Annotated in this window: 56 protein-coding genes (2 of these 56 cut by a window edge); 32 read left to right on the top strand and 24 right to left on the bottom strand. The window is 71.5% G+C overall.

Going from position 1 to position 54,926, the window contains the following annotated elements; all coding sequences use genetic code 11:
- Positions 1 to 1,538 carry the end of an AfsR/SARP family transcriptional regulator gene (locus tag BMZ92_RS17315; RefSeq protein ID WP_091508656.1) on the top strand. It extends 1,618 nt beyond the left edge of the window, so 1,538 of the gene's 3,156 nt are visible here — the last part of the coding sequence; the start codon falls outside the window, past its left edge; its stop codon occupies positions 1,536 to 1,538.
- Here the strand turns inward: BMZ92_RS17315 and BMZ92_RS17320 are convergent.
- Positions 1,522 to 2,265: an ABC transporter permease gene (locus BMZ92_RS17320; RefSeq protein ID WP_091508659.1), complete on the bottom strand. Its 744-nt coding sequence runs from the start codon at positions 2,263 to 2,265 to the stop codon at positions 1,522 to 1,524. The two genes, BMZ92_RS17315 and BMZ92_RS17320, sit on opposite strands and share 17 nt — an antisense overlap.
- Entirely contained in the window at positions 2,262 to 3,203 is a 942-nt protein-coding gene (locus BMZ92_RS17325) for an ATP-binding cassette domain-containing protein (protein ID WP_091508661.1), read from the bottom strand. Before BMZ92_RS17325 ends, BMZ92_RS17320 begins: the two co-directional genes overlap by 4 nt.
- A 151-nt stretch (positions 3,204 to 3,354) precedes the next feature.
- Between BMZ92_RS17325 and BMZ92_RS17330 the strand changes: the two genes are divergently transcribed.
- Positions 3,355 to 4,065 (top strand): DUF4097 family beta strand repeat-containing protein, encoded by a 711-nt coding sequence (locus tag BMZ92_RS17330; RefSeq protein ID WP_091508664.1) that lies wholly within the window; start codon positions 3,355 to 3,357, stop codon positions 4,063 to 4,065.
- A gap of 28 nt (positions 4,066 to 4,093) precedes the next feature.
- Here BMZ92_RS17330 and BMZ92_RS17335 read toward each other — a convergent pair whose 3' ends face one another.
- Positions 4,094 to 4,825 (bottom strand): TetR/AcrR family transcriptional regulator, encoded by a 732-nt coding sequence (locus BMZ92_RS17335; RefSeq protein WP_091508666.1) that lies wholly within the window; start codon positions 4,823 to 4,825, stop codon positions 4,094 to 4,096.
- Between the two features lie 95 nt (positions 4,826 to 4,920).
- Here BMZ92_RS17335 and BMZ92_RS17340 point away from each other — a divergent pair, with 95 nt between their 5' ends.
- Positions 4,921 to 6,354, top strand: coding sequence for a DHA2 family efflux MFS transporter permease subunit (locus BMZ92_RS17340; protein WP_245783107.1), 1,434 nt, complete (start codon positions 4,921 to 4,923; stop codon positions 6,352 to 6,354).
- A gap of 5 nt (positions 6,355 to 6,359) precedes the next feature.
- On the opposite strand, the gene BMZ92_RS17345 is transcribed toward BMZ92_RS17340, so the two are convergent.
- A complete protein-coding gene (locus BMZ92_RS17345; RefSeq protein WP_177228742.1) occupies positions 6,360 to 7,025 on the bottom strand; it encodes a TetR/AcrR family transcriptional regulator in 666 nt (221 codons plus the stop codon).
- A gap of 59 nt (positions 7,026 to 7,084) precedes the next feature.
- Here BMZ92_RS17345 and BMZ92_RS17350 point away from each other — a divergent pair, with 59 nt between their 5' ends.
- Together BMZ92_RS17350 and BMZ92_RS37415 are read left to right on the top strand one after the other, a co-directional pair.
- The gene (locus tag BMZ92_RS17350) at positions 7,085 to 7,891 is read left to right on the top strand and encodes an enoyl-CoA hydratase/isomerase family protein (protein ID WP_091508672.1); all 807 of its coding nucleotides are present in this window, start codon (positions 7,085 to 7,087) and stop codon (positions 7,889 to 7,891) included.
- 262 nt (positions 7,892 to 8,153) lie between these two features.
- The gene (locus BMZ92_RS37415) at positions 8,154 to 8,543 is read left to right on the top strand and encodes a nuclear transport factor 2 family protein (protein ID WP_177228743.1); all 390 of its coding nucleotides are present in this window, start codon (positions 8,154 to 8,156) and stop codon (positions 8,541 to 8,543) included.
- A 4-nt stretch (positions 8,544 to 8,547) separates the two neighbouring features.
- Here BMZ92_RS37415 and BMZ92_RS17360 read toward each other — a convergent pair whose 3' ends face one another.
- Together BMZ92_RS17360 and BMZ92_RS17365 are read right to left on the bottom strand one after the other, a co-directional pair.
- Positions 8,548 to 9,015, bottom strand: coding sequence for a DinB family protein (locus BMZ92_RS17360; protein ID WP_091508910.1), 468 nt, complete (start codon positions 9,013 to 9,015; stop codon positions 8,548 to 8,550).
- The gene (locus BMZ92_RS17365; protein WP_091508677.1) at positions 9,015 to 9,596 is read right to left on the bottom strand and encodes a class I SAM-dependent methyltransferase; all 582 of its coding nucleotides are present in this window, start codon (positions 9,594 to 9,596) and stop codon (positions 9,015 to 9,017) included. Before BMZ92_RS17365 ends, BMZ92_RS17360 begins: the two co-directional genes overlap by 1 nt.
- Before the next feature lie 88 nt (positions 9,597 to 9,684).
- Between BMZ92_RS17365 and BMZ92_RS17370 the strand changes: the two genes are divergently transcribed.
- The 4 genes from BMZ92_RS17370 (at position 9,685) to BMZ92_RS17385 (ending at position 13,991) form a co-directional block, all read left to right on the top strand.
- Positions 9,685 to 10,251 carry a helix-turn-helix domain-containing protein gene (locus BMZ92_RS17370; protein ID WP_245783108.1) on the top strand — a complete coding sequence of 189 codons (567 nt, stop codon included), beginning with the start codon at positions 9,685 to 9,687 and terminating at the stop codon, positions 10,249 to 10,251.
- A gap of 97 nt (positions 10,252 to 10,348) precedes the next feature.
- Positions 10,349 to 12,499, top strand: coding sequence for an MMPL family transporter (locus tag BMZ92_RS17375; protein WP_091508680.1), 2,151 nt, complete (start codon positions 10,349 to 10,351; stop codon positions 12,497 to 12,499).
- Positions 12,496 to 13,194 carry a response regulator transcription factor gene (locus BMZ92_RS17380; protein ID WP_091508912.1) on the top strand — a complete coding sequence of 233 codons (699 nt, stop codon included), beginning with the start codon at positions 12,496 to 12,498 and terminating at the stop codon, positions 13,192 to 13,194. The genes BMZ92_RS17375 and BMZ92_RS17380 overlap by 4 nt, the downstream gene beginning before the upstream one ends.
- Entirely contained in the window at positions 13,191 to 13,991 is an 801-nt protein-coding gene (locus tag BMZ92_RS17385) for a sensor histidine kinase (RefSeq protein ID WP_091508682.1), read from the top strand. Before BMZ92_RS17380 ends, BMZ92_RS17385 begins: the two co-directional genes overlap by 4 nt.
- Positions 13,992 to 13,995: 4 nt before the next feature.
- Here BMZ92_RS17385 and BMZ92_RS17390 read toward each other — a convergent pair whose 3' ends face one another.
- On the bottom strand, positions 13,996 to 14,358 hold the full coding sequence (locus BMZ92_RS17390; RefSeq protein ID WP_091508683.1) for a winged helix-turn-helix transcriptional regulator: 363 nt from the start codon (positions 14,356 to 14,358) through the stop codon (positions 13,996 to 13,998).
- 116 nt (positions 14,359 to 14,474) lie between these two features.
- On the opposite strand from BMZ92_RS17390, the gene BMZ92_RS17395 reads away from it, so the two are divergent.
- The gene (locus BMZ92_RS17395; protein WP_245783109.1) at positions 14,475 to 15,317 is read left to right on the top strand and encodes an enoyl-CoA hydratase/isomerase family protein; all 843 of its coding nucleotides are present in this window, start codon (positions 14,475 to 14,477) and stop codon (positions 15,315 to 15,317) included.
- Between the two features lie 20 nt (positions 15,318 to 15,337).
- On the opposite strand, the gene BMZ92_RS17400 is transcribed toward BMZ92_RS17395, so the two are convergent.
- Positions 15,338 to 16,849: a carboxylesterase/lipase family protein gene (locus BMZ92_RS17400; protein WP_091508688.1), complete on the bottom strand. Its 1,512-nt coding sequence runs from the start codon at positions 16,847 to 16,849 to the stop codon at positions 15,338 to 15,340.
- Between the two features lie 24 nt (positions 16,850 to 16,873).
- On the bottom strand, positions 16,874 to 17,782 hold the full coding sequence (locus BMZ92_RS17405; RefSeq protein WP_091508690.1) for an NmrA family NAD(P)-binding protein: 909 nt from the start codon (positions 17,780 to 17,782) through the stop codon (positions 16,874 to 16,876).
- A 96-nt stretch (positions 17,783 to 17,878) separates the two neighbouring features.
- Between BMZ92_RS17405 and BMZ92_RS17410 the strand changes: the two genes are divergently transcribed.
- A complete protein-coding gene (locus tag BMZ92_RS17410) occupies positions 17,879 to 18,409 on the top strand; it encodes a TetR/AcrR family transcriptional regulator (RefSeq protein WP_091508693.1) in 531 nt (176 codons plus the stop codon).
- Positions 18,410 to 18,412: 3 nt separating this feature from the next.
- Here BMZ92_RS17410 and BMZ92_RS17415 read toward each other — a convergent pair whose 3' ends face one another.
- Positions 18,413 to 19,357 carry an alpha/beta hydrolase gene (locus BMZ92_RS17415; RefSeq protein WP_091508694.1) on the bottom strand — a complete coding sequence of 315 codons (945 nt, stop codon included), beginning with the start codon at positions 19,355 to 19,357 and terminating at the stop codon, positions 18,413 to 18,415.
- Positions 19,358 to 19,447: 90 nt separating this feature from the next.
- On the opposite strand from BMZ92_RS17415, the gene BMZ92_RS17420 reads away from it, so the two are divergent.
- Positions 19,448 to 20,083 (top strand): TetR/AcrR family transcriptional regulator C-terminal domain-containing protein, encoded by a 636-nt coding sequence (locus BMZ92_RS17420; protein ID WP_091508697.1) that lies wholly within the window; start codon positions 19,448 to 19,450, stop codon positions 20,081 to 20,083.
- A gap of 13 nt (positions 20,084 to 20,096) precedes the next feature.
- Here the strand turns inward: BMZ92_RS17420 and BMZ92_RS17425 are convergent, their stop codons facing one another.
- Positions 20,097 to 21,080 (bottom strand): PaaX family transcriptional regulator, encoded by a 984-nt coding sequence (locus BMZ92_RS17425; protein WP_091508699.1) that lies wholly within the window; start codon positions 21,078 to 21,080, stop codon positions 20,097 to 20,099.
- Between the two features lie 338 nt (positions 21,081 to 21,418).
- Between BMZ92_RS17425 and BMZ92_RS17430 the strand changes: the two genes are divergently transcribed.
- From BMZ92_RS17430 to BMZ92_RS17465, 8 genes are all read left to right on the top strand, one after another.
- Complete coding sequence (locus tag BMZ92_RS17430) at positions 21,419 to 23,002, top strand: ABC transporter substrate-binding protein (RefSeq protein ID WP_091508701.1); 1,584 nt, start codon at positions 21,419 to 21,421, stop codon at positions 23,000 to 23,002.
- Positions 23,003 to 23,042: 40 nt separating this feature from the next.
- Positions 23,043 to 23,984: an ABC transporter permease gene (locus BMZ92_RS17435; RefSeq protein ID WP_091508704.1), complete on the top strand. Its 942-nt coding sequence runs from the start codon at positions 23,043 to 23,045 to the stop codon at positions 23,982 to 23,984.
- Positions 23,981 to 25,894, top strand: coding sequence for a dipeptide/oligopeptide/nickel ABC transporter permease/ATP-binding protein (locus BMZ92_RS17440; RefSeq protein ID WP_091508707.1), 1,914 nt, complete (start codon positions 23,981 to 23,983; stop codon positions 25,892 to 25,894). The genes BMZ92_RS17435 and BMZ92_RS17440 overlap by 4 nt, the downstream gene beginning before the upstream one ends.
- Positions 25,891 to 26,880 (top strand): oligopeptide/dipeptide ABC transporter ATP-binding protein, encoded by a 990-nt coding sequence (locus tag BMZ92_RS17445; protein ID WP_177228737.1) that lies wholly within the window; start codon positions 25,891 to 25,893, stop codon positions 26,878 to 26,880. Before BMZ92_RS17440 ends, BMZ92_RS17445 begins: the two co-directional genes overlap by 4 nt.
- Positions 26,877 to 28,244, top strand: coding sequence for an alpha/beta hydrolase domain-containing protein (locus BMZ92_RS17450; protein WP_091508708.1), 1,368 nt, complete (start codon positions 26,877 to 26,879; stop codon positions 28,242 to 28,244). The genes BMZ92_RS17445 and BMZ92_RS17450 overlap by 4 nt, the downstream gene beginning before the upstream one ends.
- 17 nt (positions 28,245 to 28,261) lie before the next feature.
- Entirely contained in the window at positions 28,262 to 29,086 is an 825-nt protein-coding gene (locus tag BMZ92_RS17455) for an alpha/beta fold hydrolase (protein WP_091508711.1), read from the top strand.
- A gap of 160 nt (positions 29,087 to 29,246) precedes the next feature.
- Positions 29,247 to 29,480, top strand: coding sequence for a hypothetical protein (locus BMZ92_RS17460; RefSeq protein WP_091508714.1), 234 nt, complete (start codon positions 29,247 to 29,249; stop codon positions 29,478 to 29,480).
- Positions 29,481 to 29,835: 355 nt separating this feature from the next.
- On the top strand, positions 29,836 to 30,663 hold the full coding sequence (locus BMZ92_RS17465; protein ID WP_091508717.1) for a DUF11 domain-containing protein: 828 nt from the start codon (positions 29,836 to 29,838) through the stop codon (positions 30,661 to 30,663).
- 3 nt (positions 30,664 to 30,666) lie between these two features.
- On the opposite strand, the gene BMZ92_RS17470 is transcribed toward BMZ92_RS17465, so the two are convergent.
- Positions 30,667 to 31,020, bottom strand: a complete 354-nt coding sequence (locus tag BMZ92_RS17470; RefSeq protein WP_091508719.1) for a DoxX family protein — start codon at positions 31,018 to 31,020, stop codon at positions 30,667 to 30,669.
- Between the two features lie 86 nt (positions 31,021 to 31,106).
- Between BMZ92_RS17470 and BMZ92_RS17475 the strand changes: the two genes are divergently transcribed.
- Complete coding sequence (locus BMZ92_RS17475) at positions 31,107 to 31,730, top strand: TetR/AcrR family transcriptional regulator (protein ID WP_091508722.1); 624 nt, start codon at positions 31,107 to 31,109, stop codon at positions 31,728 to 31,730.
- Positions 31,731 to 31,734: 4 nt separating this feature from the next.
- Here BMZ92_RS17475 and BMZ92_RS17480 read toward each other — a convergent pair whose 3' ends face one another.
- Both BMZ92_RS17480 and BMZ92_RS17485 read right to left on the bottom strand, forming a co-directional pair.
- Complete coding sequence (locus BMZ92_RS17480; protein WP_091508724.1) at positions 31,735 to 32,514, bottom strand: SDR family NAD(P)-dependent oxidoreductase; 780 nt, start codon at positions 32,512 to 32,514, stop codon at positions 31,735 to 31,737.
- A gap of 23 nt (positions 32,515 to 32,537) precedes the next feature.
- Entirely contained in the window at positions 32,538 to 33,374 is an 837-nt protein-coding gene (locus tag BMZ92_RS17485) for an NAD(P)-dependent oxidoreductase (protein ID WP_091508726.1), read from the bottom strand.
- Between the two features lie 103 nt (positions 33,375 to 33,477).
- Here BMZ92_RS17485 and BMZ92_RS17490 point away from each other — a divergent pair, with 103 nt between their 5' ends.
- Both BMZ92_RS17490 and BMZ92_RS17495 read left to right on the top strand, forming a co-directional pair.
- Positions 33,478 to 34,317 (top strand): helix-turn-helix transcriptional regulator, encoded by an 840-nt coding sequence (locus BMZ92_RS17490; RefSeq protein WP_091508728.1) that lies wholly within the window; start codon positions 33,478 to 33,480, stop codon positions 34,315 to 34,317.
- Positions 34,318 to 34,489: 172 nt separating this feature from the next.
- Positions 34,490 to 34,696, top strand: coding sequence for a hypothetical protein (locus tag BMZ92_RS17495; protein ID WP_143249874.1), 207 nt, complete (start codon positions 34,490 to 34,492; stop codon positions 34,694 to 34,696).
- On the opposite strand, the gene BMZ92_RS17500 is transcribed toward BMZ92_RS17495, so the two are convergent.
- From BMZ92_RS17500 to BMZ92_RS17515, 4 genes are read right to left on the bottom strand one after another with little or no spacing between them, the layout of a single operon-like run.
- The gene (locus BMZ92_RS17500) at positions 34,674 to 35,984 is read right to left on the bottom strand and encodes a hypothetical protein (RefSeq protein ID WP_091508732.1); all 1,311 of its coding nucleotides are present in this window, start codon (positions 35,982 to 35,984) and stop codon (positions 34,674 to 34,676) included. The genes BMZ92_RS17495 and BMZ92_RS17500 overlap by 23 nt on opposite strands.
- Positions 35,981 to 36,244, bottom strand: coding sequence for a hypothetical protein (locus BMZ92_RS17505; RefSeq protein ID WP_091508734.1), 264 nt, complete (start codon positions 36,242 to 36,244; stop codon positions 35,981 to 35,983). Before BMZ92_RS17505 ends, BMZ92_RS17500 begins: the two co-directional genes overlap by 4 nt.
- Positions 36,237 to 39,014, bottom strand: coding sequence for an ATP-binding protein (locus BMZ92_RS17510; RefSeq protein ID WP_091508737.1), 2,778 nt, complete (start codon positions 39,012 to 39,014; stop codon positions 36,237 to 36,239). Before BMZ92_RS17510 ends, BMZ92_RS17505 begins: the two co-directional genes overlap by 8 nt.
- Positions 39,014 to 40,852, bottom strand: a complete 1,839-nt coding sequence (locus BMZ92_RS17515) for a hypothetical protein (protein ID WP_091508739.1) — start codon at positions 40,850 to 40,852, stop codon at positions 39,014 to 39,016. Before BMZ92_RS17515 ends, BMZ92_RS17510 begins: the two co-directional genes overlap by 1 nt.
- Positions 40,853 to 41,010: 158 nt before the next feature.
- On the opposite strand from BMZ92_RS17515, the gene BMZ92_RS17520 reads away from it, so the two are divergent.
- A complete protein-coding gene (locus BMZ92_RS17520; RefSeq protein ID WP_091508742.1) occupies positions 41,011 to 41,916 on the top strand; it encodes a helix-turn-helix domain-containing protein in 906 nt (301 codons plus the stop codon).
- A 14-nt stretch (positions 41,917 to 41,930) separates the two neighbouring features.
- Here the strand turns inward: BMZ92_RS17520 and BMZ92_RS17525 are convergent, their stop codons facing one another.
- From BMZ92_RS17525 to BMZ92_RS17535, 4 genes are all read right to left on the bottom strand, one after another.
- A complete protein-coding gene (locus BMZ92_RS17525) occupies positions 41,931 to 42,407 on the bottom strand; it encodes a hypothetical protein (protein WP_091508745.1) in 477 nt (158 codons plus the stop codon).
- 128 nt (positions 42,408 to 42,535) lie between these two features.
- Positions 42,536 to 43,423, bottom strand: a complete 888-nt coding sequence (locus BMZ92_RS17530; protein ID WP_218153481.1) for a sugar phosphate isomerase/epimerase family protein — start codon at positions 43,421 to 43,423, stop codon at positions 42,536 to 42,538.
- Positions 43,420 to 43,821: a C-glycoside deglycosidase beta subunit domain-containing protein gene (locus BMZ92_RS37830; protein ID WP_218153482.1), complete on the bottom strand. Its 402-nt coding sequence runs from the start codon at positions 43,819 to 43,821 to the stop codon at positions 43,420 to 43,422. The genes BMZ92_RS17530 and BMZ92_RS37830 overlap by 4 nt, the downstream gene beginning before the upstream one ends.
- A complete protein-coding gene (locus tag BMZ92_RS17535; RefSeq protein ID WP_091508746.1) occupies positions 43,803 to 45,371 on the bottom strand; it encodes a GMC oxidoreductase in 1,569 nt (522 codons plus the stop codon). Before BMZ92_RS17535 ends, BMZ92_RS37830 begins: the two co-directional genes overlap by 19 nt.
- A gap of 180 nt (positions 45,372 to 45,551) precedes the next feature.
- Here BMZ92_RS17535 and BMZ92_RS17540 point away from each other — a divergent pair, with 180 nt between their 5' ends.
- The 4 genes from BMZ92_RS17540 to BMZ92_RS17555 all read left to right on the top strand — a co-directional run bounded on the left by BMZ92_RS17540 (position 45,552) and on the right by BMZ92_RS17555 (position 49,843).
- Positions 45,552 to 46,997, top strand: a complete 1,446-nt coding sequence (locus BMZ92_RS17540) for an MFS transporter (RefSeq protein ID WP_091508749.1) — start codon at positions 45,552 to 45,554, stop codon at positions 46,995 to 46,997.
- Between the two features lie 40 nt (positions 46,998 to 47,037).
- The gene (locus tag BMZ92_RS17545; RefSeq protein ID WP_177228744.1) at positions 47,038 to 48,315 is read left to right on the top strand and encodes an ROK family protein; all 1,278 of its coding nucleotides are present in this window, start codon (positions 47,038 to 47,040) and stop codon (positions 48,313 to 48,315) included.
- A gap of 84 nt (positions 48,316 to 48,399) precedes the next feature.
- A complete protein-coding gene (locus BMZ92_RS17550; RefSeq protein ID WP_091508753.1) occupies positions 48,400 to 49,008 on the top strand; it encodes a TetR/AcrR family transcriptional regulator in 609 nt (202 codons plus the stop codon).
- A gap of 73 nt (positions 49,009 to 49,081) precedes the next feature.
- A complete protein-coding gene (locus BMZ92_RS17555; protein ID WP_091508756.1) occupies positions 49,082 to 49,843 on the top strand; it encodes an alpha/beta hydrolase in 762 nt (253 codons plus the stop codon).
- 25 nt (positions 49,844 to 49,868) lie between these two features.
- Here the strand turns inward: BMZ92_RS17555 and BMZ92_RS17560 are convergent, their stop codons facing one another.
- On the bottom strand, positions 49,869 to 50,495 hold the full coding sequence (locus BMZ92_RS17560; protein ID WP_245783110.1) for a TetR/AcrR family transcriptional regulator: 627 nt from the start codon (positions 50,493 to 50,495) through the stop codon (positions 49,869 to 49,871).
- Positions 50,496 to 50,633: 138 nt separating this feature from the next.
- On the opposite strand from BMZ92_RS17560, the gene BMZ92_RS17565 reads away from it, so the two are divergent.
- The 4 genes from BMZ92_RS17565 (at position 50,634) to BMZ92_RS37420 (ending at position 54,767) form a co-directional block, all read left to right on the top strand.
- On the top strand, positions 50,634 to 51,029 hold the full coding sequence (locus BMZ92_RS17565; protein ID WP_281245180.1) for a Dabb family protein: 396 nt from the start codon (positions 50,634 to 50,636) through the stop codon (positions 51,027 to 51,029).
- Positions 51,030 to 51,157: 128 nt separating this feature from the next.
- Positions 51,158 to 52,327 carry an RsbRD N-terminal domain-containing protein gene (locus tag BMZ92_RS17570; RefSeq protein WP_091508762.1) on the top strand — a complete coding sequence of 390 codons (1,170 nt, stop codon included), beginning with the start codon at positions 51,158 to 51,160 and terminating at the stop codon, positions 52,325 to 52,327.
- A 110-nt stretch (positions 52,328 to 52,437) separates the two neighbouring features.
- Positions 52,438 to 53,850: a carotenoid oxygenase family protein gene (locus tag BMZ92_RS17575; RefSeq protein WP_091508765.1), complete on the top strand. Its 1,413-nt coding sequence runs from the start codon at positions 52,438 to 52,440 to the stop codon at positions 53,848 to 53,850.
- Entirely contained in the window at positions 53,847 to 54,767 is a 921-nt protein-coding gene (locus BMZ92_RS37420; RefSeq protein WP_177228745.1) for an alpha/beta hydrolase, read from the top strand. The genes BMZ92_RS17575 and BMZ92_RS37420 overlap by 4 nt, the downstream gene beginning before the upstream one ends.
- A gap of 35 nt (positions 54,768 to 54,802) precedes the next feature.
- Here BMZ92_RS37420 and BMZ92_RS17590 read toward each other — a convergent pair whose 3' ends face one another.
- A protein-coding gene (locus BMZ92_RS17590) for a VOC family protein (RefSeq protein WP_091508769.1) crosses the window boundary here: on the bottom strand, positions 54,803 to 54,926 show its 3' end. It continues 230 nt past the right edge of the window; 124 of the gene's 354 nt are visible here — the last part of the coding sequence; the start codon falls outside the window, past its right edge; its stop codon occupies positions 54,803 to 54,805.

The raw sequence follows: 54,926 nt of genomic DNA on the forward strand, positions 1-54,926 counted from the left end.
CGAGCCTGGAAGCGGCCGAGCACGTCTGCGCGGGCGACGAGGTCGAGTCGTGGCAGGTGCTCGAACTGCTCACCGCGCTGACCGAGAAGTCGCTCGTGGTCAGCGGCGGCGAGGAGGCGCCGCGCTACCGGATGCTCGGCACGATCAAGGAGTACGCGCAGCAGCGCCTCGCGGAGGCGGGGGAAACGGAGTCCACCCGCCTCGCGCACCTCGCGTACTTCACCCGGCTCGCCGAAACCGCGGAGCCGCACCTCCGCCGTGCGCGGCAACGGGAATGGCTCGCGATCCTCGAAGCCGAGCACGACAACATCGCGGCCGCGGCGCGGGGCGCGCTCGCGGCGGGCGAAGCGGCCGGGGCGATGCGGCTGGCCGCGGCCGCGGGGTGGTACTGGTGGCTCGCCGGGCACAAGGCCGAGGGCAGTGAGCTGATCCTGGCCGCCGCCGCGTTGCCGGGCGAAGTCGCCGACGAGATCCGTGGCGTGGTGTACGGGTTCGTCACGGGGTTCATGACCTCCGGGCGGGGCAGCGACCAGTACAACGCCGTGGACTGGATCCACAAGGCCTACGAGATCGGCCGCCGCGTGGCGAACCCGCACCCGGCGGTGAAGATGTCCGCCGCGCTGGAACGGCTGCTGAACGGGCCGGACGAGTACCTGGCCGCGTTCGAACCGCTCGTCGACGACGAGGACCCGTGGGTGCGCGCCCTCGCCCGGCTGCAGCTCGGCAAGATGCGGATCCAGCTCGGCCACGGTGGCCGGGACGCGGACGAGCACCTCGAAGCGGCGCTCGCGGAGTTCCGCGCGCTCGGCGAGCGGTGGGGCATCTCGTTCGCGCTGACGGAGCTGGCGGAACGGGTCGCCGTCCGCGGGGAGTTCGCCGCCGCCGTCGAGTACTACGGGCAGGCGGTCACGGTCGTCACGGAGGTCGGCGCCGTCGAGGACGTCGTGCGGCTGCGGTCGAGGCAGGCCCAGTTGTACTGGCTGTCGGGCGACGAGGAGTCGAGCGCGACCGCGCTGGCGGAGGCGCAGCGGTACGCGGAACACCTCGCGTGGCCGGAGTCGCTTTCCGAGCTGGCGCTGGCGAAGGCGGAGCTGGCGCGCTGGCGCGGTGACGCCGAACAGGCGCGGCGGCAGCTCGACGTCGCGACGACGGCGATGGGCGAAGCCGCCGGGCGGGCGCACGTCCGCGCGATGCGGCACGACCTGCTCGGCTACCTCGCCGAGGAGCTCGACAAGTCCCGCGAACACCGCGCGAAGGCGTTCGAAGCCGCGTCCCAGGCGGGACACCCGCTCATGGTCGCCCAGGTGCTCGTCGGGATCGCGGACCTGGCGCTGCGCAGCGGGCAGGACGAGCAGGCCGCGCGCCTGCTCGCGGCGAGCACCGCCGTGCGCGGGCTGCCCGACCGGTCCCACCCCGACGCCGTCAGGATCGAGCGGACCACGCGAAGTCGCCTCGGTGACACGAAGTTCACCGAGGCGACGGACGAGGGAACGCGGGCGGACTGGCGCGAGCTGGCCGCGGTCACGCTCGCTTGCTGAACGTCGCACGGGCCCACAGGTAGCCGACGAGACCGATTCCGGCGCACCACGCGACGGCGGCGATCGCCTGGCCCGTCTGCGGCGTGCCCGTCAGCAGCCCGCGCAGGGTTTCGATGATCGGCGTGAAGGGCTGGTACTCGGCGAACTGCCGGATGCCCTGCCCCATCTTGTCCGCCGGCACGATCGCGCTGCTGAAGAACGGCAGCATGACCAGCGGCAGCGACGCCATGCCCGCGGTCTCCGGGGACTTCGCCGCCAGTCCCAGCGCGACCGTGAGCCAGGCCGCCGCGGTGGCGAGCAGAACCACGAGCCCGACCGCGCCGAGCCAGCCGAGGAAACCGGCTGACGGGCGGAAACCCAGCAGGAAGGCGACCCCGACGAGGGCCGCGATGGCGAGCAGGTTGGTCAGCACGCTGGTGACCACGTGCCCGGTCAGCACCGCGCCGCGGGAGACGTCCATGGCCTTGAAGCGGTTGATGATGCCCTTCGTCGCGTCGGAGTTGACCGAGATCGCGGTGGCGCCGAGCCCGTAGCAGACGGCCAGCAGCATCAGCCCCGGCGTGGCGTAGTCGACGTAGTCGACCCCGACGCTGAACGCGTCGCCGATGACGTAGACGAACATGAACATGAGCACGATGGGCATCAGCACGCCGTTGAACACCGAGGTCGGGTTCCTGGCGACGTGCTTGAGGTTGCGCCGCAACATGACGGCCGACTGGGATTTCATCGCGAAACCACCTCCGTGGCGTGGCCCTTGAGGGCGAGGAAGACGTCGTCGAGATCGGGGGTGTGGACGGAGAGCTCCTCGGCGGCGACCGCGTACTCGTCGAGCCGGTCGAGCAGTGCCCGCAACGACTTCGTGCCACCGTCGCTGGGCACGCGCAGGGAAAGCGCTTCCTCGTCCCTTGTGGACTCGGGGAGGATCCGCGCGGCGGCGTCGAGTTCGGCGGCGGTGCCGAACCGGAGCCGGACGTGGGTGCCGGGGATCTGGCGCTTGAGCTCATCGGGGGTGCCCTGGGCGACCAGGCGGCCCTGGTCGAGCACGGCGATCCGGTCGGCGAGCTGGTCGGCCTCGTCGAGGTACTGGGTGGTGAGGAAGATGGTCACACCGTCGGCCACCAGCTCGCGGATGATCGTCCACATCGTACGGCGGCTGCGCGGGTCCAGCCCCGTCGTCGGCTCGTCGAGGAAGATGATCCGCGGGTTCCCGACGAGCGTCATCGCGAGGTCGAGCTTCCGGCGCATACCGCCGGAGTAGCTCGCCGCCGGCTTCTGCGCCGCTTCGGTGAGGTCGAAGCGCTCCAGCAACCCGGCGACGATCCGGTCGCCACCGCTCGTGACCGCCCGGTTCAAGTCCACCATCAGCTGGAGGTTCTCCTGCCCGGTCAGCAGTTCGTCGACCGCGGCGAACTGCCCGGTGACGCCGATCGCCGCCCGCACCGCCCTGGCGTCGGTCGCGATGTCGTGCCCGGCGACGTGCACCGTCCCGGCGTCGGCCTTGACGAGGGTGGTCAGGATGTTGACCGTCGTGGTCTTGCCCGCACCGTTGGGACCGAGCAGGGAGAACACGGTGCCCGCCTCGACGCTGAGGTCGATGCCGTCGAGGACGACCTTGTCCTGGTAGGCCTTCCGCAACCCGGAGGCCGCTATCGCTGTTTTCGTCATGCCGCCACTGTCATCGGGGGTGCTGACACGCACCTGACACCCGTCTGACGCGGGGTGGCGCCGGAGCGTCGGTCCCGTGACAGGTCCGTGTCAGACCGGCGGGCGACTGTGGTGCCACGAACACCGGACACACCACAGAGGGAGATCGACCATGACCGTCTTCACCACTCCGCAGCCGATCAAGGCCACCGTGACCACCGCCGGAGCCCGGGTGCGGGTCACCGCGGGCGAGCGCCAGGACACCGTCGTGCTCGTCGAGCCGGGTGACCGCACGAACAACGCCGACGTGAAGGTCGCCGAGCGCGTCAAGGTCGAGTTCGCCGACGGCGCCCTGTCGGTCAAGACGACGAAATCGGGTCAGCGGATCGGATCAGTCGACATCACGATCGCGCTGCCCGCCGGCTCCACGCTGGTGCTGAGCACCGCGCGGACCGGCGTGCACGCGGAAGGCCGGTTCGGCGACTGCGCGCTGGACGCGGCGTCGAGCGAGGTCCGGCTCGACCAGGTCGGCGCGCTGCGCGGGCAGTTCGGCAGCTCGCGGATCTCGGTCGGGCAGGCTTCGTCGGACGTCGAGATCCTCGGCTCATCGGGAAGTGTCGACCTCGACCGGGTCGATGGCGACGTGGTCGTCAAGGTGAGTGACTGTCCCATCCGGATCGGCCGGATGACGCGGGGCCGGGCGGAGCTGGCCAACGCCTCCGGCGGGATCGACGTCGGCATCGGCGACGGCGCCGCCCGCGTGGACGCCAACAGCACCAAGGGATCCGTGCGCAGTTCCGTGCCCGCGCGGGACGACGCCGCCGTCCAGGTCCACGCCCGCACGCGGCTCGACGACATCGTCATCCACCCCGCGGCGGTCTGAACCAGCGCGCGGTGGGCCCGGCCGGGCCCTACCGCGTGCGCGTCAGCCCGTCCAGCATGAGGTTCAGGGTGAAGTCGAAACGGTCGTGCCCCGTTCCGGCGGTGAGCTCGGCGGCGTGGCGCTTGGTGTGGGGGAACGTGTCGGGCAGTGCGGCGAACCGGCGCAGCAGCTCCTCGCGGCTGACGACCCACGTGTCGTCGCTGCGGTCGATGCGCGTGTTCACCAGCGACACCTCGAGGCTGTAGGCGTTGACGTAGAGCATCAGCGAGTCGATCGCCCAGGCGGCGACCTGCGGGTCGACGCCGCCCGCGAGCACGATGCCGAGCATCCCCTCGCTCACGCGCAGGGTGTCCAAATTGGACGGTGCGGCGGCGAACGCGGCCTGCGAGATCCCCGGGTAGCGCAGGTACTGGTCACGCAGCTGCGCGCAGACGTCGACGAGCTGCTCGCGCCACCGGGCCGGGTCCGGCTCCGGGAGGGTGATCTCGGCGCAGAGCCTGCCGATGAGCAGCTCGTCGAGGTCCTCCTTGTTGACCACGTGCGCGTAGAGCGACGAGGGCCCGGTCTCCAGCGCCGTGGCCACGCGGCGCATCGTCAGTGCCCCGTACCCCTCCCGCGCCACGATGCCGAACGCGGTGTCGATGATCGCGTCGACCGTGATCGGCTGTTTGCGCCCGCCGGACGAGCCACGGCGGCCCGCCGGGACGTCCGTGGCCAGCTGGTGCCGCGCCGCGCGCCGTTGCCGTGGAGTCGGTGACATGCGGGCAGTCTAACCCAGCCTACGAACAGTGTTCCCGCACACTTCGAACGCCGTTCGCCTTGTCGCGAACACTGTTCTGATGTAGAACGGTGTTCGTGACTACTGACCAGCGCACCTCCGGCGCACCCCCCTCGCTCACCCTGCCGCTGCGCACCGCATGGCTCGTCCTCGTCGTCGTGTTCCTCGCCGACCTCATGGACCTCGTCGACTCCAGCATCGCCAACCTCGCGGGCCCCTCCATCCGCGCCGACCTCGGCGGCGGCCAGGTCACCGTGCAGTGGGTGCTGTCCGCCTACACCGCCGCCTTCGCACTCGGCCTCGTCACCTCGGGACGGCTCGGGGACCTGCTCGGCCGGCGGCGGCTGTTCCTGCTCGGCATGACCGGCTTCACGCTGACCTCGCTGGCGTGCGGCCTCGCTCCCGACGCCGTGTTCCTGATCGTCGCCCGCACGCTCCAGGGCCTGTTCGGATCGGTCATGATCCCGCAGGGGCTGGCCCTGATGAAGGTCGTGTTCCCGCCCCAGCACCTGCGCAGGGCGCTGATGCCGATCGGCCCGCTGATGGGCGTGGCGACCGTGGCAGGCCCGGTGCTGGCGGGCTGGCTGCTCCACCTCGACCTGTTCGGCAGCCAGTGGCGCGCCATCTTCCTGATCAACGTCCCGGTCGGCGTGCTCGCCGCCGCACTCGCGTGGCGCGTGCTGCCCCGGCGTGGCGGCGAGGACCCGTCCGCCCGCCTCGACCTCACCGGCGTCGGCCTGCTCACCGCCGCCTCGGCCCTGCTCATCGTCCCGCTCATCCAGGGCCGTGAACTCGGCTGGCCCGCGTGGACGTACGTGATGATGGGCGCCGCGGTCGTCGTGTTCGCGCTGTTCGTGGTCTCCGAACGGCGCAGCGGCCACCCGGTCATCACGCCGTCGCTGTTCCGCAAGCGCAGCTTCGTCGTCGGGCTGGCGGTCGTGGCCGGGTTCTACGCCTCGCTGAGCGCGTTCGTCCTGGTCATCAACCTGCTGCTGCAGACGGGCCTGGGCTGGGACCCGCTGCGGACGGGTCTTGCGCTGATCCCCTGGGCGCTCGGCACCGCCGTCGCGGTCCTGCTCTCCGGCGCCGTGCTCGCCGAGAAACTGGGCCGCGCGAGCCTGCACCTGGGGCTGGGCATCGCCGTCGTGGGCCTGCTGGGCCTGTGGTGGTCCACCGCCCACTGGGGCGCCGACGTGACCGTCGCGAAGCTGGCGCCCGCGTTGCTGCTCACCGGGTTCGGTTCGGGGCTGGTCTTCGTCCCGCTGGTCGACTTCATCCTCGGCGACGCCACCACCGAGGAGGTCGGCACAGGCGCGGGCCTGCTCAACGCCGTGCAGCAGTTCGCCGGGGCGCTGGGTGTCGCCGCGCTCGGCACGGTGTTCTTCGCCAAGGCGGGGCACTCGTCCTTCGCGGCCGCCGAACTGGTCTTCGGCATCACCGCCGGCCTGAACGTCCTCACGCTGCTGCTGGTGGGGCTACTGCCCAGGCACGCGCAGCAGACCCACGGCTGAGCGGTTCAGCCCGTGCGCTTGCGCTTGGCCGTGGTCTTGCGGCGCGTCGTCTTGGCGGGCGGGGTGGCCCACACGTCGGGGAGGTTCTTGTCGACCAGCGCGGCCAGCGACTGCAGCGACGCTTCGAGGTCGACCCCCTCGGGGTCGATGAGGGCCTGCAGGTGGATCCCGATCGCGGCCCCGTTGAGCGCGACCGCGGTCGCCCGCTCCTGCGCCGCGGCGACGTCCGGGTCGGCGCCCTCCGGGCGCTGCGCCCGCAGCCACAGCTCCACGCCGTCGCGACGGTCCCTGAGGAACTCCAGGTACTGGTCGTGCACCCCGCCGGTGCTGCTCATGGCCTCGGTGAGCACCATGAACATCAGCGCGGAGTTGCCACTGCGCACCCAGGCGGCGTAGTCGGCCAGCAGCTTGGCCAGCGAGGGCAGGGTCCGGTACTGCTCCGAGCCCATGAACCGGTCGATCGCCCGCATGAGCACGGCCATCAGGAGGCCGTCCTTGTTCTTGAAGTGCCACGGGATGCTGCCCCGGCTGATCCCGGACCGCTCGGCGATGTCCACGAACGACGTGCGGTCGAAGCCGCGCTCGGCGAACAGCTCCTCCGCCGCGTCGAGGATGCGCCGGCGACTCTCGTCGCCGATCTCGTCAATGCGGCGCCGCCCTGGAGAACTCACGTGCGTCATCCTAGGCCGACAACCCCACCGACTCTATGCCGGCTGTTATAAAGCAGGACATGACGACGGTGGAGGCGCAGGGGTCCGGCAGCACGGTCCGGACGGAGGTACGCGACGGCGTGGGGCAGGTGACGCTGACCAGACCGGAGCGGCTGAACGCGATCACCCACCGGCTGCTGGCCGAGCTGCGGGACGCCCTGCTCGGCCTCGGCGAGCGGCGCGACGTCGGCGCGGTGGTGCTTTTCGGTGAGGGGCGGGCGTTCTGCGCGGGGCTCGACCTCGACGCGGGCCTCGCCGACCCGGCGATCGACGACCCGGTCGAGGCGATGCAGGCGGGCATGGCGGCGGGGGCGGCGGTCACGCTGGCGATGCGCACGATCCCGCAGCCGGTCGTCGCCGCGGTCCAGGGGCACGCCGTCGGAGCGGGGTTCGCGTTCGCCGCCGCGGCCGACGTCCGCTTCGTCGCCCCCGATGCCCGGTTCTCCGCCCCGTTCCTGCGACTGGGCATGACGGTCGGCGACTTCGGGCTTTCGTGGCTGCTGCCGCGCATCATCGGGCACGGTCGCGCCTCGCACCTGTTCTACTCGGCGGGCACGCTCGACGCGGAGCAAGCGGTCGCGTGCGGGCTGGCCGCGGAGGTCGTCGAGGATCCGCTCGCCGCAGCGACGGCGTTCGCCACGGAACTGGCCGCGCAGCCGCCGTACGGGGTGCGGGTGAGCAAGGAACTGCTCGAAGCCGGCGTGGGCTCGTCCCTGCGCGACCACCTCGAGGCGGAAGCCCGGGCACAGACGATCGGCGCGCTGACCGGATCGGCGCAGGCCGCCATGGCCGCCGCCCTGGCGGCGACGAAGCGGCGGAAGGGTTGATCATCCTTTGTAGACGGTGAGCACGTCGCGCACGGACCTCGTCATCATGGTGACCACGCCGGGCGCCAGCCGGACCCGCATGGTCGCCGGCATCCCGGTCCCAATGGCGCCGCCGACCTTGCCGAGGACCTGGTCGACATCCGGCCCTGGCCTACCTGACCCCGCCGCTCGCGTGACAGATGGTGCAACGGTACTGACCGATCGGTCACCCCAGCGGCCGGGCACCAGGCTCGCGAACGTGGCGCGGGCTAGCGTCGGTGGCATGGAAAATCCCGTGGTCAAGCGGCTGCTCGACGCCATCAACGCGCACGACCCCGACGCGATCGCCGCCAACTTCGCCGAGGACGTGGACACCTCGCACCCCGCTCACCCCGCGCGGGCGTTCGTCGGCAGGGAGAACGTCCGGAAGAACTGGGTCATGATCCTCAAGGCGTTCCCGGACATCCACGTCGAGGTCGTCGACTCGGTCACCGCAGGCGACGACTTCTGGGGCGAGTTCCACTACGTCCGGCCCGGTGCGACCGACATGCGCGGCGTCATCGTGATCACGGTGCGCGGCGACGAGATCGTGCGATCCCGCTTCTTCATGGAAGAAGTCGAACAGGCGCCCAGCGAGCACCCGATGCCGAGCGTGCCGGCCACGAGCGGCTGACCGCTCACCGCCCCGTCGAACCGTCGATCCACTCGCGCAGGATGTCGGCGTGGCCGGCGTGGCGGGCGGTCTCCTCGATCAGGTGCGTCAGCGCCCACCGGAGGCCGGGCCCGCCCCGCCGCACCGGAGCACCGAGATCGGCGCACCCGTCCAGCACCTCGTTCGCCCGCTTGACCGCCGAGCGGTACCGATCGACCACCTCGGCCACGCTGTCCTCCGGCGCGGCGCGGAACGTCGCCTGCCAGTCGGTCACCTTGTCGCCGAGGAACATCGCCCGCTCGACGAACGTCAGGTGGTTGAGCAGGCCCAGCAGGTTCGTGCCCGACGGCACCGCCGCCGTCCGGACCTCGGGCTCGGGCGCCCCCTCGACCTTCGCGGCGATCGACGTCCGCAGGTAGTCCAGGAACCCGCGCAGCACCTCGGCTTCGCTGCTTCCGGTGCGGGGCGGTGGGGTGTCGCGGCGACGAGGCATCACGCGGCCCGCCGGATGAGCAGGACGTGATCGGTGACCTCGGCGGTGGTCCCGTCCGGTCCGGTCGCGATCCGGCGGGGCGCGTCGGCCCGCTCGACCGTCCACACAGGACTTAAATTGAGGTTCGCGGCGATCTCCTGGGGCGACAGGAAGCGAGCGTTCTGGTCCCAGGACCAAGGTGCGACCGAACCGTGGTCGACGACCAGCAGGTGCCCGCCCGGGCGCAACGCGTGTGCTGCCGCGCGGAAGACCGTGGTCCGGTCCAGTTCGAACGGCGTGTGCAGGTAGTGGGCGCTGATCAGGTCGAACTCGCCGGGCGGGAAGCCGTCGCCGAGATCGTGCTGGAACGCGGTGATGCGGGCATCGAGGGCACGGACCTTCGAGACCGCCACGGCCGAGATGTCCACCGCGGTGACCTTCCACCCCCGGTCGGCGAGCCACAGCGCGTCACCTCCGCCGCCGCAGCCGAGGTCCAGCGCGTCGCCCGGCGGCAGGTCGGCGACGACTTCGGTGAGGCGGACGTTCGGGTTGGTGGCCGCCGGCAGGGACGCGTGCAGGTCGTCCCAGAACTGGACGTTCATGGCTACTCCTCGGGTCGGTGTCGGCCCCAGTCTGTCCAGCCGCCCGCGAATCCGGCACGAGATCTTGCCGTTCTGGCAAGCTGGACGCGTGAACACGGACGAAGTGCTCGCCTCCGTCGGGCCGCGGCTGCGGGCGCTGCGGCGCCAACGGGGCATCACGCTCGCCGAACTCGCGCGGATCACCGGCGTCTCCGAGAGCACCTTGTCGCGCCTGGAAAGCGGTCAGCGCCGGGCGACGCTCGAACTGCTGCTGCCGCTGGCCCACACCTACGGCGTGCCGCTGGACGACCTCGTCGGCGCGCCACCCACCGGCGATCCCCGCATCCACCTCACCCCGATCCACCGGTTCGGGATGACCTTCGTGCCCCTGTCCCGGCGGCCCGGCGGGGTGCACGCCTTCAAGATGGTCATCCCGTCCTCCCCGGAACCGCTGGAACCGATCCCGCAGACCCACGCCGGGTTCGAATGGCTGTATGTCCTCAGTGGACACCTGCGGCTGCTCGTCGGCGACCGGGACCTGGTCGTGCCGCCGGGTGAGGCGGCCGAGTTCGACACGTCCTCGCCGCACTGGCTGGGCAGCGCCGACGGCGGGGCCGTCGAACTCCTCATCCTGTTCGACCCGCAGGGCGTCCGCACCCACATCCCCGGCAGCTGACCGTCAGCCAACCGTCAGGTTCGCGGGCACCGGGCCGTCAGGCTCGGGCGGTGTGCTGGAGGGGCATTGGTCCACCGCCCCTTGGGAGTTCACCGTCATGGCCGCACTGCTCCACCGGCTCGGTGCCTGGGCGCACCGGCACCGCCGGATCGTCCTGGTCGCCTGGCTGGCCGTCCTCGCCGGCATCGGCGCGCTGTCCGCCACCGCAGGCGGCTCGTACGAGGACGACTTCTCGATCCCGGGCTCGCGTGCCCAGCAGACGCTGGACACCGTGTCGCACGAGTTCGCCGCCGCTTCGGGCGCCTCCGCGCAAGTTGTGTTCGTAGCACCCGAAGGACTCGAGGTCGCCGGGCAGAAACCCGTCATCGAACAGACGCTCGCCGCCGCCGCGAAGGCACCGCAGGTCGCCGGGATGGTGGACCCGTTCGCCGCGAAGATGATCTCGCCGGACGGTCGCACCGCGCTGGCGAACGTCAACTACGCCGAGAAGAGCGCCCAGCTCGCGGACGGCACGCTGGACGCGCTGGAGGACGCGTTCCAGCCCGCCCGCGACGCCGGGCTGCGGGTGGAGCTCGGCGGTTCCGCCTACGCGAACAGCTCCGACGACAGCGGCCAGGGCGCCGAAGTGCTGGGGTTGCTGATCGCGCTGGCCGTCCTCGTGATCACGTTCGGCTCCCTGATGGCGGCCGGGTTGCCCCTGCTCACCGCACTGCTCGGGGTCGGCGCGACCGTCGCCGGGCTGGCCGCCGCCTCCGGTGCGCTCACGCTGCCGACGACCGCGCCCGCCATGGCCCTCATGCTCGGGCTGGCGGTCGGCATCGACTACGCGTTGTTCATCGTGGCGCGGCACCGGTCGCAGCTGGCGGCAGGCATGCCCGTGGCGGAGTCGGCCGCTCGCGCGATCGGCACGGCGGGCACCGCCGTCGTGTTCGCCGGGCTCACCGTGGTGATCGCGCTGGCCGGGCTGGCGGTCGTCCGGATCCCGTTCCTGACCGCGATGGGCCTGTCCGCAGCCGGCTCGGTGGTCGTCGCGGTGCTGATGGCGGTCACCCTGATCCCGGCGCTGCTGGGCTTCGCCGGGGAGCGGCTGCGGCCGAAGCCCGGTTCGCGTGCCGCCCGGCGTGAGGCCGGACGGCCGAGCCTGGGTTCGCGCTGGGTCCGGTTGATCACCCGCCGGCCGCTGGTCACGGTGGTCACCGTCGTCGCGGCGCTCGGCGTCATGGCGGCGCCCGCGCTGGGGTTGCGGCTCGCGCTCACCGACAACGGTTCCGCTCCGGTGGCCAGCACGCAGCGCCAGGCGTACGACCTCACGGCAGCCGCGTTCGGCCCGGGCTTCAACGGCCCGTTGCTGGTACTGGCCGATCTGCGGGACGGGGGCGACGCCACGGCCCTGCCCGGGAAGCTCGGCGCAGTCGACGGCGTGGCCGCCGTGAGCGCCCCGCAGCTGTCCGCGGACGGCCGGTACGCGCTCCTGCGCGTGATCCCCGAGACCGGGCCGCAGGACGAACGCACCGAACAGGTCGTGGCCGACCTGGAGGCCGCGGGCGGGCCGTCCGTCGCGGTCACCGGCTCGACCGCCATCGCACTCGACATCTCCGACCTGGTGAGCGCCTCACTGGTGCCCTTCGCCCTGATCGTCGTGGGACTCGCGGTCCTGTTGCTGCTGCTGGCCTTCCGGTCGATCGTGGTGCCGCTGAAGGCGGCGCTGGGCTTCCTGCTCTCGGTCGGCGCGGCGCTGGGCGCGGTGGTCGCGGTGTTCCAGTGGGGCTGGTTCGCCGACCTGATCGGGGTTTCGCACACCGGGCCGGTGATCACCTTCATGCCGGTCATCCTCATGGCGGTCCTGTTCGGACTCGCCATGGACTACGAGGTCTTCCTGGTCAGCCGCATGCACGAGGTGTACGCCCGGAGCGGGGATCCGCGCCGCGCGGTCACCCGGGGCTTCGGCGCCTCGGCGCGGGTCGTGGCGGCCGCCGCGCTGATCATGGTCGCGGTCTTCGCGAGCTTCGTCCCGGCCGGTGACGCCACGTTGAAACCCATCGCCTTCGCGCTGGCGATCGGTGTGCTGCTGGACGCGTTCCTGGTCCGGATGACGCTCGTGCCCGCGGTGCTGGCGCTGGCCGGGCACCGGGCGTGGCGGCTGCCGCGGTCACTCGACCGGGTGCTGCCGAACCTGGACGTCGAGGGCGCGCGGCTCGCCGAGCCCGCGAAGACGCGTCGTGCCGTCCCCGTCGAGGTGGTGAGATAGGGGACGTGGACCGCATCCTGGTGGTGGACGACGACCCTGGCCTGCGGGAGCTGCTGTTGTCCGCACTGAAGTTCGCGGGGTTCGAGGTCGAGGCGGCCGGCGACGTGCCGGCCGCGCTCGCCGCGATCGACGCCCGGCCGCCCGACGCGATCGTGCTGGACGTGATGCTGCCCGGCACCGACGGTTTCGACCTGGTGCAGCTGCTGCGCTCGCGGGAGGTCCACGTGCCCGTCATGTTCCTGACCGCGCGCGACGAGCTGGACGACCGCGTGCGCGGGCTGCGGCTCGGCGGCGACGACTACCTCACCAAACCGTTCAACGTGGTCGAGGTCGCCGCGCGGCTGGAGGCGCTGCTGCGGCGGGCCCGCCGCGTGCCGCCGGACGTGCCGGAGGGCGTGCTGCGCTGCGACGACCTGGAAATGGACGAGGCACGGCACGTGGTGACCCGAGGCGGGCAGCCGGTCGAGCTCTCCCCCACCGAGTTCCGGCTGCTGCGGTACCTGCTCCTCAACGCCGGGCGGGTGGTCTCCAAAGCGCAGATCCTGGAACACGTCTGGCAGTACGACTTCGGCGGCGACGCGGGCGTGGTGGAACGGTTCGTCTCCAACCTCCGCCGCAAGATCGACCTGGGAGGTCCGTCGTTGATCCACACCGTGCGGGGGTTCGGGTACAGCCTGCGGCCGGTGCGGCGGTGAAGCGGCTATCGCGGTGGCAGCTGACGCTCGTCGGGCTGCTCGCCGGGCCGGAGGCCGCCGCCGTCACCGCCTCCGTCCAGAATGCTTTCGACGCCCAGCGGCGGGCCGAGGAACTGTTGCGCAGCTTCGTCGCCGACGCCAGCCACGAACTGCGCACACCGCTCGCGACCATGCACGGCTGGATCGACCTCTACGCCCAGGGCGGCCTCACCGATCCCGAGCAGCTCGACCACGCGATGGAACGGATGCAGGCCGAGGTGGACCGGATGCGGCTGCTCGTCGACGAGCTGGGCCTGCTGGCCCACCTGACCACGTCGAGGCCGCTGAACCGCGAGCCGGTGGACGTGGTGGCGCTGGCGGGCGAGGTGGTCGACGACGCGAGGGTGGTCAGCGCGGACCGCGTGATCACCCTGCGCGGGGCGGCGCGGGCGGTCGTCGACGGGGACGGGCCGCGCATCCAGCAGGTGCTGCGCAACCTCGTCGGCAACGCGGTGCAGCACACTCGCCCTGGCACGCCGGTCACCGTGACCGTCACCGCCGCCGACGACGAAGTGGCGATCGCGGTGAGCGACGAGGGCGAGGGGATCGCACCTGAGCACCTGCCGCACGTGTTCGAACGCTTCTACCGCGCCGATCCCAGCCGCAGCCGCGACGGCGGTGGCTCGACGGGCCTGGGACTGGCCATCGTGGAGGCGATCGTGACCGCGCACGGCGGCACGGCCGGGGTGACCTCCACGGTCGGCCAGGGCACCACGGTCCGGGTCACCTTCCCCACCACGGCACCCGCCGAGGACTGAGCGCTCACGACGTCCTGCTGTCGTACTCCCGTTGGCTCGCCTCGATTTCCGCGCTGCGCTCGACGGTCCAGTCGTAGAGGTGTCCAAACGGGACACGCAGTGACTCGCCCAACGGGGTCAGCGAGTACTCAACCCCGACGGGCGAGGTCGGCAGGACGGTGCGCCGGACCATCCCGTTGCGTTCGAGGCGGCGCAGGGTCTGCGTCAGCACCCGCTGCGTGATCCCGTCGAGACACCGCTTCAGCTCGTTGAAGCGCGCCGGGCGCTCCAGCACCGCCATGACCATCATGGACCACTTGTCGGCGATCTGGTCCAGGATCGGCCGGCTCGGGCAGTCGGCGCTGAAGAACGGTCGCGGCTCCCCCATGGTGTCCTCCAGGATCCTAGGTGCCTTGGAAGTGCGTTCTTGACCAGGCTAGCAGCGGAACCGAGGCTAGGTATGCATCGAATACCTGGATGCCTGTCAAGAACGGAGCACACCTCGTGCCTTCCTCCACCCTCCACACGAGCACCGACGACGGCGTGCTGACCGTCGTGTTCGACAACCCGCCCGTCAACGTCCTCGGTGCCACCACGATGCGGGAACTCCGTGATCTGCTGCTGCCCCTGCGCGAGGACCCTTCGGTGAAGGTCATCGTGTTCGAGAGCGCGAACCCGGAGTTCTTCCTCGCCCACGTGGACATGAACATCCTCGATCAGAGGGACGTGCTGGAGGAGCTCGCCGCGGCCGCGCCCGAGGGCGTGAACGTGTTCCAGGCCGTCGGCGAGCTGCTCCGGCACCAGCCGCAGGTCTCCATCGTCAAGCTGGCCGGCAAGGCCCGCGGCGGTGGTGCCGAGTTCGTCGCCGCGGCGGATATGGCTTTCGCCGCAACGGAAACCGCCGGACTGGGCCAGGTCGAGGCGTTGATGGGGATCACGCCGGGCGGCGGCGCCACCCAGTACCTGCGGGACCGGGTGGGCCGCAACCGCGCGCTCGAAATCGTGCTCACCGGGCAGTTGTTCGACGCCCCGACCGCCGCGGCCTACGGCTGGATCAACCGCGCCGTACCCGCCGCACAGCTCGACGAGTACGTGGCAGAAGTCGCCCGCACCATCGCCGCACTCGCCCCCGGCGTGGTCGCGGCGGCGAAGCGCGCCTTGCCTCCCACCGATTTCGGTTCCGCGCTGGTGGTCGAGGACGAGGCGTGGGCGTCCTTGGTCGGGCTCCCCGCCGCGCAACAGCTGATGGCCGCCGCGCTCGAAGCCGGCGCGCAGACACCGGAGGGCGAACGCGACATCGAATCGGTGCTGCGCAAGGTGAGCGCATCGGTCCTCAATGGACAGTAGGGACATCGTGACGTGGCGGCTCAGTCGCTCGACGTCGAGCGCGCCCCCTCCCACGCCCGCCGCTCGTCGGCCGCCGGGTCGGTCTCCTCGCGCACGTCCTTTCCGAGCACCCCGACGCGGCGGCTGCCGAGCCGGTAGGTGGACCAGCCCGGATCGCCGTCGCGGATGAAGCGGACCCACGTGCCGTGCACGGTGTCGGCCACTTCACGCGAGGGCGAGTCGCCGATGAGCGGGTGGGTGGGCTCCTGGTCGATCGTGTCGAAGACGTACGGCAGCTCGGTGGCGTGCGCCGGGCCGAACCCGTTGTTCGAGCGGTCCTCGGGGTGGTCGAACCGGTACACCCACGTGGACGCGGCCGGTTCCCTGGCCTCGGCCACCCGGATCGCCGGCATGGCGAACATCCAGTCACCGAAGACGGCGGCCAGGACGTCTCCCGCCGAGGCGCCGGGCCGGTTGCGGCGGTACAACTCCAGACCGCTCCCCGACAACCCGTACCCCTCCGCGGAGGCGGCCAGCGCCGCGTCGTCCACCGCGTCGATCGCTCCGCCCGCCACGAGGAAGAACCGCCCTTCGTCGCGGTTCCAGCCGGTGAGCAACGGCACCGAAGCGCCCGCGCCCGACCGGAACGCGGTGAGCGGGTGGCTTTCCAGCACCTCGCCGTCGACGCTGGGCGCGAACGGGGTCAACGTCAACGCCAGGAACCCCCACCGAACCGGATCCGGTATCCCCTGCACGTCCCGCACCAGGTCGTCCACGGCGCGGGAGAGCACCGCGGGCTCGATCCGGGCGAACGCGGCGCGAGCCGGCTCGATGTCCAGGCGTTGGGCGAGGCGCCTGCTGACCATCCGCCCCAGCTCGTCGGTGAGGATGTGCAGTGCGCTGCCGCTCTGCGCGATGGCCCTGGCGAACAGACCCCGGCTCCGCTCCATGGACAGCAGCGTGGTCACGCTCATCGCACCCGCGGACTCCCCGGCGAGCGTGACCCGCTCCGGGTCACCGCCGAACGCGGCGATGTTGTCCCGCACCCATTCCAGCGCCGCTAGCTGGTCCAGCAGGCCCAGGTTCGCCCCGCCGTCGCCGAGGTGGAGGAAACCCTCGGCCCCCAGCCGGTAGTTGATGGTCACGCACACGACCCCGGCACGGGCGAACGCCGAACCGTCGTACTGCGCCACCGACCCGGAGCCGGCCACGAACGCGCCGCCGTGGATGAACACCAGCACCGGCAGGCCTTCCGCGCCGGGGTCGGGCGTCCAGACGTTGAGGTTCAGGCACTCCTCCCCCGGGATGTCGACCTCCGGCAGGAAAGCCCGGTACTGCGGCGGGTAGGGCTCCTTGGGCACCGTCGGCCCGTGTTCGACCGCGGGCCGCACCCCCTCCCACGGCTCGACCGGTTGCGGCGGCCGCAGCCGGTTGGCGCCGAACGGAGCCGCGGCGAAGGGCACGCCGAGGAACCGTGAAACACCTCCCTCGGACGTTCCTTCCACGATCCCGGCACGCACCTTGGTGCGTACCCGCGTTGGCGCCGTTGCCATGGTTCCTCCCGCTGTCGTCCGGTTTCAGCTCCCTGCGCGCAGGGTGGTCTCCGCCCACCGGCGGAACGTCGTCACCGGCAGCCCCAGCCGCGTGGCGAATTCGGGCCGCGCGGGTGCCGGGTGCGCACTCATGTGCTGCTGTCCCTGCAAGAGCGCCGCCAGCGGACCTTCCGCCGGCACCGGGCTCGCGGGCAGCTCGATGGTCGTTCCGAGGACCTCGGACAGGATCCGGGCCGCCTCCCGGAAGCTCAGCACGTCACCGGCGAGTTCGAGTTCGGCACCGTGGAACCGGTGCGGTCGGGCGAAAGCCGCGGCTGCGGCGGCGCCGATGTCGGCGACCGCGACGAAGGGGAGCCGGACGTCGAGGTCGGCGGCGACGTGGAGCCGGTCCGACGTCAACTCGGCGAAGTAGACCGACGGGCGCACGAAGTTCTCCATGAACGTCGCGGGGCGCAGGACCGTCCACTGTGGAAAACCCGCACCGCGCACGAGGTCCTCGACCGCGGCCTTGCTGTGGTAGTAGGCCCGCATGGGCGCACCCCAGCGTGACTCGTCGAAGTTCTCGAGGTCGACCGTGCCCGTGCCCGAGACGGAGGTGTGCACGAACTGCTCGACACCGGCGGCGAGGGCGGCGTCGACGAGGTTGCGCCCGCGGCGGACTTCGGCATCACTCGCCGGATCGGTGAGATCGGGCGTCTGCACCGAAAACACCGCGCGAGCGCCGTCGAGGGCGTCCTTCAGCGACGGGAGGTCGTCGAGGTCGCCCCGGACGAGCGTGGCGCCCAGCTCACCGACTGCGGCGGCACGCTCGGCGCCGGGGTCCCGGACCAGGGCGCGCACCGGGACGCCGGCGGCCAGCAGCGCGCGGGCGACGGCGCCGCCCTGCTTGCCGGTCGCTCCGGTGATCAGCACGAAAGACGGTGGCGTGGGCACGGCGATCCTCTCCGGGAGATAAGTGGGGTGGTACCCCGTTTTCCGCCCGCTACGATATGGGGCGCCCCTCCGTTTGTCCAGAAGAAAGGTCGTGCCGTGGTGAAGTCCGAGGCCAGGCCCCGCGCGGACTGGCAGCGCAACCACGAACGGCTCGTCGCCGCGGCCGCGGCGCTGGTGGCGCGGGACGGCGCGCAGGTCTCGCTCGAGGAGGTCGCCCGCGAGGCCGGGGTCGGGTCGGCCACCCTGCACCGGCACTTCGCCTCCCGGCACGCACTGCTCGAAGAGGTCTTCCAGGATTCGCTGGAGCGCCTCCGCCGGAGAGCGGGTGAACTGGCGGGCGGAGATGCCCGGACCGGACTGGTCACCTGGCTGGAAGAACTGACCGTCGCCGCCGCGGACACCCGCGGCCTGGCCGCCTCGCTGGGCGCCGGCGAAACCTGCCACACCATCATCCGCGACGCGACGACGGACCTGGTGAACCGCGCACGCACCGCGGCCGCCGTCCGCCCCGAGGTGTCCCCCGACGACCTGCTCACCCTGGTGACGGCCGTGTCCCTCGCCACCGAAGGCGACGCGGCGACGGCCCGCCGCCTGCTCGGACTCGCACTGGTGGGCGTGCTGCCCTGAGCGTCAGCGCTTGCCGTAGGCCGCACGGAGGTGGTCGCCGATCATCGCGATGGCCGTGCGCGCCGTGTCCAGGTGCTTGAAGTGCGTGAAGCCGTGGTCGACGCCGGGGAACTCGTGGTAGGTGACGTCGGCGCCGTGCGCGCGGGCTCGCTCGGCGAAGGCGCGCATGTCGTGGCGGAGGGTGTCGAAGCCGCCGGTGAGGATCAGCAGCGGTGGGAAGTCACCCGGTTCCGGGTACCGGGCCGGTGACACCACCGGATCGGTCAGGTCGGCGCCGAGGAGGTAGGTGTCGCGGATCATCCGCAGCATCCAGGGTCCGATGACCGGGACCCGCCGCGGGGAGGTGCGGCTCTCGTCGGGCAGGGAGAAGTCCGACGCGCCGTATTCCAGGCTGGCGGCCACCGGCGCGGGTTTCCCGTCCTGCAGCGCCTGCACGAGCACGCTCAGCGCGAGCTTCGCACCCGCGCTGCCCCCACCGACGGACACCCGGTCCGCGTCCCAGCCCCGGTTCCCCGCCTGGTCGAGGATCCACGAGTAGGCGTCGTAACACTCCTGCTCCGCGACGGGGAACCGGACCTGCGGGGCCACGTCGTAGTCGGGCAGGACCACGTAGCAGGACAGTTCGCTGGCCAGGTACCTGGCGACGTTGTCCTCCTGCTCCGGACGGCGCACCGCGAACGCGCCGCCGTGGAGGAGCAGGTGCACCGGAGGGCGCCGTCCCGCGGACAGTTCCGCCTCCAGGTCGGCCGGGACCGGTGAGTACAGCAGGGCGCGGATCTCACCGTGGCGGGTCGGGATCGCGATCCTCGCCGGTGCGGCAACGGGTTTCGTGGCGAACTGCAGGTCCCGCGATTCGAGCAGGAGCCTGCCCAGTAGCGGGAAGAACACCTGGAACGCGCGGGCGAGCAGCGCGGGCCGCCAGGCGATGGCGGGATCTTTGAAGGGCATCAGGCGGTAGCCCTCACGCGCTGTCCGACGGCTCGTCGGCGATGGTGACGGTCATCTCGGCGGGCTCCTGAACTTTGTTAACGTAGCCCCGTGGCGAAGGGCATCACGCGGGAACGGATCGTGACGGCGGCACTCGAACTGCTCGACGAGAAGGGCATGGACGCCCTCACCGTGCGCGCTCTCGCGTCCCGGCTCGACGTGGCGGCACCCGCACTGTATTGGCACGTGCGCAACAAGCAGGAGCTGCTCGACGAGATGAGCACTTTCGTCATGCGCCGCGTCACGGACGCGCTCTCGTCGATTCCCGCAGGGGCAGACTGGCGGGACGACCTGGCCACGTACGGCCGGGTGCTGCGCACGGAGTACCTCCGCCACCGGGACGGCGCACGCATCTTCAGCGGCACGCGCTTCTCCGACCCCGAGGTCGTGAAGGCCAAGGAATCCTGGCTCGCGCGCCTGACCGAAGCCGGGTTCTCGCTCGCCGAAGCCGACGACGCCATCGAGCTGGTCACCGCGTTCGTCGTCGGTTTCGTCATCGAGGAGCAGGAGCGCAGCCAGTCCGCCGGCATCGACCCGGCCCGCTATTCGCTGGCCGACCGCGACGCGTGGCTGGGTGAGGGCGCCGAACTGGTCAAGGCCGCAGGCCACCTCCGCGACGACGGCGACCAGCGGTTCGAACGGCACCTCGCCGTCCTCCTCGACGGGCTCGCGGCGCAGTCACGCTGACGGCGGAACGACCTCAGGCCGTGGCGTCGAGGTCCAGTGTCGTGCCGCCACCTTCGGCGGCGTGCTGCGCCATGCGCCGCTCCAGCGCCTTGCGGCTGAGGTCGAGCAGGTCCTCCGTCGTGTTGTACGTGACCAGTTCGGCGAGTTCGGGCGAGTACCGTTCCACGATCTGCCGCACCCGGATCGCCGCGAGGGAACCCAGCGTGTTGTACACCTCGACGAAGATCTCGTACGCCTCGCGGCGCGGCCACTTCGCCGGCAGCAGGTTCGACGGCAGGTCCGGGTCGATGCCCGGGAAGCTCCGCCAGCTGTCCATGATGTGCGTGCGCGACAACAGCGCCTGGCTCGCACCCACGTCCCCGTCGCGGACCTGCGTGCGAAGGCGCCCGTACGTGGTGATGAACTCGTGGTACCGCGCGGCGATCTCGTCGAGGTCCCAGGCGTCGATCGCGCGCCGCGCGGACGGCGGGTGCTCCGTGGCGCGGAAGATGGTGACCTCCCGCAGACCCAGTTCGTCGAACTCCTGCCGGGCCTGTTCGGCGACCGGCCGGGCCGACACCCACGTGCCGTCGTAGAGCGGGGCGAACCCCAGCCACCGCAGGCGCGAGTAGACCGAGTAGCGCGAATCGCGCTCGCGCTCCGACAGCGAGAACATCGCCACCGTCCACCGGCCGTCCCAGGACTCGTTCTCCTGGCCGAACGAGATGAACCGGTAACCCCGCGCCAGCAGCATGTCCGACGCGCCGGGCGCGAGACCGTAGTAGGAGTTGCGGCCCACCTTCGACGAGACGACGACACCCCGCCGGGCCAGCCGGTTGAGCGCCGCGCGCGCCGCGGTGAGGCCGATGTCGAACTCGCCCAGCAGCGCGACGAGCGCGGCGGAGGGCAGGTGCTCGTCGCGCAGCACCCAGTAGTCGCCGAGCAGCGTGGTCAGCAGGTGCTGCGAGGAGGTCCCCGCCTGCGACCTCGGCAGCTGCGGCGGCTGCGTGCCGGTCATCCGATCACCCCCCGGGTCGACGAAGCATAACCGGCCTGCGATCGGGCCAGCCGCATCAGCGCGACGGAACTCGTCCAAGCATGACTTAGCACGACACAAGTTGACAAGATGTGACGGCAAAGTACCGCGTTTTTACCGAAAACTCCCTGTCAGTCACGGTACGTGCATCATCGAACCCGTCCGCCGCCACAGCACAGCTCCAACCGATACGCGACAGAATCATTGACAGTCGGAAGATCTGCGGATTATGGTCCAGCCCACACTCGCCGGACGGCGACCGGCTGCGCGCGCACCGGGCAGCCGGCGTTCGGCCGCTCCCCAGTGTCGAGGAGGACACGATGCGCAGACTTTCGCCGGGCAGGCGGCGCGCCCCCGCTGTGCTCGCCACCGCCACCGCGATGTCACTGGCGTTGTTCGCGGCCGCGGCCTGTTCGCCGGCCGGCGGCGGCTCGCCGTCCAGCGGTTCGGCGTCGAAGCTCACCCTGCAGTTCACCGGTCCGCCGATCAGCCTCAACCCCGCGCTGGGCGGCAACGGACTGTCCACGATGTACACCGCGCTCGCCTACGACCCGCTGATCTACCTCAGCGGCGACGGCAAGCTGGTCCCGGACCTGGCCACCGAGTGGCACTACGTCGGCGAGGGCAACAAGGTCTTCGAGCTGACCCTGCGCCAGGGCGTCAAGTTCACCGACGGCAGCCCGCTCACGGCCGACGCAGCCGTCGCGTCGATGAACTACTTCCTCAAGGCGGGTGGCGGACTCGTCAGCAACGCCGGGCCGATCGACTCGATCACGGCGGCGGCCCCCGACAAGGTCCGCGTCACGTACAAGTCGGCGAACCCCGACGCCGCCATGACCATGACGCAGTACTACGGGATCGGCTCGATCATCGGGCCGAAGGGCCTTGCCGACCCGCAGTCGCTGCTGACCACCAGCGACGGGACCGGGCAGTACGTCTACAACGGCAAGACGTCGGTGGCCAACAGCCGCTACGACTACGACAAGAACCCGGCCTACTTCAACCCCTCCGCCCAGATGTTCGGCGGCGTGAGCATCCGCGTGATCGGGGACGCGCAGGCGGTGCTGTCCGCCACGCAGACCGGGCAGGTGCAGTTCGCGGCCGGCAGCTCCGCCACCGTGGACGCCGCGAAACAGGCCAACCTCACGGTCCTCTCGGCGCCGTTCTTCAACTGGAACCTGATCCTCGCCGACGCGGCGGGGACGGTCAGCAAGCCGCTGGGCGACGTCCGCGTCCGGCAGGCCATTGCGTACGCGCTCGACCGCAAGGGCCTGGCCAACGCGCTGGGCGGCCAGTACGCCGGCCCCAGCACGCAGGTCCTGCTGCCGGGCCTCGACGGGTACGTCCCCGAGGCCGGCTACACCTACGACCTCGCCAAGGCGAAGAGCCTGATGGCGGAGGCCGGCTACCCCGACGGGTTCCCGCTGACCGTCCTCACCGAGTCGGTGATCGACCGGAACACGACCTACTCACAGGCCATTGTGGACGCTCTGGGTGCCATCGGGATCAAGGCCACCCTGCACGTGGAGGCCACCGGCATCGGCCAGTTCTCCGGTGACGCGCTGAGCAAGCAGTACGCCGCGATCATCTTCCCCAGCGCGGGTACCGACCTGTTCCAGGTGCACAACCAGATCTCGGCGGGGCTGTTCAACCCGTTCGGCCACAAGGACGAGCAGCTGGACACGACGCTGGCGCAGGCTTTCGCGGCCGACGGTGCCGAGCGGACCCGGCTGTACCAGCAGGCCTCGCAGCGCTACCAGGACCTCGCCTGGTACGTGCCGGTCTTCTCCACCGAGAACCTCCTCTACGTCAGCCCGAAGCTGGACAACGTCAAGACCTCGGAGCTCAACCCCAACCCGATGCCGGTCGCGCCGACGCCGGAACTCGCCTGGCGGAACAAGTAGGCCAGGGGGAACCGATGACGCGGGAAGGAGGACGACTGCCGTGCTGAAACTGCTGGCCCACCGGATCGCGTTGTCGATCCCGCTGATCCTGCTGGTCTCGGTGGTGGTGTTCGCGCTCGAGTCGCTCGTGCCCGGCGATCCGGCGCAGACCGTGCTCGGGCAGGCCGCGACCCCGGAGAGCATCGCGGCGCTGCACCAGCAGATGGGGCTCGACCAGCCGTGGCCCGAACGCTACTGGAACTGGCTTTCCGGTCTACTGCACGGAAATCTCGGCACCTCGCTGTTCACCGGCGACGACGTCGTGTCGGCGCTGAACACGCGGCTGGGCATCACGGTGTCACTGGTGCTGTGCTGCGTGGTCGTCAGCGCCGTGGTCGGCACCGCGCTCGGCCTGTTCAGCGCGGTGCGCGGCGGCCCGGCCGCACGCGTCGTCGACGTGCTGTCGCTGGCCGGGCTGGCGTTGCCGAACTTCTGGGTCGCGATCGTCCTGGTGGCGTTGTTCGCCGTGAAGGTGCGCCTGTTCCCGGCGACCGGCTACGTGCCGTTCGCCGAGTCGCCGGGGCAGTGGGCGCGCTCGCTGGTCCTGCCGGTGATCGCGCTCAGCCTGTTCGGGATCACCGCGGTGGCGAAGCAGGCCCGCGACTCGGCGCTCGACGTGCTGGACACCGACTACATCCGGGTGCTGCGCGGCAACGGCGTCGCCGAATCGCGGATCGTGTTCAAGCACGTCCTGCGCAACGCCGCCATCCCGGTGGTCACGGTGCTGGGCGTGGTCGCGGTCTCGATGCTCAGCGGCACGGTGTTCGTCGAGGGGGTGTTCGTGCTCCCCGGGCTGGGCAGCCTCGCCACGCAGGCCACCACGGACCACGACCTGCCCGTCATCCTCGGCATCGGCGTCTACTTCACCGTGGTGGTCATCGTCATCAACCTGCTCGTCGACCTCGCGTACGGCGTGCTCAACCCGAAGGTGCGGGCGTCATGACCACAGTGCCCGAACCGGCGGCCACCCCTCCGGCGGCCGGCACGAGCCTGGTCCGCTCCGTGCTCACGTCGCCCCGGGGTGCGATCGCCGTCGCGTTCCTCGTCCTGCTCGTGCTCGCCTGCGTGCTGGCGCCGCTCATCGCGCCGTACGACCCGCTGGCGCAGCACCTGTCCGCGGTCCGGGCGGGGCCGTCGGGGGACTACTGGCTGGGCACCGACAGCCTGGGCCGCGACCTGCTCAGCCGGCTGCTCCACGGCGGCCGCAGCTCGCTGCTCGGTGTGCTGGAAGCCGTCGTCGCGCAGCTGGTCGTGGCTGTCCCTTGTGGACTGTTCGCCGGGTACCGCGGCGGCGCCTTCGACCGGATAACCATGCGTGTCGCGGAAGTGGTGATGTCCGTACCGGTCATCATCATCCTGCTGGCGGTCCTGTCGATCTTCGACCGCAGCATGACGTCGGCCATGATCGCGTTCGGCGTGCTCGGCTCGGCGGGGCTGATGCGGGTCGTCCGCGGCGCGGCGCTCGCCGCACGCGAGGAGCTGTACGTGACGGCGGCCGAGCTGATGGGCCTGTCGAGGCTGCAGGTCGTCGTGCGGCATGTGCTCCCCCGCTGCCGCGGCGTCATCGTCGTCCAGGCGTCGTTGTTCGCGGCCGTCACGCTCGGGGTGCAGACCGGTTTGACGTTCCTGTCGCTGGGACCGCCCCCGCCCGCGCCGACGTGGGGCGGCATGGTCGCCGACGCCGCTTCGGTGTTCAACCAGGACGCGTGGATGCTCGTGCCGCCCGGCGTCACCATCGCGCTCACCGTGCTCGCATTCGGCGTGCTAGGTGACGTCGTCCGCGATGCCAACGCGGAGAAGCAGGCCGCCGCACCCCGCGCCCGGCGCAGGCGCCACACGGCCCCGGCCACAGGTGCCACACCGCGGGAAGACGTGCTGCTCTCGGTGCGGGACCTGTCGGTCGCGACCGATGGTGAGCACCCGCTCGCCCTGATCGACGGGGTCGGCTTCGACATCGAGGCCGGGGAAACCGTCGGCCTGGTCGGCGAATCGGGCAGCGGCAAGACCATGACGGCGCGTGCCGTGATGGGCCTGCTGCCCCGCAACTGCCGGATCGCCTCCGGGGCGGTCGTGTTCGACGGCAAGCCCATCCATGGTCTGGACCAGCGCGCGTTCCGCGAGCTGCGCGGCAGGCGGATCGCGATGATCTCCCAGGAGCCGATGGCCGCGCTCGACCCGTCCTTCCGGATCGGGTCGCTGGTCGCCGAGGTCGTCCGCGCGGTGGACGACCTCAAGGGCGCGGCGTTGCGCGCCAGGGTGGTCGAGCTCCTGCGCATGGTCGAGATCCCCGACCCCGAGGGCGTCGCCCGCCGGTTCCCGCACCAGATCTCCGGCGGGATGGCCCAGCGGGTGGCGATCGCGATGGCACTGGCCGGGCGGCCGGAGCTGCTCATCGCCGACGAACCCACGACCGCGCTCGACGTGACCGTGCAGGCGGAGATCCTCGACCTGCTGCGCTCGCTGCAGCGGGAAAACCACATGGCGATCCTGCTCGTCACGCACAACTGGGGTGTCGTCGCCGACCTGTGCACGAAGGTCGTCGTCATGTACGCCGGGCAGGTGGTCGAGACCGCGAGCGCCGCGGACATCTTCAGCAGGCCCGCGCACCCCTACACGCGGGCGCTGTTGCAGTCCAGCCCGGAGAACACCCCGCTCGGCGAACGCATCCGGGCCATCCCCGGCACGGTGCCCTCACCACACGAATGGCCGACCGGCTGCCGCTTCGCGAGCCGGTGCGACCTCGCGCGGCCGGAGTGCACGGAGGGAGCGATACCCGTGGAAGCGCTTTCCGGAGACCGGATCTCGCGCTGCATCAGGATCGACGCCCTGCTCGGCGAGGAGGTGAGCCGGTGACCGCGTTGCTCGAAGTCGAGGGGCTGTGCGTCGACTACCCGGTCAAACGACGGCAGAGCTTCCGCGCGGTGGACGGTGTCGACCTGACGGTGGCCGCCGGGGAGACGCTGGGGCTGGTCGGCGAATCGGGGTCCGGGAAATCCACGATCGCCAAGGCGATCCTGGGCATCACGCCGGTCACCTCGGGCACGATCCGGTTCGACGGCGTCGAGCTGGACCCTCGGCGCGTGCGGCGGCGCACCCCGGTCACCGACATGGGCGTCGTCTTCCAGGACCCGGTCAGCTCGCTCGACCCGGCCAAGACCGTCGGCTACACCGTGGCCGAGCCCCTGCTCGCCCGGAAAGGCGGGGACAGGGCCGAGGTGCGCCGGCGGGTGGCGGAGATGCTGGAACTGGTCGGGCTGCCCGCGGGCGCCGCTTCCCGTTACCCCGCCCAGTTTTCGGGCGGCCAGCGCCAGCGGATCGCGATCGCGCGGGCGTTCGTCGTCCGGCCCCGGCTCGTCATCTGCGACGAGGCGGTCAGCGCGCTGGACCTGTCCGTCCAGGCGCAGATCCTCAACCTGCTGTCCGACGTCCAGCGCGAACTGGGCGTCAGCTACCTGTTCATCTCGCACGACCTGAGCGTCGTCGAGCACATCTCCGACCGCGTCGTCGTGCTCTACCGGGGACGCGTCATGGAAACCGGCACCGCCCGCGAGCTGGTCCGGTCGCCCCAGCACCCCTACACGCGGGCGCTGCTGGCGGCCGCTCCCGTGCAGGACCCGGCGCGGCAACGCCGACGCCGGGAACTGCGGGAGAGCTACCGCGTCCAGCGCGGCCCGGCGTTGCCTCTGGCCGACTCGTGCCCGTACGCGCACCGCTGCGGCTTCGCCGTCGACGCGTGTTTCCAGCGGCAACCGGTGCCCCAACCGGGCGCTGCGGGCGGGATCGTCACCTGCCACCGCCACGGCGACCTGCCGGCCGTCCAGGTCGAGGAGGTGGCATGACGGCGCCGCTCGGGACCGCGCGGCTTCCCGGCACCGGCTTCGGCGTGGACCTGGAATCCGCCGGGTACCGCGAAGACGAGTACCTCTTCAGCGGCAGTGCGACGACGTGGACGTACGACTCGCGGATGCGCGCGGTGGCCGAGGACAGCGAAGTTCCTTACACGACGCGGATCCTCGTCCGACGACCGGTGGATCCCGCGCGTTTCAACGGGGTCGTGCAGGCCGAACCGCTCCATCCGGAGTACGACACCGCACCCACGTGGCGCGCGCTGCACCCGTGGATCCTGCGGACCGGCGCGGCGTGGGTGGGCATCACGCAGGAGCCGCGGATGGCCGAATCCCTGCGCACCGAGTTCGATCCCGGCCGGTACGGCTCGCTCTCGATCCCCGCGCCGAGCCTGCGTTACGACATCGTCGCCGACGTCGTCACAGCGCTGCGGACCGGAAAGCTCTGGGACGGGCCGGAAATCGCGCGTGCGTACCTGTCGGGCTGGTCGATGACCGGCAGCTTCTGCCGCGTGTTCCTCGGCGAAGGTTTCCACGAACGGCGGCGCCTGCCCGGCGGCGCACCGGTGTTCGACGGGTACGTGGTCGCCATTTCCTCGGGCGGCGCGGAACGCGCCGGTTACCCGGGACTGTCGGACATGCCCCCGATGGACGACGCGCGGCGGACCATCGGCGGGCACGACGTCCCGGTGGTCGAACTGCTCAGCGAGGCCGAGTCGGAAACCCACGAACCGGTCCTGCGCCCGGACAGCGACGAGCCGGACGACCGTTACCGGCTCTACCAGGTCGCGGGCACCTCGCACGACAGCACCGGCCCGCGGCACGTTCTGACGAACCAGGAACAGTACCGGCGCCGCGGGCTTCCGGTGCCCAGCCAGCGGATCATCGAGACCCCCAGCGATGCGCGGCTGGATTTCGTGGCCCGCGCGGTGTTTTCGCTCCTGGACCGGTGGGTCGCGGACGGCACGCCGCCTCCGCGAGCGGACCGGTTCACGTTCGCCGACGGCGACCTCGCACGCGACGACCAGGGCAACGTCCTGGGCGGCATCCGCACGCCGTGGGTGGAGGTTCCCGTCGCGCGGTACCACCCGCACAGCACGCCGGTGCCGGGGGCGTGCGTGCCCTCGCCGTGGATGCCGATGATCGAGCCGGAGGCCATGACCTGGCTGACCGGCAACATGACTCCCTTCCCCGCCGAGCTGCTGAGCAGCCGCTACCCCACGGCCGACGACTACCTCACCCGGTACCGCGAAAGCTGTTTCGCCCTGGTGGATCAGGGTTTCCTGCTCTGGGGCGAGGTCGAACCGCTGCTGGTCGCGGCGGAGCAGCGCGCCCTGCACTTGCTCCCCTCATCGTAGATTTCCGGAGGTTTCCCATGCCCTTCTTCGAGTTGCAGGACGTCAAGCTGTGGTACGACGAGTACGGCACCGGTGACGAGGTGGTGCTGTCCAGCGCGTCCGGCTTCGACCGGTACCCGGCTGTGCTCGCGGACGCGCCCACCGGCTGCCACGTGTTCACGATCCAGGCGCGGGGGTTCGGCCGGTCCAGCCACCTCAGTGCGCCGCCGGAGCAGGGCTGGCTCGACCAGTGGGCGGACGACGTGCTCGCGTTCGCCGACCACCTGGGCGTGTCGCGGTTCGTCTACACGGGAGTGTCGCACGGCGCCGGGATCGGCTGGCACATCGCGCGCCGTCACCCGGAGCGGCTGAAGGCGCTGGTGTCGGTGGTGGGCACGCCGCACGACCGTGCCGGGGACACGTCGTCGTCGGCGGGCCGGCGCGCGATCGTCGAAAACCGGAAGGACACGGGGGTGCTGGAGGAGCAGTTCCGCATCCTCGGCGGTGCCACGGACACCCCGGAACAAGCCGCTGTCCGCGAGGAGACGATCGCGGCGCTCGTGCGGCACCACCTCGAGTACAGCGACGAAGAGGCGCGGATCAACCAGGGGATGCCGTTCCCGGAAGCCAAGACGAACGACGAACTCGCGGCGATCCTGCGCACGATCGACCTGCCGGTGCTCATCCTCGCCGGCCTGCGCGACGGCGTCATCTCGCCGGAGTCCACGTTGCGCGCGGCGAGGAACGTCCGGCGCTCGAAGGCGGTCCTCTTCGAAGACGAAGGCCACTTCATCGCCCGCGAACGCCCGGAGCGGCTCGTCGCGGAGGTGGCCGTGTACCTGGAGGAGCTGAAGGCGCGGTAGGGCGGGGTACCAGCCGGAGCCGGGCCTGAGCTCCCGGCTCCGGCCCACGCCGACCGTTGAGACGACATCGCGTCAACTGACCACCGCGCCCGCCGGCAGCTCTCAAATGGAACACAGCCCGGGTGCCATCGTCAATGTCCATCAAACTAATCCGTTCGGCGTGACCTTGGACTGGGAACTTCGGAACGAGTTCGAGGAAGCAATTTCCAACGAAGAAATCTCCCCGGAAGCAAGGACGGCCAGGTACCGCCGCCGCATCACCGTCCGGGAAATCATGCTCGACGCCACCCTCCGGCTCCTCCACACCGCGGGGTTCATCACCATGAAGGACCACGAAGAGGGCGACTACTACCACTACCGCGTCATCGCCGCCCCCGGCGACTACCCATCCTGATCTGCCAGCCGTTCTGACCGGCTACCGCAGTCAATCTCGGGGTGCCATACGACGCAGGCAATTTTTTGTCACCGGGCGATCCTCCGTAGGGAGGCGTCCGCACACCAGCCGGTGTCCCTCGGCAGGTCAGCGCCTTGTCCCACGCGTCGCGGTCCTGCAGACGCGCGAACCGACTCACCGCAGGCGTCAAGACTGCGGGTTCGAGCACATCGGCCTGGCTCATGAACTACCCGAACCGGAACTCCCCCGGTGAGCGATTCCCGCCCCACCCCACCTCCACGGTACTTCTTCCCACGGCGTAACGGATTCCGCCGCTTGGACGAATACCCGTCCGACGCCGAAGGAGAGGTGGCCCATGCGCAAGCGCACGGTTCTGGCAGGTCTGGTCGCGGCCGGGCTCGTGATGGCCTCGGCCCCGTCGGCGGCCGCCGACCCGGCCGAAGTGGAGACGAGCGTGTCGCAGGCGTCTGTGCTCGCCGGGGACACGGTCACCGTCACCGAAAAGGTCACCAACGTCCACGACTTCTCGATCCTGCACCCGACCGTCCGGCTGTTCAGCACCCCCGACGCCCTCACGGGGTACGCGTCGCTCGTGGACTGCTCGGCGAGCTGCACGACCCTGCCGAACGGCTTCCAGGCGACGCTGCCCGAAGCGCTGGACGGGTTCGCCTCCGCCACGGTCACCTTCACGCTGCGGATCGCCCCCGGCGCGCCGAACCTGCGGGAAACCCTGCAGGGGCAGCTTTCCGGCAGCAACTACGCGACCCCGCCCGTCGACGGGCCCACGCTCACGGTCACCGCGAAGGCCGACGGCGCCGTGGGCCTCACCGCCACCCCGAAGCTTGGCCTGCTCGTGCCACGCCTGGAGTTCACGGTTTCGGTGCGCAGCCTCGGCCCGGGCCCGGTGCAGGGCGCGGTGGTCACCACCACGTTGCCGTCCGGCCTCAACGCGAGCGGTTGCACGCCGGGAGCGGGCACGGTCGCGTGCACGTTCCCCGACGTTCCCGCCGGTGAGGCCCGGACGGCCACGTTCTCCGTGCCGCTGAGCCTGCTTTCGCTCGGGCTGCCCTACACCTTCACGGCCCGGCAGACGGCGTCCGCGAGCCTCGATCCCGTCGCGTCGAACGACTCCGCGAGCACCACGTGCACCGTGCTGACGCCGCTGCTGGTGAGCTGCCGCTGACGCTCACCGGTCCGCGATGGTCACGACCAGCAACCCGGCACCCACGACGATCGTGGGGACGTACCGGACGACCTTCGTGAGGGCTTCGCGAATCCTGAGGTGCAGAACCACGGAAAAGACCGACTCGAGAACGACCACGACAGCGGCGGCGACGCCGACCGGCCGTACCTCGAGGCCGATCAACAACCCCGCCCCCACAAGGAACTCGACGAGCCCCAGGTAGCGGAACAGCCCGTACGGAACGCGGAGCGTGTCGGCGTTCGAGCGGAAGACGCGGAGCCCGATCAACCTCAGCGGACCGACCACGAGCAACAGACAGCCGAAAACGACGGTCAGCGTGACGTAGAACGTGTGCATCGCAATCCCTTGTCCGGTGCGGCCGAAGCCCGGCCGCACCGGAGAAGTTAACCGGGAGCACCCGTCCGTTTGCCTAAAGTGAGAGCATGACCGACGGTTTGACCCGCTCCTCGCGGGCCGACGCGCGCGACAACCGGGACCGCATCCTGGAGGCGGCTCGCGCGCTGTTCTCGGCGGAAGGACTGGCCGTGCCGATGCGGGAGATCGCCCGGCACGCCGGCGTCGGTCCCGCCACGCTGTACCGGCACTTCCCGACGAAGGAATCCCTCGTCACCGAGGCTTTCACCGAGCAGATGGGCAAATGCGGCGCGATCGTCGAGGAAGCGCTCGCCGATCCCGATCCGTGGCACGGGTTCTGCACCCTGGTCATCCGGGTGTTCGAGCTGCACGCCCAGGACCGCGGCCGCACGGCCGCGTTCCTCTCCGCGTACCCCAAGGCGCTGGCGCTCGACAACACCCGCGCCGGCACCCTGGCGAACGCGGCCGAACTGGCCCGCCGCGCGAAGGCGGCCGGGAAGCTCCGCCCCGACTTCGTCGTGCAGGACCTCATCCTCATCATCATGGCCAACAGCGGCGTGAGGGCGACCGACCCGCACGAGGCGGCCGCTGCCTCACGTCGCTTCGCCGCCCTGGCAATCGACGCGTTCCGGGCCGACGGCGCCGCCGCGCCCCTGCCCCCGGCCACCTGGACGCCGCAGCTGGTGTCCTGAAACCTCACCCGGCCCGGTACCGCGTGGCGAGCTCCGGGCTCTGGCCCCCGAAGGCGGCGAGGTCGGCCTGGAAGACCGCCTCCAGCAGGCTGGCGTCCTCGACACCCGGGGCGCAGACGACCTCCCCCAGCTCGAGGCCGCGCAGGCTGGCGGTCACGACGTCCTCGGCCGACATGCGCGGCACCGCGCTCAGGTCCATGCCCTGCCGCTCGTGGAACTCGGTGGCGACCACACCCGGACACACGACCTGCACCCGGACGCCGCTGCCCTCCAGCTCCGCGCTCAGGATCTGCGACATCGCGACCAGGTAGGCCAGGCTGCCACCGTAGACGGCCCGGCGCGGCATCACCGAATGCGGCGCCGGGCCGCTGAACGCGATCATGCCGGCGACGTTGACGATCGTTCCCTCACCACGCTCCTGCATCCCGCCCACGGCCGCACGGCTGAGCAGGGTGGGCGCCAGGACCTTGACGTTGACCAGTTCGCTCGCCTTCCCGGCCGGCAGCTCGGCGAGCGGCATGTAGTGCGCGACACCGGCGTTGTTCACCAACAGCGTCAACGGTTCCGTGGCGCAGAGTTCGGCCACCTCGTCGATTCCGTCCTGAGTGGACAGATCGGCGGTGACCGTGTGCACCTTGACGTCCTGGTGCGCCGCGGCGAACTCCTCCAGGCGCTCCTTGCGCCTGCCGACGAGCACGAGGTCGTAACCGTCGGCCGCCAGCCGTTCGGCGAACGCCCTGCCGATGCCGGAGGTGGCACCGGTGACGAGTGCGAGCTTGTCCATCTTCTCTTCCTTTCCAGGAGTTTTCAGGGGTTGAGGCTGCGCAGCAGCCCGGGCAGGCCGCGCGCACCGGCCAGCCCTCGTTCGGTGACCGGCCGGGCGTCCACACCGGACTCGCGTATCGCCGCGTCGAACAGCTCCATGTCCAGTGCCTCCACGGCGGACAGGTGATCGACGACGTCGAGCGTCACCATCGTGTTCAGCAGCGTCAACGCGGCGCTGGACGCGCTGCCGAGCTTCAGCACGCCGGTCAGCCGCACCGGGTCCACCCCCGCTTTCGCGGCCAGGTCGACGATTTCGGCGATGTTGGCCTGGTTCAGCATGAGCAGCGCGTTGTTGAACAGCTTCGCCATCTGTCCGGCACCCGCCTCCCCGAGGTGGACGACGTGACGGGAGAACGACGAGAACACGGGCTCGCAGCGGTCCGCGGCGGAACGCGGGCCGCCGACCATGGTGGTGAGCCGCCGTTCCTCGGCGCCCGGCCGCCCTCCGCTGACCGGCGCGTCCAGGACCGCCACCCCGGCGGGTGCGCAGATCTCGGTCAACCGCACGGCGTTGGCGGGCAGGCCGGTGCCGTGGTTGACCACGACCGAGCCGGGACGCAGCCCGTCCAGGAGCCCGCCGGTGACCAGGTTCAGCACGTCCTCGTCCGTGCTGACGCACAGCCCGACGATGTCGCACGCCGCGGCCAGCTCCTGGAGGCTGTCGTGGCGGACGTGCGGCACGTCCCGCAGACCCCGCAGGGAGGCGGGGCGCCGGGCCCAGGCGTGCAGGGCGAACCCGGCCTCGGCGATGGCCGTGGCCATGGGCAGGCCCTGGTCGCCGAGCCCGATGAAGCCGACTGTCGGTCTCGCGGTGTCCATGGCACCGAGGTTGCCGCCTGTTCCGGTGGCCAGCCAGGCCCCCTGGCTTCCTGGGAACGCCGGTACCAGGCGGCGCCGGGGTGGCGAGGACATACTGGACTTCGTGGGGACGAAGGAATTCGGGCAGGCGGTCCGCCGGTGGCGGGAGCGGGTGTCGCCGGAGGCCGCGGGACTGTCCTCGGGCGGTCAGCGCCGCGTGACCGGGCTCCGCCGTGAGGAACTCGCGCACCTGGCGGGCATTTCGGTCGACTACGTGATCCGCCTCGAACAGGGGCGGGCGACCAATCCCTCGGTCCAGGTGGTCGAGGCACTGGCCAGGGCGCTGCGGTTGTCGGCGGCGGAGCGCAGGCACCTGTTCCAGCTGGGCGGGCTCCAGCCGCCGGGGCCGGAGTGCGTGCCCGCGTACCTCACGCCGAGCGTGCAGCGGCTGCTGGACCGGATGGCAGGCACCCCGGTCGCGGTGTTCGACGCGGCGTGGACGCTGCTCCTGGCCAACCAGCCCTACGCGGCGCTCATGGGTGACCCGGCCGGGTGGCACGGCCACGAGCGCAACGCGGTGTGGCGCAACTTCTTCGGCCTGAACGACCGCGTCCGGCACACCCCGGAGTCGCGGCACGCATTGGAAACCGCGCTCGTCGCCGACCTGCGCGCCACCGCCGCGCGCTACCCCGCCGACCCGCGGCTCCAGCGGCTGGTGTCGGACCTGCTCAGCCAGAACGAGCGGTTCGCGGGGCTGTGGCACGCCGCCGTCGCGGGACACCACGAGGCCGCCCGCAAGACGATCGACCACCCCGGGGCCGGGGCGCTGACCCTCGACTGCGACGTGCTCACCGTGTCCGGGAGCGACCTGCGGATCATGGTGTACACGGCCGAACCGGGCAGTGAGGACGCCGACCGGCTGGCGCTGATCACCGTGCTGGGAACGCAGTCGCTGGTGGGTTAGTCGGCCCTGAATGCCGGGGGTTCCGCCAGGATCGGATCATGACGGAAAACCCGCACCTCGAGGACCCGGACCAGCGATGGCGACTGGAGGCACTGGCCGACGTCGTCCAGTCGGAACTCTTGGCCGCCGGGTTGCCGGTGGTGCCGCGCGAGCGTCCGGTGTGGCGGAGGCGATGCGGACGATCCTCACGGCCGCGGGCATCGAGGTCACCAGAGCCGACCCCGGCGAGGGCCCCCACGCACTCCTGGTCACCCGCCGCCTCGCCCCGTCCCCGTGGCTCGCCCGCCGCGACGCGGAGTTCGATGCGCGGTACGAAAAGAAGCGTGTGGCCTGGGCGAAGCGCGACGCGGGCTTCTTCATCGCTCGCGGAGCTCCTTGAGCTGCTGGGCGTTGTGCTCGTTCCACCGCGCGTAGTTGAGCCAGGCGACGGTGGGGCCTTCGCCGGACTGCAGGTCCCGGTGGCGTGGGGCCAGCACCACGTAGTCGAGGTCCAGCTCGTACAGCTGCCCGGCCAGTTCCGCGCTCGGCGGCGCGCCCGAGAACACCCAAGTCGTCCTCTCGCCCTCGCCTTCGGGCGGGTTCTGCGCGAGGTAGTCGTGGATCAGCTGGCGCCCGATGTGGTCGCTGAGCTGCACCTCGACCCCTACGCCCTGGTCGAAGAGGCGGTAGTGCTTCACTTCCAGCAGTCCGCTGTCCTGCGAGGACACGCCGTCGGGGACGCGGCCGAAGTACGGCAGGAAGCCCGCCTGCGCCGGGTTTTCCCAGTCCTTCGCCCACTCGGTCCCCCATTCCGGACCGGACCGCTGGCCCTCCTCTTCCTCGGACATACCGGCCAGGTGCGGCTGCCACCCCGCGGCCGTGGCGCCGAACAGTTCCCGCATGACGCTTTCGCCGACGGACCAATGCGCGTTGTCGAGCCGCTGGTAGCGCTCGAACAACTCGGCGGGGACGGTGGGTGTCCGTTCGCTCCAGCCCCCGACGTAACACGCCGGCCCGGCGGGCGGGTCCTCACCCTCGGGCCCGCGCCGGACGAAAACCGGTTCCGCGGTCTCCCTCGTGAACCTCATGCCGACGAAGTGGCGTTCCGCCTCCGGGTTCTCGGCCGCCGGCCGCTCCGGCGGCACGAGGAGGTTGCCGTCGATCCGGTAACCGGCCCCGACGAACTGGTGGAACTCGTGCAGCAGGATGCGTTCCTGTGGTTTGCCCGGATCTTCGTGGTGTGGCTTCCACAGGCCGTCCGTCGTCAGGTTGTCCATCATCCAGGCCGGCAGGCCCTGGTCGATCTGCGCCTGCACCCAGGTGTCGTTCTTGGTGACCGTCCAATCACGACCGTCGATGACTTCGAGGTTCTGCGAACCCGGTTCGTCCTGGGAGACCCACTCACGCACCTGCTTGACGCTCTCCAGCGAACCGATCACCGCGAGCCGGTCCTCCGTGAGGGCCTTGAACCGCGCCTCGTCGGACAACGGGTTGTCGCTCGCGGCCTCGGCCCGCACCCGGCCGAACAGGGTTTCGAGCAGCTCGAGCCGGGCCGCGGTGAGGTCGTCCGCGGGTGGGGGAAAGCGGGTCCCCGTCTCCGTCCGGACCTCGTCGGCGGCCTCTTGTTCCCGCTCGTTGCGTGACTTCGCGTCGTCGGGGTGGTGCTCGCCCGGGCGGTCGGCGCTCATGACGTCCCACCTCCCCGCAGGAGGTCCGCTTGCTCGGCGAGGATGAACCCCTCGGGACCTGGCGCGCCCAGGGGTCGCTGATCGGTGAAGTCCAGCGCCTGCGACAGCGCCTCGCGCCAGCTTTCCCCGCTGCCCACGGCGTGGGCGAGCGCGGACGGCCAGGGCTGGTCGGCCTCCAGCTGGGGTGTCCCGGGCCCGGTTTCCGGCACCACGGCTCCGGCGGCCTCGGCTGTTTCGGGGCTTCTGGCGAGTTCACTCATCGCTCTTCTCCTCGTGTTCGGCCCATTCCGCGGGGTAGAGCCGGTGCAGCGGCCACGCACTGCTGAAGGACAGGAACCGGGTGGCTTCGATGAACCGCCGCATCGGCGGGCCGGGCCGGGACAGCAGTGCGGCCAGCCGCCGGTGCTCGGGCGGGTCGCCGCTGCCGTCGATGGCCGTGCGGTCGGTGGTGCGGGACAGGGGCAGCCGTTGCAAGTCGAGCAGTTGCTCACGGGCGGGCACGTCGGACAGGTCCAGACCACGAGCACGCCACTGAGCGGTCAGCGGGTGCGGCTCACCGGGGTCGTAGTCCGCCGCGGCGAAGGCGACGAACACGTCCCGCCAGCGGAACAGCCCCGCCTGCCACTGGACTTCGGATCCGTCGCAGCGGACGCTGTCGCCGTCGACCTGGGCGCGGGCGCGCGCACCGACGTGGCGTGCGAGGTCCTCGGGCTGGTAGTGCTCGACGAGGCCCGGGTAACGGCGTCGTACCGCGCCGAGCGCGAGCTGAGCGATCGAGCAGGCGAGCGCGCGAGCGCCGGTACCCGCGACCAGGCGGTCGAGCCACCACCGCTGGGGTCGCGGTTCCGGGTAGCCGAGCACGTGGGCCGCGGTGAGCAGTTCCAGCCACAGGGCGAGTTCCGGGTCGCGGTCGGCGCGTGTGTTCTCCGTCAGCTCGCGGAGGGTGCAGGGGTCCGCGGCGCAGGCGGTCGGGCAGGCGGGGCTGGCGGGTCGGCTGTGCGCGACCCGGCCGGTCGGCGGTGCACCGCTTTCCCGGTGCTCGCCGAGGGGCACCTGGATCCGAAGTGGACGGTCCATCCCGTCGGCGAACACGGCGGCCCGTCCCGGCGGCAGGGAGACGACGTGGCGGGACTGGGCGTCGTCGAGGTTCATCGTGGCGCCGACGGCGGCCCGGTCGTCGGCCGCGGGCAGCCGGTGCACGATCTTCAGCGCCGTGTTCTTGAGGACGTCGGGCACGATCTTCGCCGGGATCTGCTCGGCGATGACTATGCCTTCGCCGTAGGCGCGGATCTCCGCGAGCAGCGCGGTGAACAGCTCGACGGCCTGGGCGGCCGGGCTGCCGGGCGCGGTCCGCTTGAGCAGCCGGTGCGCCTCCTCGACGACGGTCACGTGGCGCAGCCGCCCGTCGTGCCCGCCGCGGCCGACCCGGAGGTGCTCGTGCAGCCGGATGAGCACGGCGCCGGTGAGGAACGCCGCGTCGGCGTCGTTGCCGACGTCCTCTATCTCCACGACGACGTTGCGGCGCACCAGGTCCCCCACGTCCAGCGGGTGGCCGCCGGTGAAGAACCGCCCCGGTGTGCCCATCCGCAGCGAGGACAGCCGGACGTCGATGAACCCGCGGACGTTGTCGGTGACCTCCTGGCCGTAGCCGATGCCGGACACCACGTCCAGCGCGGTGCGCTGGAGGTCGCCGAGGTCCGGGTACCGCGGGGTCGCGTGCGGGAAGCGGGACACGCCGAGCGCGGTGTCCCAGCCGAGGTCGGTGTAGCTGCGGTTCAGCGCCGCGGCGAGGACCTGCGGGAACGGTTCGGTGGCTTCGAAGGCGGCGAGGAACAGCGCCCGCACGAGGTCGATGTGCGTCGCGAGGGGGAAGCCCGGTTCGGGCTCCAGCGGGTTGACGCTCAGCGGGACGGCGCCGGGTGCGCCGGGCCGGATCACCGCCACCTCGGCCGGGCCGATCCGGCCGGCCATCCGCGCGTACTCCGCCTTGGCCGGTTCGAGCACCAGCCACGGGATCCCGGCTTCGTGCAGGCGTTCGAGCAGGTGCCGGGTGGTCTGGGACTTGCCGGAACCGGTGGCCCCGGCGACGAAGACGTGCCGGTTGAGCGTGCCCGTCGTCACCGCGAAGTCCCCGGCGGGCTGGTCCGCGTTGTCGAGGACCTCGCCGAGCACCAGGTCGCCGTCGCGTTCGGGCGTCACGTCGAACCGCACCGGTTCGACCACCCGGATGCCGGGCAGCTCCCGGCGCGGCGGCCCGGTCAGCGCGGCGAGCAGTTCCGCCGTGGCGTGCAACGGTTCGCCGGCACCCAGGCTCTCGAACGGTTTCGGCTCGGGCCCGGGCACCAGCAGGTAGGGCAGGCCGTCGAGTTCGCCCGCGGCGCACAGCAGCGCGGCGACGCGGCGGCACGTCGCGGAATCCGGCGCGCCGACCGCGATCCGCACCTCCCAGGTGCCGACGGGCACTGTGCGGCTCAGCTCGAGGTAGCGGTCCTGGGCGCGCTGGAGCGCGACGCGGTCGAGTTCGGAGTTCTCGCGTTGCCGCAGCGCGGGGATGCGGCGGGTCAGCTCGGCGAGTTCGGCCTCCACGCGTGCCGCCGGCGCGGGTTCGGCCAGCACCAGCCAGGTGAACGGTTCGCCGAGGTGTGCGACGCAGTCGGCGAACCCGCCGCGCCGGGCGTCCTCGCGGTCGGACGGCGCCAGCCACAGCGGATCGCTCCGGCCGTGGCAGTCGAGCCAGAACGGCGTGCTGCGCCAGGCTTCGAGCACCGGTTCCGGCTCGACCTCCCGTCCGGTGCTGCCGGGCGGGTACAGCACGGGCCCGTCACCTCCGCCCGCGGGCGGGAACCGGGGCGCGCCGCCCACCAGCAGCTCGACCGGTCCGCCGCGCACCCGCCGCTGCCAGGCGACGGCGAGCAGTGCACCGTCCACAACGGACAGTTCGGCGTGCGCCGCGGTCAGTGCGGCGACCAGCCCGGCCGCGGTGCCCGGCACGCTGACCAGGCGGTGGAAGCGCAGGCCGGCGGGCACCATCAGGGTCTCCGCGGCAGGGCCGCGACCTTGTCCAGCAGCACGATCCCGGGGTTGCAGTCCCCCAGCACCACCCGGCGTCCCGCCGGGCCCGCCTCCGCCAGCACGAACGCGGTGGCGGGCAGGGACTGCAAGGTGGTCGGCTCGACGGTGAACTCGTAGACGCGGCTCATCGTGCGCCCGCGGGTGCTGGAACCGGCGACCGACCAGTTGACCGTCTCCTGCCAGGTGCGGGTGCGGGAGCGCGTGATCGAGGAGGACCGGCTGCCCGACAGCGACGGGATCGTGATCGACACCCTCCCGAGGGGGATGCTCGCCGCCGAGGTGCTCGCGCTCTGGGTCTCGGCTTCGGAATCGCCCTCCGAGAAGGAAAAACTGCCCCCAACGCCTTCGGTGAACGTCTCACCCACCTGTTCGGTGAGCTGGTTGAGGACGAACCGGTGCCCCCGCCCCACGAACTCGGCCGCCGCGGCTGCCTCCCGCGCGTTTCCCAGCCGCATCAACAGGGTGGCGCTGTCGTGGCCGCCCAGCAGGTCGTGCAGCTCCTCGCGCAGCCGCGCCACCAGCAGCACGAGCCGCACCCCGGCGCGGGCGGCTTCGCGGGCCAGTTCGTCCAGGCTTTCCCGGCCGAAGTCCTCGGCTCCGGCCACCACCAGGGTCCGCGACTCGCCGCGGTGGTCGCGCAACGCGCGAACCACGCGGTGCAGGACCACCCGGTCCAGTACGTCCTTGCGGCGCCGGTGCCCGCCCCCCGTGGTCACCACCGTGACCCCGGGACCCCACAGCCCGGCCTCGTCGGCCGGGGCGCCGGCCTCCGGTTCCACCGCGGCCAGCAGGTCCAGCACGCTGGTGAGGAACTGCAGCTCCAGCTGCACCCGCTCGGTGTGCCCGAACGCGTCGATCGCGCCGGTCAACCGCGCCACCTCGCTGTCGTCCAGCACCCCGTCCGCGTCGTACACGCGGCGCAGCACGCGCAGCCCCGCGGAGATCCGGCGGCAGGTCGGCCGCCCGCCCAGCCGTCCGATCACCGCGCCCAGCAGTTCCGCGCTCAACGCCCTGCCGTCGACCGTGCTCGCCGACCGGCGGAGCGTGTGCACCGCGTCGGCGAGGAGCTCGGACAGCTCGTCCGGCGGGAGCCCGGCGAGGGGCGGCCACTGCGGCCAGTCCGCGGGCAGCCCCCACTGCCGGACCTCGTGGCCCCGGCGGGCGGCGAACTCGGCGAGCGCGCCGGCCACCTGCTGCTCGGTGAAGTCGAGCACGAGGATGTCCGCGCCGGTCGCGAGCCGGGAGCAGCCGAGGGTGACGAGCAGGCTCGCCCAGCCGTCGCCGGTGCCGCCGAACACGTCGATCCGGTCGGCGTGCGACCACGACGTCAGCGGGTACCACCGGGTCGCGGCCTCGTAGCGCAGTCGTTCCGCCTCGTCGTGCGCGTCGATGCTTTTCCGCCAGAGGTCCAGCGCCCTCAGGTAGGAGTCGTAAGCGGCGTCACGGGCCTGGCGGAACCGGCCCAGCTTCGCACGCTCACGCAGAGCGGGCACGGCCTTGCGCAGCACCACCACCGCGAGGACGAGCACCGCGAGTGCGGTCGCCGCGACCACCTCGACCGTCTGGCCGTAGACGAGGCCCGCGCCCAGGAACAGGAGCGTGGTCAGCGGCAGGCAGCCGAGGAGCCGCGTGGATCTTCGCGCCGGCGTCGCCCTCGGGAGGGGCTGGGGTGGCTCCACCCAGGTGGGTTCGCGATCCGCTTCCGGGCTGCGGGCCGGTGGCCTCGGCTCCACGTACTCCCAGCCCAGCCGCTCCCACGGCACGAAAAGCCGGTCGGCGAACTCCCTGTCGGCCATTCCACGCGTCCCCTCTGCCGGTTTCCGGTCCGCCCACCCTCGGGCGGGAACGTGCGGGACGACAGGGGTGCCGACCGGTCGCGGACCGTTTTCGGACCAGCGCCGCTTTACTCCCGAGAGACCTGTGGCGCCCGCGGAGTCGTCGGTAGGTTCTGACCATGCCCCGTCACGCGGAGACCGAGTTCGCCCGGCGCCTCGGTGCCGAGATCAGGAGCCGGCGACTCGCGCGCGGGATGTCGCTGCGCGCGCTCGCGAAGCAACTGCACCTCAGCGGGCACGGCTCGCTGGTGGACTACGAACTGGGCCGCCGGATCCCGCCCGAGAACCTCGTCGAAGGGTGCGAGCGGGTCTTCGAGATCACCGACGGCGCGTTGCGGAACCTGCGTGAGAAAGCGCTTGCAGAGCGGGCGAACGTCGAGGTCGAACGGTTGCTGCGGCCGCAGGAAGCCGCGCCGGAGCCGGAGCCGGTGGCGCCCCGCTGGACGACCCGGCGGCGGGTGGTGGCGGCCGGTGCGGTCGCGGCGCTGGTCGCGGCCGGGGTGGGGATCGGCGTGTGGCAGGGGGGAGGTCACGGCGCGCCTGCCGAGTCGTCGACGACGCCGCCCCGCCCCGTGCAGTTCGGTTTCGAGGACGGTACCCAGCGGTGGAGCCCGCTGTGGGGCGGCAAGCTGCTCGATGCCGTGGCCACGCAGGTCGTGGCGTACGAGGGGAAGCGGTCGCTGCAGCTGGTTTCGACGGGCCTGAGCAACGAGAACAAGGACAAGGCGATCGGCGTCACGCACGGGCTCGAGACGCTGAAGCCCGGCATGCGGGTGAGCCTCCGCCTGCGCGTGCCCGCTCCGCAGAAGGCCAGCGTGCGCTTCTTCGCGTACGACTCGCGGTCCCAGGTCCACTGGGCGCCGGAAACACCGATCGGCGGCGAGGCGGCGCTGCCGGAGGACGGCGGCTGGCAGCGCTACGACTGGACGGTGCCCGGCGTCGACGTGGTGCACGCGATCGGCGTCGAGATCTACCAGTGGACCGAAGAACCCGTGATCATCTACGTCGACGCCGTCAGCTGGTGAGTCGTCTTCCCGCGTCAGGAAGCGTTCGCCACGATCGACCGGCAGTCGGACCGGCGGGCGGGCAACACCTCGCTCACCGCGGTCCGGACCTCCGGCTCGGGATCAGCCAGCAACCGCAGCAGCGCCGGACACGCCTCGGCCACGGCCTCGGCCGCCTCGGCGTGACGCATGCCCCGCCTGTCGACCGGTTGCTCCGGCTGTTCGGCGCTCCCGATGCTGGCCACCAGCCGCAGCACGTCGGCCCGGCCGGGAAGACCGGGAGCAGCCGCGATGCGCAGCAGGAACGGGATGGCCGCCAGCGTGCACGCGTAGACGTCGCCCTGGTGGTGCACCGCGCCGTACATGCCATCGAGCGCGATCTCCCGCTGACGGGAGTCGCCGGAAACCAGGTTCCGCAGGAGATCGGGTACCTCCTTCGCGGAGCCGTAAGCGTGCGTCATCGCCGCCCAGTCGATCCGGTCCAGTCCAGCGAACGTCTCAGTCAACGACACGGCGACATCGTGTCACGGGGCACCGACAATCCGGTTCCGTCCGCGACTCCCAGCGGCCTTCGGCAGAGGACCGGCAGTCGCGCAGGAGCGCTCCTGGTGAGGCGATCGAGAGCAGGGCAGCGCCCCGATCACCCGCGCGCCCCCGCTTCCAGCGCGCGCAGCAGCGCGTGCTGCCTGCGGACCTGTTCGAGCGAACGGTAGGGCGTGCGCTCGCCCTCGTACTCGCTGGACAGCCAGCCGGTGTAGCCGTGCTCGACGAGGGTTTCCACGATCTCGCGCCACGGCAGGGTCGCGTCGGTGAGGTCGGCGTCGATGTCGAAGAACTTGGCCTGGATGAACACGACGTGCTCCAGCACGTCCACCAGGTCGGCCATCGGCACGGCGAGCGGGCGCCGCCAGCCCTCCTCCTGCGCCTCCTCGCTGAGCCCGGCGTGGTCGGTGGTCACCGGGGCGCGCTGGAAGATCCCGGTGTCGATGAGCAGCCCGAAGTTCTTGCTGCCGGTGCGTTCCGCGAACTCCAGGTAGTCGTCCACGACGGGGTGCTTGATCGGCGTGGGCGCGTGGATCTCGGGGCAGATGGTGATGCCGAGCGACTCGGCGCGGGCGAGGTTGCGCTCGATCACCTCGGCCCAGATCGGGTGCGGCCGCAGGTCGAGCGAAACCACGCCGATCTTGGGGCGGACGAAGGAAAAGCCGAGCGTGGCGGCCAGGCCGAGGTCGCGGGCGAGCATCTCGGCGCCCTCGTCCGCGGTCAGGTCGCGGTGGCGCCACATCCGGCTGTCGATCCAGGAACCGTAGTTGGTCGGTGTCAGCCCGTACCGTTCGCAGAGCCCGTGCCAGGTGTCGATCCACTCGGTCGTCGGCGCCGGGTAGCCGGGGATGTTGCCCTCGCCGAGGATTTCGATGCCGGTGGCGCCGAGGTCGGCGATCTCGGCCATCGCGTCTTCGAGCGTGAGGACCGTGTACATGTCACCGGTGTAGCTGTAGAGGGAGACACCGTAGGAGAAGGCGTTCATGCGACGATCGTGACCTTTCGCTCGGCGGGGAACACCGACGGCTGGAACTCGGCGGGGATGTAGGGCGCGTGCAGGGCGATGGCCACCCGCAGCTCGTGCACGCCGGGAGCGAGCCCACCGGGGTGCGGCACGGTGATCGTGGCGAGTTCGTCGAGCTGCCACCGCACGTCCGTCGACCGGCGCAGCTCGGCGAGGGTGAACCTGCGGCCCTGAAGTGTCCACAGTGGAACGTCAGGGTCCCAGTGCAGGTCGCCCACGTCGACGGAAACGCCGTCGATGAGGCTGCCCCACAGCCCGCGGTAGTTCGGCATCCGCAGGAGGAACTGGAAACCGGTGATCTCGCCGCCGTCGGCGACGTTGCGGAAACCGCGGTTCTGGATCAGTTCGCGTTCGAGCAAGGCTTCTCCTCCAGGTCGTGGGCGATCGCGCGGGCGCCGGCGACGGCGAGCGCGACCGAGGTGAGGGTGGGGTTGCACGCGGTCGCCGTCGGGATGACGCCGTTGCCCGCGACGCGCAGGCCACGCACGCCCCACACCTGCGAGTCCGGAGCGCACACCGAGCGGCCGTCGTCGCGCTCGCCCATCCGCACGGTGCCCTGGTAGTGCAGGGAGGCGCCGGGCGGGAAGACCAGCGGCTCGGGGTCGAGCACGTCCCCCAGCGCCTGCGCCGCGCGGCGGATCGCGGCGCGGGCCCGCTCGATGTTCTCGTGGTCGCGTTCGGTCAGGCGGTACCGGACCCGGATCGCGGGCAGTCCGTTTTCGTCCACTTCGGACTCATCGAACTCGAGGCGGTCGGACTCGCTGATGTCCTTGGCGCAGAACCAGCCCAGCCCGACGATCGACCCGGGGACCGGGTCGTCGCCCTCGACCGGGACCGGGGAGGCGTCCAGCTGCATGACCTGGCCGTGGAAGGGTTCGGCGTCGGTGAACGGCACCCAGCTGACACCGCTCTGCGCGGTGATCGGCCCGCCGGGTGTGTCGGCCGGCGCCGGCCCGGGGTCGCGGAGGCGGACGGCGAGCACCACCTGCGGCTGGTCGTTGAGGTACCGGCCGAGCGCTCGGGGGCGGATGCCGGACGCGTACAGCAGCTGCGGGGTCCGCAGGCTGTCCGCGGCGACGACGACGTGCCGCGCCTCGACGTCATGTTCCTCGCCGGTCCGCCGGTCGCGCACGCGCACGCCGGTCACGGCGTCGTCGCGCGTCAGCACCTTCGTCACCGGTGAATCGGGGTACAGGCCGCAGCGGGGGTTGGCGCGCGTGACGTCACCGAAGACGACATCGGCGCCCGACCAGAGGATCCGGCTGTCGGCGGTACGGCGCACCGCGAGGGGCATCGGCTGGACCTCGCGGCCGGGGGCGCGCCCCTCGTCCAGCGCCGCCCCCAGCCGGGCGCGGACCACGTCCGCGAGCGGCGCGTCGGCGAGCACCTTCGGCGACACCTCCAGCAGGCGTTCGGCCTCGTCGAGCAGTTCGTCCAGCCCGTCGACGAAGGGGATGCGCTCGCTTTCGCCGGGACGGGGGCACGCGGCGGTCCAGTGCGCCCCCATCCCACCGACGTTGGCCGACATCGCCGCCGCGGGCAGCCCGTCCTCACCGTCCTGCCGCCAGCCGCGCGCGAGCAGGAACGTGCCGGGGCGCACGAGGCGCTCGCGGTCCGCCGCGTAGTCGTCAAGGGTGTCGGCCGGCGCGCCGGGACCCAGCGGGCGCGGCCCCTCCGAACGGCGCTGCGCCTCCGCGCGCAGGGCGGCGTTCTCGATGTTCTTCACGTGCGCGCCAGGCGGATCGCTGACCAGCGGCCCCGCCTCGAACACCGCGATCGTCGCCTGGGGCGCGGACTCGCTCAGGATGCGGGCGTAGGCCGCACCGGCCGGACCGCTGCCCACGATCGCGACGTCGACACGGCGGGGGTACGCACGGCCGGCGTCGTCGCCGGGCGTTGCGAGGGACATGGTTTCGGACCTCCAGAACTGGCCCGCGCTCGGGTCGCGGTGCCGCGCCCACCTTAAGTCCCAAATTGCCCAAAAGAAACCCCTCGACGCCAAAAGATGAGATGACAGGCGGCTGTTGACTTTTGCGCTCGATTGCTCTCAAGATGATCCGGCGCATCCCCGACCCCGGAGGACTCAACGATGAGTGGGCGGCAGAACTCCCCCGTGCACGACCCGGCCACAGCAGACGGCGGCCCGCCCGGCCGGCCGCTCGACCCGGCCGACGACCCCCGCGCGGTCCGCCACCGTGAACGCGCGGCGTTCGCGCTCGGCGACATCGCGTCGAACCTCGTGTGGACCACGATCTCCAGCTACCTGTTGTTCTTCTACACCGACGTCGCGCTGATCGGTGCCGCCGCGGCGGGCACGCTGATGCTCGTCGCGCGCCTGCTGGACGCCGTGTTCGACCCGGTCGTCGGGCTGCTCCTCGACCGCACCTCGACCCGCTGGGGCCGGGCGCGCCCCTACCTGCTGTTCGGCGCGCCGCTGCTGGGCGGGCTCACGTTCCTGACCTTCCTCACCCCGGGCGGCGGCGGTGGGCTCACCGTCGCCTACGCCGCGGTCACCTTCGTGCTCGTCGGGTTCGCGTACTCGCTGGTGAACGTCCCCTACGGCGCCGCGATGGCCATGACGACCCGCGATTCCGGCACCCGCATGAGCCTCGCCGGGTTCCGCACCTTCGGCGTCGGGCTCGGGATCATCGTCGTGTCATCGCTGACCCAGCCGCTGGTGCGCGCGATCGGCGGCACCGAGCAGTCGCGTTCGGGGTTCGCCTGGACCATCGGCGGTTACGCGGTCGTGAGCACGCTGCTGATCTGGGTCGTGTTCGCACTGGTGCGCGAACGCGTGCCGCTCACCCCGAGCGCGCGGGAGCGCGGCAGCACCGCCGCGTCGCTGAAGACGTTGCTGCGCAACAAACCCTGGCTCTCGGTGTTCGGCTTTTCGATCCTGTCGTTCGCCCGCCTCGGCGTGGTCACCGGTGGCGCGGTCTACTTCGCGATCCACGCGCTCGGCGACCCCGGCGCCATCCCGGTGATCCTGCTGGCGTTCTCGCTGTCGGCCGTGGTCGGTTCGCTGCTCACCGCGCGGGTGCTGCGGCTGCTCGGGCAGCGCCGCGGGATCGTGCTCGGGCTCGCCCTGTCGGTCGTGCTCAGCGTCCCGCTGCTGTTCCTGCGCCACGACCTCGTCGCGTTCTGCCTCGTGTTCTTCGTGCTCAACGTCGTGGGCGGGTTCGGGTTCGTCGCCGCGCCCGCGCTGACCGCCGACACCGCGGAATGGCAGGAATGGCGCAGCGGCCGCCGCAACGAGGGACTGTTGTTCGCCGGGTACAGCATGAGCACGAAGATCGGTGCCGCGCTCGGCTCGGCGCTGCTCGCGTGGGGACTCGCGGCGATCTCCTACGACCCGGCCGCCGTCACGCCCGCGGTGAGCGATGACGTCGTGTGGTTGTTCATCGGCCTGCCCGCGGTGATCGGCTTGCTGCAGATCGCCGCGATCGCGCCCTACGACTTGGAAAGGCGCCTGCCGTCGTTGCGCGCGGACCTCGCGGCCCGCGCCGAGACCGGTGGTCCCGCCGGGAGCCTGTGAGACGATGGCCGTCCCGGTACCGGAAACGCACAGGAGCTCGATGTCCCCCGCTGCCACCCCACTGCCCGCGCTCGACACGGCGCCGCTCGCGCTCGTCGTCGACCTGGTGCGGTCCGGGCGGGCACGCACGCGGCGCGATCTGGTGGCGCTGAGCGGACTGCCGCGCAAGGCCGTGGCGCAGCGGGTGGACCAGGCGCTCGAACTCGGGCTGCTGGAGCACGGCGACCTCGCGCCGTCCGAAGGCGGCAGGCAGGCCCGCACGCTGCGCTTCCACGCCGGCGCCGGGCACGTCTACGGCGTGCTGATGGGCGCCAGCGAGATCACCGCCGCGGTGCTCGACCTGTCCGGCACGGTGCTGGACTCGGAGCACCTGGACTGGAGCGTGGAAACCGGCCCGGAGCCCACCATGAAGCAGGTGGACGGCCTGCTGGAAACCCTCGCCGAGCGCACCGGGGCCGACACCCCCTGGGCGATCGGCGTCGGCCTCCCCGGGCCGGTCGAGTTCGCCACCGGCAAGCTGGTCGCGCCGCCGATCATGCCCGGCTGGGACGGGTTCAGCGCCCGGTCGTGGCTGCGCGACCACCACGACGCGCCGGTCTGGGTCGACAACGACACCAACCTCATGGCGCTCGGCGAGTGGTCCCGCGGCACGCCGCACGACGGCAGGGACATGCTCTACATCAAGGTGGGCACGGGGATCGGCGCCGGACTCGTCACGCACGGCAGGCTGCTGCGCGGGGAGCACGGGGCGGCGGGCGACATCGGGCACATCCGCGTCACCGACGATCCGGGCACCGTCTGCCGGTGCGGCCGCACGGGTTGCCTGGAGGCGGTCGTGGGCGGCTGGGCGCTGCTGCGTGAGGCCACCGCGCGCGCCGCCGAGGGCCCCGCGTTCGCCGCGGCGCTGCGCGACCACGGCGAGCTGAAGGGCGCCGACCTCGGCAACGCCGTGCTGGCGGGCGACCCGCTCGCGCTGGAACTCCTCGACCGGAGCGCGACCGTGCTCGCCGGGGTGACCGCGAACCTGCTCAACTTCTGCAACCCCGGCACGCTCGTCCTCGGCGGGGGCGTGCTGAAGACCGGCCCGCGTTTCCTCGAACGCTTGCGGGACACGGTGTTCGAGCGCTGCACCGACCTGGTGTGCCGCGACCTCACCGTGCGGGCGGCGTCGCTGACCGAGCACGGCGGCGTCATCGGAGCGGGGTTGCTCGCGGCGGGCAACCTGCTGACGCTCCCGGCGCTCACGCGCTGGGTCGACAGGGGCAGCCCGCTCGGCCAGGCCGCCCTGCTGCAGCGGTTCTCCGCGGAGATCGTCTGAACCCCTCGCGCGTGATCGCCGGTCAGACGTGCGAGAAGGCCCGTGGCACACTGCGTTGACCACGAGGTTCGTCAGGGAGACACAGTGACCGATCGGCCGGCCAGGCGGACGCAGGAGCAACGGCGCGCCGAGACCATCCGGCGCGTGCTGGACGCGGCGACGGCGCTCATCGCCCGCAGCGGGTCCCGCGCCGTCACGCTCGCCGAGGTCGGGGAAGCCGCCGGGTACAGCCGCGGCATCGTCTACCACCATTTCGGCAGCCGGGAACGCTTGCTGGAAGCCGTGGTCGACGAGGCGCAGCGGTTCGACGTCCCCGCCTACGACGGGGACGGCCTCGACCACCTGGTGCGGATCGTCGAGGCGTACCTGCGCAACGTCGTGCGGCGGACCCCGACGGCACGCGCGTTCCTGCAGCTGTGGGGCGAGGCGATCGCGGCCGATCCCGTGCTGGCTCCGCTGTTCGCCCGCCGGGACGCCGACTTCCGGCAGCTCCTGGCGAACGTCGTCCGCCAGGGCGTCGCCGACGGGTCCGTCCGGCCCGACGTGGACCCGGCCGCGGCCGCCGTGCTGATCGTCGCCCTGGTCCGCGGCACCGGGCTGCAGCTCATCGCCCAGCCCCCGGTCCGCAACGTCCCCGCCCTCATCCGCGAGGCGACGCGCTCGGTGCGCGCGGCATTCGCTGTCACGCCGTAACTTCCGGCAGTGGTCCGCGGCACCTGCCGCTGCTACAGTTACTTGCAGACATACACGCAAGTTAGGAGTGACCATGGCCGTTCCACTGGTACTCGTGCACGGCAACCCGGAAAGCGCCGGCGTGTGGGGACCGCTGATCGCGGCGCTGGACCGGGACGACGCGGTGTCGCTGTCCCCGCCCGGTTTCGGGGTGCCCGCGTCGAGCGGCTTCTCCCCCACCGTCGAGGGCTACCGGCAGTGGCTCGTCGAGCGGCTGGAGCAGTTCCGGGAACCCGTCGACCTCGTCGGCCACGACTGGGGCGGCGCGCACGTCGCGCGGATCGCGATGACCCGACCGGATCTGATCCGCAGCTGGGCCTCGGACGCACTCGGCCTCTTCGCGCCGGACTACGTGTGGCACAAGCGGGCCCAGGTGTGGCAACAGGAAGGGGCTGGCGAAGCCTCGGTGAAGGAGCTCTACGGCGGCACGCTGGCGCAGCGGCTGGAGGTCGTCCGCTCGCTGGGGATGACCGGTCCCGGCGCGGAACGCGTGGCCGCCGGCATGGACGACGGCATGGGGCGGGCGGTGCTCTCGCTGCTGCGGTCAGCCGCCCAACCGGCGATGGCCGACTTGGGCCGCGGTCTCGCGAAGGCGCGGCAACGGCCCGGTCTGGCCGTGATCGCCCTCGCGGACGTCGACCAGGCCAGCGGAACGCCCGCACAGCACCGCACTGCCGCCGAGGCCGCCGGCGCGGAGATCGCCGAACTCGCCGATGTCGGGCACTGGTGGCCGGTCACGGACCCGCACCCGGTGGCGCGCGCCCTGACCGCGTTCTGGTCCCGTTTGGACGGTTAGCGCTCGGATACGCCGGATCGCTCCGCTAGTCCGGCCGATAGGCGCGCAGAAAGGTGTCCACAGCGGCGTCGGCCACGGTGCGGGTGTCGGCGGTGGAGAGGGTGCGGGTGCCCGAGCGTGACCGGGCTTCCAGTGGGCCGGTGAGCAGCGCGAGGAACTGTTCCGCGGCCAGCGCCGGATCGCACCGGCGTAGCCGCCCGGCCAGCGACAGCCGGGCCAATCGATCCGCCAGCGCCTCGCTCAGCCGGTCCGACGTGCGCTCCCGCACCAGGTCGATCAGGTCCGGAAACCGGCTCGCCTGCCCGTGTGCGAGCGAGCGCAGCGCGCGGGCCCGCTCGCCGGCGCACACCCGCGCCATCCGGTACGCCACGTCCTCCAACGTCGCACGCAGGTCGCCCCCTGGTTCACGCAGCCGTTCGGCGATGGCGAGGTTTTCGGCCATCACCTCCTCCGCCGCGGCCAGCACGGCATGCCGGAACAGGTTCGCCTTGTCGGCCAGGTGGTTGTACACGGTCGGCTTGGCGACCCCGGCCTCCGCCGCGATCTCCTGCACACCTGCCTGGTCGTAGCCGTGCCGGGCGAACACGGTGAACGCGGCCGCCAGGATGGCCTGCCGCTTGTCGATCCGCCCCCGGGCCGATGTCGCCGTCACCACGCCATGGTATCCCGCCGGCCGCGCGGGTTTGAACTCACCGGTTCACTTCGATGGACCATGGTGCTACCGTACCTACTGGAACATCTAATTGAACTTGCCGGTTCAACTCGCGGAGGAAAACCCTTGATAGTCACCATGCTGCGCTTCACCTTCAGGGACGGGATGACCGAGGAACAGAAGGCCGAGGTGCTGGCCAGGATGCGGCGGACCGCGAGCGTGGAATCGGTGTCGTTCGGCACCGTCGGCCACGACATCGGTGACCCCGGCGAGGGGTACACGCACGCCTACGTGGTCGGCATCGCCGATCTGGCGGCACTGGAGCGGTACCTGCACGACCCGGTGCACGTCGAGGGCGATTTCGAGATCCTGCCGCACGTGGCGAAGCTGGCATCGATCCGGTTGTCCGACGACACCGACCCGGCCCTGGGCGAGAAGGTCATGGCGCTGCACCTGGCGAAGGTGGCGAAGTACCCGGAGTGGGGGAAGCTGATCGAATCGCTGTCCGGTGGACGGATCCCAGCGGACGCCTGACGAACAGCAACTCCGAGTCCACAATGGACCAAGCAGTGGGTACCGGCGGGCCATGACCCTGCCCGACGACAGCGGCCCACCAGCCCTGACCGGTCACACCTGGAAGGACCGATTCGTACACTCCCGTCATGCCCGATCCGGCCCTGCACCGCCTGCTCACCGAACTGACCCCTCGCGGTGAGCCGACGCAGCCCGTGCCGGACGGGAGCGAACTGGCCAGGGTCGCGGAGGTCCTGGGGCATGGGGCCGCGGGCTGGGCCGTGGAATTCAGCCGACACTGCTTCGACGCCGTGGTGGCCGACATCGGCGACGAACGGCCTCCCGTGTTCTTCACGACCCTCGCCCGCGCGATCGAACGATCGGTGGGCGAGCTGCTGCTCGCGCTCGGCGAGCACGGCCACCCATCCGGCCTGAACTCCGACCAGGTCGCGATCGTGGAGGTCCTGGCCCGAGAAGGGATGCCGTTCTCGCGGATCATCGACGGTCTGCGGATCATCCACCGGCAGTGGACGCAGGCGGTCCTCGACCGGATCGAGGGCCACCGGCCCGTTCAGGACCAACTCCGCCTGATGCGGACCACGACCGAGACGATGACCGGCTTCTTCGACCGGACGGTCGACGCCGTCATCGCCGCGCACCTGGACGAACGTCAGCGGCTGATCGCGCAACGGGTCGCCGGCCAGCGCGAGGTCGTCTCGGCGATCGTGGCCGGCCAGACCGTGGACCCCGCTGTGGCGCAAGCAGTTCTCGGTGTCGACCTCGATCAGCACCACCTCGCCTTCCTCGTGTGGCTCGACGATGCCGAGGAGGCCGGCCGGGGCAGCGCGGCGCACAGCTACCTCGAGGAGATCGCCCACGAGGTCTGCCGGACGCTGCACAGCTCCGGCCCCGTCGCCCCGACCACCCTCCGGGCCTGGGCCAGCCGGGCGCGGCCGTTCGGGGACCGGGACCTCGCCGCGGTTCAGGAGACGGCTTGGGCACCCGGCGTACGCCTCGCCGTGGGCCGACCGGGCACCGGAATCGCCGGTTGCCGCCGCAGCCACCTGACCGCGGACGACGTCCACCGGCTCGCTCGGTCACTCCCGATCGGCACCCCGGTCGTGCTGCATCACGACGTCGCGCTCATGACGCTGCTCGCCGGCGATCTCGAGCGGGCGCGCTGGTTCGTCACCGAGGAGCTGGGCCCCCTGGCCGCCGACGACGAGAGCGAGCTCCTCGGGAGGTCGACGGAGGAGCGCCGGCTCGAGACCCACGCGGCGTTGCGGCTCGCCGAGGTTCTCGGCCAGGCCCAGAGCTGAAGTACGGATGGTACAAGGCGGTGCGGATCTCTGGTTTGCGCATCCAGTGACACACCGGCCCCGACGCGCGATCCTCGTAGTCACGAACCCGATGGCGCAGGAGGATTCGCATGGCCGAGACCGCTGGATCCGCGACGACACCGCCAGTTCGCAACAACTGGCTCGAAGGCCCCTTCGCACCCGTCGACCAGGAAGTCACCGTGTACGACCTGGAGGTCACCGGTTCCATCCCGGATGACCTGGACGGCCGCCTGCTCCGCATGGGGCCGAACCCGGTGGACCCGGAGAACCCGGTGACCTACAACTGGTTCACCGGGAACGGCATGGTGCACGGGGTGCGGATCCGCGACGGCAGGGCGGAGTGGTACCGCAACCGGTTCGTCCGCGACGACCAGGTCGTCCGCAGCCGGGGGCTGGATCCGCTGCCCGGGCCCGAGCAGCTCGGTGGCGGCGCCAGGTACGTCGCGGACAACGTGGTGAACACGCACATCTTCCCGCACGCGGGCAAGACCTGGGCGTTCGCGGAAGCGGGCGTGCTGCCGATCGAGCTGTCCTACGAGCTGGAGTGCCTGGCCCGGTCGGACTTCGGCGGGAGCCTCAACGGCTCGTGGACAGGCCACCCGCACCGCGACCCCGTCTCCGGGGAACTGCACGGGATGACCTACTACCACGGCTGGGAGCACGTCAGCTACCAGGTGCTCGACACGACCGGTACGGTCCGCCGGACCGTCGACGTCCCGGTGCACGGCCGCCCGGTCGTGCACGACTGCGCGCTCACCGAGCGCTACGCGATCTTCCTCGACGGCCCGGTCGCCTACTCCGACGAACTGCTCAGGCAGGGCTACGCCTTCCCGTTCATGTGGGGCTTCGAGTACCCGACGCGCTGGGTCCTCGTCCCCAGGGACGGCGTGCCAGGGGACGTCGTTTCGGTGGAGGTCGACCGGTGGGCGGTCTTCCACATCCTCGGCGCGTACGACCTGCCGGACGGCCGGGTGGCACTGATCGGGCCGAGCAACTCCCGGATGTTCGTCACCGACCGGACCGGCCCCGGCGAGGTTCCGGGCAGCCTGAACCTGTACCTGATCGATCCCGTCACGCGCAAGACCGAGGTGAAGATCCTCGACGACCAGCCGCAGGAGATGCCGCGGCTCGACGACCGCCTGGTCGGCAGCAAGTTCCGCTACGGCTATTTCAGCGGCCGGGACCAGGGGGTGTCCACGCTGATCAAGCACGACCTCGACAGGTCCGCCAAGGAGCGCTACGCCTACGGCCCCGGCCGGTTCGGCATGGAGGCCGTGTTCGTCCCGCGGACCCCCGATTCCGCCGAGGACGACGGCTGGCTGATGACCTACGTGACCGACATGTCGACGCGGACCACCGATGTCGTCATCCTGCACGCGCAGGACCTGCAGGCCGGCCCGGTCGCGACGATCCACATCCCGTACCGGGTGCCGATCGGCTTCCACGGCAACTGGATCCCGGACGCGGAACTCGAAGAGCAGCGGAAGGGACTGGGACTGTGACCAGGCCGGTTCCCGACGGCACGAAGAGGGAGCAACTGCCCCCGGCGGTGATCGCACAGCTCAAGGCGCTGCCCCCGGCGATCACGCCGGAGCTGGGGCAGGCCGTCTGGGCGCTGCTGACGCCGTTCCACGAGAAGATCGGCTACACCGCCCCGCGGATCGACCGCGACCTGCGCTACGGCGACCATCCACGGCACCGCCTGGACGTGCACACGGGCGAGGAGCCTCCGGTGGCGGCCCCGGTCTTCCTGTTCGTGCACGGCGGCGGGTTCGTCGGCGGCGACAAGAACGTTCCCGGAACCCCCAGGCACGACCTCGTCGGTGCCTGGGCCGCCAGGCAGGGCTGGGTGGGGGTGACGATGACGTACCGCCTGGCCCCGGAGCACCAGTGGCCCGCGGGCGCGCAGGACGTCGCCGCCGCGGTCGGCTGGATCCGGGACAACATCGCGGGCCACGGCGGCGACCCCGGCAAGATCGTGGTCGCGGGGAACTCGGCCGGCGCGGTCCACGTGGCCTCGTTCATCACCGGCCAGGGCGGCGGCAGCCTGGAAGGCGTTGCGGGCGCGGCGCTCCTGTCCGGCATCTACGACCTGGCCCCGGACAATCGCGGCGCCCTCGAGCACGTCTACTACGGCGACACACCGGCCGAAGCCGCGTCCACGTTGCCGGGTCTGGTCGACTCTCCGGTGCCGCTGCTGTTCAGCGTGGCCGAACGGGATCCGGTGAACTTCCACGCGCAGGCGGCGGGCGTCGTGGCCGCCTGGCAGGCGAAGCACGGTGCCGTCCCGGACCTGGTCCGGGTCGAGGGCCACAACCACCTGTCGACGATCGCGAGCCTGGGAATCGACGAGCCGGCGCTCGGCGTGGCACTGCGCAGGTTCGTCGAACGGAACACCACGCGGGCAGGCGTGTTTTGACAGCCCTACCGGTCACGGCCTACGCGGTGCCGTTGTCAGCTGGGCTGCCACAACTCGATCCGGTTGCCCTCAGGATCGGTGACCCAGCCGAAGCGCCCGACGCCCTCGATGTCCTGAGTCTCGTCGGCCACGTCCGCTCCCTTGGCGCGCAGTTGCGCG

Source organism: Amycolatopsis sacchari, from assembly GCF_900114035.1.
Classification (GTDB): domain Bacteria; phylum Actinomycetota; class Actinomycetes; order Mycobacteriales; family Pseudonocardiaceae; genus Amycolatopsis_E; species Amycolatopsis_E sacchari.

Bases quoted from the DNA above. Each gene is read 5' to 3' on its own strand.
- BMZ92_RS17320 (WP_091508659.1), bottom strand. From the start codon at position 2,265: ATGAAATCCCAGTCGGCCGTCATGTTGCGGCGCAACCTCAAGCACGTC.
- BMZ92_RS17325 (WP_091508661.1), bottom strand. From the start codon at position 3,203: ATGACGAAAACAGCGATAGCGGCCTCCGGGTTGCGGAAGGCCTACCAG.
- BMZ92_RS17330 (WP_091508664.1), top strand. From the start codon at position 3,355: ATGACCGTCTTCACCACTCCGCAGCCGATCAAGGCCACCGTGACCACC.
- BMZ92_RS17335 (WP_091508666.1), bottom strand. From the start codon at position 4,825: ATGTCACCGACTCCACGGCAACGGCGCGCGGCGCGGCACCAGCTGGCC.
- BMZ92_RS17350 (WP_091508672.1), top strand. From the start codon at position 7,085: ATGACGACGGTGGAGGCGCAGGGGTCCGGCAGCACGGTCCGGACGGAG.
- BMZ92_RS37415 (WP_177228743.1), top strand. From the start codon at position 8,154: ATGGAAAATCCCGTGGTCAAGCGGCTGCTCGACGCCATCAACGCGCAC.
- BMZ92_RS17360 (WP_091508910.1), bottom strand. From the start codon at position 9,015: ATGCCTCGTCGCCGCGACACCCCACCGCCCCGCACCGGAAGCAGCGAA.
- BMZ92_RS17365 (WP_091508677.1), bottom strand. From the start codon at position 9,596: ATGAACGTCCAGTTCTGGGACGACCTGCACGCGTCCCTGCCGGCGGCC.
- BMZ92_RS17375 (WP_091508680.1), top strand. From the start codon at position 10,349: ATGGCCGCACTGCTCCACCGGCTCGGTGCCTGGGCGCACCGGCACCGC.
- BMZ92_RS17390 (WP_091508683.1), bottom strand. From the start codon at position 14,358: ATGGGGGAGCCGCGACCGTTCTTCAGCGCCGACTGCCCGAGCCGGCCG.
- BMZ92_RS17400 (WP_091508688.1), bottom strand. From the start codon at position 16,849: ATGGCAACGGCGCCAACGCGGGTACGCACCAAGGTGCGTGCCGGGATC.
- BMZ92_RS17415 (WP_091508694.1), bottom strand. From the start codon at position 19,357: ATGCCCTTCAAAGATCCCGCCATCGCCTGGCGGCCCGCGCTGCTCGCC.
- BMZ92_RS17425 (WP_091508699.1), bottom strand. From the start codon at position 21,080: ATGACCGGCACGCAGCCGCCGCAGCTGCCGAGGTCGCAGGCGGGGACC.
- BMZ92_RS17430 (WP_091508701.1), top strand. From the start codon at position 21,419: ATGCGCAGACTTTCGCCGGGCAGGCGGCGCGCCCCCGCTGTGCTCGCC.
- BMZ92_RS17440 (WP_091508707.1), top strand. From the start codon at position 23,981: ATGACCACAGTGCCCGAACCGGCGGCCACCCCTCCGGCGGCCGGCACG.
- BMZ92_RS17450 (WP_091508708.1), top strand. From the start codon at position 26,877: ATGACGGCGCCGCTCGGGACCGCGCGGCTTCCCGGCACCGGCTTCGGC.
- BMZ92_RS17455 (WP_091508711.1), top strand. From the start codon at position 28,262: ATGCCCTTCTTCGAGTTGCAGGACGTCAAGCTGTGGTACGACGAGTAC.
- BMZ92_RS17465 (WP_091508717.1), top strand. From the start codon at position 29,836: ATGCGCAAGCGCACGGTTCTGGCAGGTCTGGTCGCGGCCGGGCTCGTG.
- BMZ92_RS17470 (WP_091508719.1), bottom strand. From the start codon at position 31,020: ATGCACACGTTCTACGTCACGCTGACCGTCGTTTTCGGCTGTCTGTTG.
- BMZ92_RS17475 (WP_091508722.1), top strand. From the start codon at position 31,107: ATGACCGACGGTTTGACCCGCTCCTCGCGGGCCGACGCGCGCGACAAC.
- BMZ92_RS17480 (WP_091508724.1), bottom strand. From the start codon at position 32,514: ATGGACAAGCTCGCACTCGTCACCGGTGCCACCTCCGGCATCGGCAGG.
- BMZ92_RS17485 (WP_091508726.1), bottom strand. From the start codon at position 33,374: ATGGACACCGCGAGACCGACAGTCGGCTTCATCGGGCTCGGCGACCAG.
- BMZ92_RS17495 (WP_143249874.1), top strand. From the start codon at position 34,490: ATGCGGACGATCCTCACGGCCGCGGGCATCGAGGTCACCAGAGCCGAC.
- BMZ92_RS17500 (WP_091508732.1), bottom strand. From the start codon at position 35,984: ATGAGCGCCGACCGCCCGGGCGAGCACCACCCCGACGACGCGAAGTCA.
- BMZ92_RS17505 (WP_091508734.1), bottom strand. From the start codon at position 36,244: ATGAGTGAACTCGCCAGAAGCCCCGAAACAGCCGAGGCCGCCGGAGCC.
- BMZ92_RS17510 (WP_091508737.1), bottom strand. From the start codon at position 39,014: ATGGTGCCCGCCGGCCTGCGCTTCCACCGCCTGGTCAGCGTGCCGGGC.
- BMZ92_RS17515 (WP_091508739.1), bottom strand. From the start codon at position 40,852: ATGGCCGACAGGGAGTTCGCCGACCGGCTTTTCGTGCCGTGGGAGCGG.
- BMZ92_RS17520 (WP_091508742.1), top strand. From the start codon at position 41,011: ATGCCCCGTCACGCGGAGACCGAGTTCGCCCGGCGCCTCGGTGCCGAG.
- BMZ92_RS17530 (WP_218153481.1), bottom strand. From the start codon at position 43,423: ATGAACGCCTTCTCCTACGGTGTCTCCCTCTACAGCTACACCGGTGAC.
- BMZ92_RS17535 (WP_091508746.1), bottom strand. From the start codon at position 45,371: ATGTCCCTCGCAACGCCCGGCGACGACGCCGGCCGTGCGTACCCCCGC.
- BMZ92_RS17540 (WP_091508749.1), top strand. From the start codon at position 45,552: ATGAGTGGGCGGCAGAACTCCCCCGTGCACGACCCGGCCACAGCAGAC.
- BMZ92_RS17545 (WP_177228744.1), top strand. From the start codon at position 47,038: ATGTCCCCCGCTGCCACCCCACTGCCCGCGCTCGACACGGCGCCGCTC.
- BMZ92_RS17555 (WP_091508756.1), top strand. From the start codon at position 49,082: ATGGCCGTTCCACTGGTACTCGTGCACGGCAACCCGGAAAGCGCCGGC.
- BMZ92_RS17565 (WP_281245180.1), top strand. From the start codon at position 50,634: ATGCTGCGCTTCACCTTCAGGGACGGGATGACCGAGGAACAGAAGGCC.
- BMZ92_RS17570 (WP_091508762.1), top strand. From the start codon at position 51,158: ATGCCCGATCCGGCCCTGCACCGCCTGCTCACCGAACTGACCCCTCGC.
- BMZ92_RS17575 (WP_091508765.1), top strand. From the start codon at position 52,438: ATGGCCGAGACCGCTGGATCCGCGACGACACCGCCAGTTCGCAACAAC.